Below are 57,671 nucleotides of genomic sequence, written 5' to 3'. Positions count from 1 at the left end.
TATCCAACCTGAACTAGCCTCTGCTGAACCAGTAAACGAGCCTAATTTGTTATCTACTAAGCGACAGGAAGCGGTTTTCCAAGTAGCCGAGATTCCAGAGCAGGAACAAAGAACATTAGAAGAGCAATTTCTAGGAAAAACTCAAATACCAAGCCACTTATCAACGGATATTGCGACACTGGAAGCACTACTCGACCAGCAAAGGCAATCTTATGCGAAACGCCCAAGAGTTCGCCGCTTAACCTCTGTGTCGGCAAAAGCGGCCATTGATGCACAATACCTAGACGAATGGCGACGACGAATAGAGCGAATCGGCAACATCCACTACCCAACAGAAGCAAAACGTAATCGACTATATGGAGAGTTACGCCTAGCAGTTAGCCTATTACCCAATGGCTATGTTGATGATATAGAAATACTACATTCTTCTGGTGTTCGAGTGCTCGATGATGCGGCAATGAGGATTGTCAGGCTTGCCGAACCCTTTCCAGAATTCCCAACCGAATTGAAACAAGAAGTCGATAAACTAGAAATCATTCGAACATGGCGCTTCATTCCCGGCAATCAACTCCGCAGCCAATAGCACAGCCAATAGCACAGCCAATAGCACTATATCAATGGCATAAAAAAAGCCCTCACAAGTGAGAGCTTTTTAAAACTGACAGTAGACAAACTGCTAGCTGAATTGACCTTCGCCCATAGCAAGACGGATTTTCTTCATGGCATTTTTCTCTAACTGACGAATTCGTTCAGCGGAAACGCCATATTCATCAGCCAAGTCATGCAAAGTCGGCTTTTTATCCGATAACCAACGCTGTACCAAGATGTTACGGCTACGTTCATCAAGGTCTGACATCGCATCCTGTAGTCGATTATTAGAGTCTTCAGCCCAGTTGCCATTTTCTAGCAGTGTCGCTGGGTCATAACGATGGTCTTCTAGGTACTGAGACGGCGCTTGAAAGGCACTTTCATCATCGTCATCACTAGATGCATCAAAAGCCATATCTGTTGAGCTCAAACGGCCTTCCATCTGACGAACAACTTCAGGTGTCACACCCAGATCTGTAGCGACAGATTCAACTTCAGAGTTACTAAACCAAGACAAACTTTTCTTTGCACTACGTAGATTAAAGAACATCTTACGTTGAGCTTTTGTCGTAGCGACTTTAACAATACGCCAGTTCTTCAGAATAAACTCATGGATCTCAGCTTTGATCCAATGAACTGCAAAGGATACCAGACGAACACCCACTTCAGGGTTAAAGCGTTTTACCGCCTTCATCAAGCCCACATTACCCTCTTGGATTAGGTCACCTTGTGATAGTCCGTAACCGGAATAGCTTTTCGCAATGTGAACAACAAACCTTAAGTGCGACATAACCAATGTTCGCGCAGCCTCAAGGTCTTCTTGATAATAAAGACGTTCAGCTAAGGCTTTTTCTTCCTCTGCTGTTAAAATTGGAATTCTGCTTACGGCTTGTATATAAGACTCTAGGTTTTGACCCGGAATCATCATATCCGTTGGCTGTAGAGTATTTCCCATTTTTATTTCACCTTCCTAATTGCTCAAAATTGAGTATGAACAAATACTATCAAGTAAATTCCACATGTATACGACAAAAATGTGCATATACCATGGTTATTATTTAAAGATTCAGTATCAAATTACTGTAATTCAATGCTCGCTATATGGCGACTTACAGCAATCCAAGCCCCTGTCACTCCGACAAAAGCGCTGACCAATAAGGATAAAACAATCTCATCGGCATTAAAAGTCTGCAACTGAAAACCACTTTGATATAACTCAATTAAACGCTCTGCTGGCACACTGACCCACCAACTGAGCCCTAAAATACACAAACTCGCTAAAAAGCCGCCGAGAATACCAAACCAAAAGCCCATATAAAGGAAGGGGCGGCGGATATAAGCATCCGTAGCGCCCACTAATTTCATGACTAAGACTTCATCACGTCTACTCTCTACCGCCATTCTTATGGTATTACCGACAATAAGAAATACCGCAACAACGAGCAGTACTGACAGGCCATATACAAACCTTTGACCAAAACTTAAGATATTGGCAAGGCGCTGTAACCACTGGGCATCCAGCTCAGCATGTTCCACTTCATTTTGATTTGCTAATTGATCTCTTAATGCTTGCAGCTTAGGTAAAGTATCAATTTCAACGGCACCCTTAGGAATGACACGTAATACGATTGGCAAAGGGTTCTCAGGTAAAGAAGACAAAATTTGTTCGTAACCACTCGATTGTTCAAAGTACCTAAGCCCTTCTTCCTTAGAGATATATTCTACGGAGGCGACATCATCCTGAGCTGAAATACGATGAGATAAAGCCAATGCCTGAGTATCTTCTAAGGTTGGAAACAAATATAGAGTAATGACCGATTGCTGCTCCCACTGGTCAGTCACAGATTGCACATTTTTCAGCACAACATACAAGCCACCCGGTAAAGACAAGGCAATCGCGACAACCATGACCGTCATAATACTTGCCAAAGGATAAGTCAGTAGACGTAAAAAACTCTCTGTTAATGTGGTCTGATGCAGACGTAGGTATTTGCCTAAACTAAATGACGAGCTCTTTGACCAAGAATGTTGAGTTGGCTTAACCGACTCTCTTGTCGCGCCGCGCTGATTTGGTTTTTGCGCCATTAACCAAACCCTCCATCATTGACCATGCGACCTTGGTTAAGCGTCAAAACACGATGACGCATACGTGCAACTAATGCGAGATCATGGCTGGCAATTAAGACTGTTACCCCAACTCGGTTGAACTCTTGGAACAAATTCATAATTTCAGCGGACAGTTTAGGGTCTAGGTTACCGGTCGGCTCATCCGCTAATAACAGTTGAGGTTTATTCACTACTGCTCTTGCTATACCGACTCGCTGCTGCTCACCGCCAGATAAAGCCATAGGGTTTTGCTTTTCTTTATCGAGCAAGCCCACTTTATCCAGTGCCGCCCGCACACGTTTAGCAATTTGTTGAGGGTCAGCGCCGCCGACTTGTAAAGGCAACGCGACATTATGAAAAATACTTCGGTCAAACAGAAGTTGGTGGTTTTGAAAGACCACACCCACTCTACGTCTGTGCTGAGGAATAGCCCTTCTACTTAAGGTACGTAAATCAACGCCGTCTACCAAGATTTGTCCTGATGTTTGACGCTCAATCATCATCATGAGCTTCATCAGGGTACTTTTACCCGCACCAGAATGGCCGGTAAGAAAAGCCATCTCACCTTGCTGCAAATGAAAACTCACCTGCGATAAGGCCTCTTGACCACTTTCGTACTTTTTTCCAACTCGTTGAAATTTGATATCCACGTTGATCAATGCCCTTATAAAAGAAAGGTGAAACGCCTACTTATCGATTTACTCTTCGCTACCAAACAATGCGTCAACAAACTCTTCTGCCACAAATGGACGTAAATCTTCAGCCTGTTCACCTACCCCGATATAACGTATCGGTAAGCCAAACTGTTTAGCTATAGCAAAAATAATACCGCCCTTTGCTGTACCATCCAACTTAGTTAGCGTAATACCACTGACGCCAACGGCTTCAGAGAAAAGCTGTGCTTGGCTAATTGCATTTTGGCCAGTGCCTGCATCCAATACCAGCATGACTTCATGGGGTGCATTTTCATCCACCTTTTTCATCACTCGAACAACTTTAGACAGCTCGTTCATTAGGTTAGCTTTGTTTTGCAAACGACCAGCAGTATCAGCAATAACAACATCGACACCCTTAGCTTTTGCCGACTCAATAGCATCGTATATTACCGAAGCTGAATCCGCTCCCGTATGCTGAGCCACAACAGGGACATTATTGCGCTCGCCCCATACTTGAAGCTGCTCAACCGCTGCCGCACGGAATGTATCCCCTGCTGCCAACATAACGCTCTTACCTTCTGCAAGGTACTTTTTCGCTAACTTACCGATTGTCGTTGTTTTACCTACACCATTAACGCCGACCATAAGAATCACAAAAGGGCCGTCTTGTGTTTCTGGTTTCAACTCCACTTGAGAAGGTTCAAGAATATCCGTCATATCGGATTTTAGTGTTTGTAGTAGCGTATCAGCGTCTTTTAACTCTTTGCGATTAAGCTTATCCGTTAGACCGCCCATTAAAGACTGAGTGGCCTCCATACCTACGTCAGCCATAATCAATTGAGTTTCTAATTCTTCGATTAAATCATCATCTAATTTTTTGCTGCCCAGAATGACACTGGATAAACCGTTACCTAAACCATTGCGCGTGCGGGATAAGCCAGAGGAGATGCGCTGTCGCCATGTTAAGGGAGCCTCTTCCTCAACTTCTACGGGTGCGCTTGGCTCAACCTTTTCCTTAACGACAACTTGCTCTTCTGGTTTACCTTCTTCCTCTTCGAGACTAGTTTCAGCCTCTGGGGTATTTTCTTCGGCTACTTTATCTGCGCTTTCTTTTGCTGCCTCTGCGGCTTTCTTTTCAGCAATATCGGCCTGCATTTTGGTAACAACTCGGCGACGTATAACAAACGCAATGAGCGCGAGAACAGTACCGATAAAGACAGGGACAAAGCGAGCATAGTCACCAAAGTATGGGGTGAAAAAAGCAATTATCTGATTAACAAATTCCATTAAATTGTTCTCTTTCTTTTGACGAATAGGGTAAACACCAGCGAAATGCTATGATTAGGCGCATTATCTGGAATATAGACACATAAAAAGGAATATTTTACCATCTTTCTGGCCAGCAAACAGGCCCTGTTTGATTTAAACATTTACCTCTTCGCCTTATAAGGTTATTTATGCCTGTTAGCAATAGACCGCTTTTTAGCCCTCCTGTTTTAGCCGCTGTCATGGTGTTATGCACACTCGCCATTTGGTTATTAAACTTAACAGCACCCAGCAGTAAACTACCAACGCCGAACTTAGAAACATGGCATACCACCTCAGATATTCCTGTGACTTGGGTGAAACACGCTAACTGGGAAACGGGCGACAAACTAGAGATACGCCTTGTTTTTCGCTCTGAAGAACATGACGCTAACTTAGTGCAAACCACACTTGCCATGTTGATGAGTAACTCTTTGCCTCTGAGCACGGCTTCTATCAACCAGAGACTATCTCCCCTTGCCGCGAAAGTAAGCAGTTACTACGATCACGAAAGCCAAGTAATTGGTCTGACTTTAAGTAACCAGAGCCAATATTTAAATCCGACCTTGGCATTAGTAACCAATTGGCTTAAACAACCAGACTTCAAACTCAGAACTTTCGAACAGTGGCAAAGGCAACAGCAAAATGCTCAAGCTTCTAAGCATGCATTAGTAAACACATTATTCGACACACAGCACTCTATGGAACAAGTAATCAGCCTAAAAGATATTCAGGATTACTATTACCAATTGCAAAAATCAGCGACCCACATTTACATTGTTGGTCATCTATCCGATCAGGTAAGACCCAGTGTAGAAGAAGCACTCAATCAAATAAGCCTTGGTTATCAGCTTGAAGATCATAAGAAAGCAACGCTGGATGAAATAAAAGCCAGCCATGTTACACAGCTCAACAAACAAGCGTCTTCCCAACTGTGGCAGAGTCGAAGTGCTATAGCGCTCACACCGATGACATCAGTAAAAGAGTGGATCAGCTTGCAAATTTGGGGAGCAGACTTGGTATCCACCCTGAATAGCCAAGCCGATATAGACTTTGTGCAACTTGGGCTCACCTTATCGGCTCTTCAGCCTTGGGCCGGTTGGAATATTCAATATGCCGAACAGCTGATTATAGACAGCCCTCAAAGCGCAGAAGAACAAACAGGGGCACGCTTTTCCGCTAATAGCTTTATTCACCGCGATAATATTCCATCAATTAATGACAGAGCGAGATTTGCAGATCTATTTAGCCGTTTTAAGGATCAATTAGGTCAACAAGCACAATCCTCAACATGGTGGGCGTATATGGCAACGCAAGTCGTACACGAACAAGGTTCCGTACCATTAGAAGACTTTATTGAAAGCTACAAAGAAGCTATAGATACCTTCACCATAGATGACTACCAAAACATCATAGAGCCGCTGATAAAAGCCGACTCTTATCAAGAGATTCAAACCTATCAATGAGAAAATCACAGCCACAAAAAAGCAGTAAAACCAAGCTATCTAAACTCAGAATCATTGCTGGTGAATGGCGCTCTAGACAGTTGCCTATCCCTAATGTGGAGGGTTTACGCCCCACTCCAGACCGAGTAAGAGAAACCTTATTTAACTGGATTAACCCTTATATTCCCGGTGCGAGCTGTGGAGACTTTTTTTGTGGATCAGGCGCCCTTGGCTTCGAAGCACTTTCTAGAGGTGCAAAGCACTTGACCTTTGTTGATAGCTCCAAGGTTGTGGCACGACAAATGGCGGAGAACCTCACCACCCTCAATGCAAAAAATGCTTCTGTTGTGACTCAAAATGCCGCTATTTTCTTAGGATCTACTCCATCAACACCGTTAGACATCATCTTCCTAGATCCGCCTTTCCGTAAAGGCTGGCTGGCTCAAATTATCCCCCTGTTAGAAAAAGGCTGGCTTGCCGAGCGTGCTTTTGTCTACATAGAAATGGAGAAGGAAACCAGCTTGCCAGACTTACCTGAACACTGGACATTGAGCAAAGAAAAAATAGCGGGGCAGCTGGTTTATCGTTTATTTGAAGTCGTAAGTCCTACGATAGATATTTGAGCTATACATTAAAGGCCAAAAGCCCACGGTTTTATTGGCCTATCCCTTGATGAGACTAGGTGCAAACGCTAGACTGTGTGCCATTATTAATCGGTACATTCCCTATACTATTTCATGGGAATTCGAGTTCATTTATTAGGATAATCAAACACTATGCCAGACGTCATTCCATCTGACTCTGTTGGTATTGTTAGCCCACAGGTAGCGAATTTTGAGACGCCTTTAACGCTGACTTGCGGGCAAACTTTAGCATCATATCAGCTGATTTATGAAACATATGGCACCTTAAATGCCGATGCTTCTAATGCTGTACTGATCTGTCATGCCTTAAGTGGTGACCACCATGCTGCGGGTTACCATAACGCCGAAGATAAAAAGCCCGGTTGGTGGGACTCTGCTATTGGCCCCGGAAAGCCAATCGATACCAACCACTTCTTTGTTATCTCATTAAATAACCTAGGTGGTTGTGGCGGCTCTACGGGGCCGACAAGTATTAACCTTGTCACTGGGCAAGCATGGGAATCAGACTTCCCTATCGTGACAGTTGAAGATTGGGTAGAAAGCCAAGCACGTTTAGCGGACTTCCTAGGCATACAAACTTTTGCCGCCATCGTAGGTGGTAGCCTTGGTGGCATGCAAGCCTTAGAGTGGAGTATTCGCTTTCCAGATCGTTTGAAATCAGCAGTGATTATTGCTTCTGCTCCTAAGTTATCCACACAGAACATTGCTTTCAACGAAGTGGCTCGCCAGTCTATTCGTCGCGACCCTGATTTCTTCGATGGTCGCTACCAAACAAACCGAACTGTACCAACGAATGGTTTAGGCTTAGCTCGCATGCTAGGTCATATTACCTATTTATCGAATGATGCCATGGGCGAAAAATTTGGCCGCACCATGCGCCATGAACAGTTTCAGTACAACTATGACATCGAATTCGAAGTAGAAAGTTATTTACGTTACCAAGGTGAAGCCTTTACGAAGCGCTTTGATGCCAACTCCTACATGCTCATGACCAAAGCGTTGGACTACTTTGACCCAGCGGCACAGAACAATAACGATCTGTCTGCGACACTGAAAAAAGCCAAGTGCGAGTTTTTGTTGGTCTCTTTCTCGACCGACTGGCGCTTCTCACCTGAGCGAAGTGAAGAAATTGTTAATGCTTTGATCAAAGCAGGGAAACAGGTGTCCTATGCGAAAATTGAAGCATCGGAAGGCCATGATGCCTTCTTAATTCCAATTCCTCGTTATATGTCCGTGTTAAAAACCTTCTTAACCCGAGTGTCGAATAGTCTATCAAGGGAGGAAAGCTAATGCGTTCCGATTTAGAAATCATTGAAGACTGGATTCAACCCAATAGCCGTATACTCGACCTAGCCTGTGGGCCGGGGGAGCTGTTCCACCATTTGATGATCAACAAAAACATCAGCGGCTATGGTTTAGAGATCAATGCGGACGACTTGAACACCTGTATCGAAAAAGGTATTCCTGTTTTAGAGCAGAATATCGATGAAGGCTTGTTGAACTTTGAAGATCAAACCTTTGACCTCGTACTCATGGCTCACGCCTTGCAACAGTTCCGTCGTCCAGATCTTTTGATTGATGAAATGCTGCGTATTGGCAAAGAGTGCATTATCACTTTTCCAAACTTTGGCCATTGGCGTAACCGTCTACATTTAGGCTTAAAAGGTCGTATGCCAGTGTCTGAGTACCTACCTTACAACTGGTATGACACGCCAAACATTCACTTTTTTACTTTTCAAGATTTTGAGCGTTTGTGCCGTGAAAAGAACATTAAAGTGTTACGTTGGGCAGCCATTGATGGCCAATACAAAAACCATTGGTGGATTCGTAGCATGCCAAACCTATTCAGTGAAACGGCTATTTTTCATATCACTCGATAGTCTACTTACTGTCAGATAAAAGCCCTCTGCCGAAAACTTAAGGAATACCCGATGACAAAAACCATCGTCTTAGCCAGCAACAACGCTGGAAAAATAAAAGAGTTCAATAGTCTACTCGGTGAAATGCAAATTGACGTGAAGCCACAAAGTGCGTTTAACGTCGAAGAGGCAGAAGAAACAGGCCTTACCTTCATTGAAAACGCCATCCTAAAAGCCCGTAATGCCTGCGCTCAAACAGGATTACCAGCTCTGGCCGACGACTCAGGTATTGAGGTCGATTTCTTAAAAGGCGCTCCAGGTATTTACTCCGCCCGCTTTGCTGGGGAACACGGTAATAACCAAGCCAACAATGACCTCTTACTAGAAAAAATGGCGGGGGTTCCTGTAGAAGAAAGAAGCGCGCGCTTCCATTGTGTTTTAGCTTATATGCGCCACAAGGATGATCCAACGCCGTTGGTTTTTCACGGTGTTTGGGAAGGCCGTATTCTTGAGTCTGCGGAAGGACAAGAAGGCTTTGGTTACGATCCTGTATTCTATGTACCCGATCAAGGTTGTAGCGCTGCAAGCTTATCGAAAGAAGTAAAAAACACCATTAGCCACAGGGCAAAAGCACTACAACAAATGACAGCGGCTTTCCAAAAAGGCGTTGAACTTTGAGCCTACAATTACCACCGCTAAGCTTATATATTCATCTACCTTGGTGTGTAAAAAAATGCCCTTATTGTGACTTCAATTCCCATCAAGCAGATCGCTTTACCCATAACGATAAATTGCCTGAAGAAGCCTATTTAAAGCAATTGCTAGCAGACCTTGATGCTGACCTAGACTATGTCGCAGGTCGCCCTATTCAAACTGCCTTTATCGGTGGTGGCACGCCTAGTTTAATGAGTGAAGATTTCTACTATAAGCTGATGGATGCATTAAGGGAAAAGCTCACTTGGGTTGATAATACTGAAATCACCATGGAAGCGAATCCGGGAACGTTCGAACAAGAAAAATTTCGCCATTTTCGCCAAGCTGGCATCAATCGTTTATCCATTGGCATACAAAGTTTCCAGCCAAACCTGTTGAAAACCCTAGGAAGAATCCACAACCGGGAGGAAGCCATTCATGCTGTGGATAAGTCTCGCGCAGCTGGCTTTGATAATATCAACCTAGATTTGATGCATGGATTACCAGAACAAAGCCGTGATATGGCCATGGAAGACTTATCTCTTGCCATTAAACTAAACCCTGAGCACTTATCTTGGTATCAGTTAACCATAGAGCCAAACACAGAGTTTTTCCGCCGCCCGCCCACGCTACCTGAAGATAACACCTTGTGGGAAATTCAGGATGCAGGCCAAGAGTTGTTAGCCGAAAACGGTTACCTACAGTATGAGGTGTCAGCCAACTCAAAGATAAGCAAGAGAGCGTCCCACAACCTCAATTATTGGCGTTTTGGGGACTACATAGGCATAGGCGCGGGTGCCCATGGAAAAATCACTCTGCCTGATGGGCAAATCTTCCGTACCCGAAAAACCCGCCACCCTAACCATTACTTAAATAACCTAGCCGAAGCATTAGTAATTAAAGAGCCCATTGCGCAAGAAGACATGCCCCTTGAGTTCATGATGAATCGGTTAAGACTGTTTGAATCTTTTGATCTGTTAGATTACGAGAGATTCGCTTACCAAAAGCTGCCAATTCCTTTAATTAAAGCCTGTGAAATAGCCATCAAGAAAGGTTTGTTAGATGCCGAGGAATGGAAGAAAAAGCGTGTCAAAACAACACGTAAAGGTAAGCTGTTTTTAAATGAGCTATTGGAGCTGTTTTTAGCCTAACGACTTTCTCAAACGCTACTTTATCAGCCACCATGACGCCTTCTCTTATCTGAACTAGAGAAGGCTTCAAAGTGCGATTATCTGGTTTGGCTAGATCTTAATTAGCCAATTGGGCATAACAAGCTTGATAAGCAGGCAAGGTTAATCTCCCTTCTTCAATACTTGATACAAAACCATGACCTTCCAATATTTGTTCTATTTCAAAAGGCAATTCTGTTTGCTGCGCTTCACTTGTCATGTTCAACACCACCAGCATTTTCTGCCCTTGGTACTCGCGAACAAAGGCCATTAACTCATCATTATTGAGTGTTACTTGTGACAACTCACCATTCACTAAAATAGCTTGCTGCTGGCGCCACTTTATAAACTGACGAACCTTATGGAGCAGTGCGTTTGGATTGGCTTCCTGCTGGGCAACACTTAATGGTAAATGTGCTTTATCTACTGGCAGCCAAGGCTCAATAGTGGAAAACCCACCGAGTGGAGAGTCATCCCATACCATAGGGGTACGACAGCCATCACGCCCCTTAAAGACAGGCCATAGCGGAATGCCATAGGGGTCTTGAAGGCGCTCAAAAGGCACATCCGCTTCGGGTAACCCTAACTCTTCTCCTTGGTATAAGCAGACACTACCACGCAGAGAAAGAATTAATGCTAGGGCGATAAGTGGGTAGGCTTCACCATCCTTGCCCTCTCCCCAGCGAGTTCTAGAACGCACCACATCATGATTAGATAACGCCCAGCATGGCCAGCCATCACCCACAATATCCTGCATGTTTTGCAGTACGTTTCGAATATATTCAACAGAGTTCGGTTTATTGAGCAGGTCAAAAGTGTAGGCCATATGGAGCTTATCATTCCCTGACGTGTACTCAGCCATACGCTCTAATGGAAAATCATCACCAATTTCTCCCACCGTAGTACTACCCGGGAACTCGTCCATCAAGGCACGCAATTCCTTTAAAAAGGCTAGGTTTTCTGGTCGGCTTAAGTCGTAAACATGGCGCTGGTAGCTGTATGGGTTGTCATGGGATACGCCCATTGTTTTAGGCTCACCAGCCAATACTGGCGGGTTATCTTCTAGACCTTCACTATGGAAATAGAAGTTCACCGTATCTAATCGAAAACCATCCACCCCCAGCTCTAACCAGAAACGCATATTATCTAAATGTACTTGTCGCACTTCAGAGTTATGGAAATTAAAGTCAGGCTGGGATTCAAGAAAGTTATGCAGGTAATATTGCAGACGACGACTATCCCATTTCCAAGCACTGCCGCCAAAAATAGACAGCCAATTATTTGGAGGCGAACCGTCTGGTTTAGGATCAGCCCAAACGTACCAATCCGCTTTGGGGTTCACTTTATCCTGACGACTTTCTTCAAACCAAGGGTGCGCATCCGCAGAGTGACTAATCACTTGATCTATCATCACCTTAAGGCCAAGCTCATGGGAGCGGTCAATCAGTCGTTTAAAATCCTCTAACGACCCAAACATGGGGTCGATATCACGATAGTTTGATACATCGTAACCAAAGTCTTTCATGGGGGAGGTGAAGATTGGCGAAAGCCAAATGGCATCTACCCCTAGGGAAGCAACATAATCCAGTTTGGTTGTGATACCAGCAAGGTCACCAATACCGTCACCATTATTATCCATAAAACTACGAGGGTAGATTTGGTAAATCACCCCACCTTTCCACCAATTTAAGTTGGTATCCATTTATGTTTCTCCATAGGGATATGCAAATTTTTCACTAATCACAATTTACCCCATATTTATGGGTTGGGTATATAAGCACCCATTAGATAAAGGCATAAAAAAAGCGTGGAAAACCACGCTTTTTAAAAATTTGAGCTTAAGCCGTCGGTGCTTAAAAACGCTCTAACTGGGCATTAGCTTCTTCAATAGAAGGCAAAGAAGGGTAAGCGCCTAACTTGGTAACCGAGTCTGCACCACAAGCTGCTGCAAAACGCACAACATCAATCAACTCTGCTTGTGAAAGCGACGCTAAAGCAGCACGTTCTCCACCTTGCTCAGCCAGCTTATAGAGCAATCCACCAACAAAGGCATCACCTGCTGCTGTGGTATCTTTTACTTCTACTTTTGGCGTTAGCACTGTCGTCTCACCATGAGCACTTGTGTAGAAACGAATCGATTCAGCCCCATCAGTCAGGACGAACAAGGAAACCCCGTCTGCTAGCATTTGATCAATCAGCTCAAAAGGCTTTTCTGCTAGTACGGCTAATTCTTCTAGGCTGGCTTTGATAACATCGCCAGACTTCATCCAATCAATGATTCGCTGTGTGTCTAGCTGCTCATTTGGCCATAAGTTAGTACGTAAATTAACATCGATACTAACAATCCAGCCTGCAGCTCGTGCCATCTCAATTCCAGCAAGGGTTGCTTTGGTAATATTGGCATCCGTTAGTGTGTTAGAACAGGTGTGAAAAACACCTTGTGAGCCTGTGAACCAAGCCGCATCAAAGTCGGACTCACGGAACAGCATATCGGCAGAAGGATTACGGTAGAACTCAAAGCTGCGCTCGCCCGTTTCATCTAGACTAACAAAAGCCAAAGCTGTCTTAGCTTCTTTGGTCATCAACATACTGGCGGTGTTAACGCCATACTCATTTAGAGAGTCTTTTAAAAAGTGACCAAAGGCGTCATCACCCACTTGACCAATAAAGTGACTATTGCCACCTAAGCGCGCTACGGCTACTGCCACGTTGGCTGGAGCACCACCGGGGAACTTGGTAAAAGACTCAAGCTCGCCAGCTTGTGTTGCGCCATTGGAAAGGAAATCAATTAACGCTTCACCGAACGCCATTACTTTTGTTGTCATTGTTGTCTTCTCGATAAATGTTCTAGGTATACATGAGATTAGTATAAAAATTATGCAGGGCAAAAGATATTAAATCAATCTAATTTATTTAATATCTTTTTAAAGATTACAAATATCGGCAATTGGTAGATTGAGCCTTTCTTGCTAGACTCGATTTCCATCTCCAAAAAGAACAAAAACTATCGAGAATAAGCATGACAAAAGCCAAGCATATATACGTGGTAGATGATGATAATGACATCCGATCATTGCTAAAAACCTATCTGGAAAAGCACCAGTTCATCGTGCATACAGCAGAATCTGGCGAAGCTTTTTTGGCGGACTTTAATAGTCAGACTAATATCGATCTTGTTATTCTAGATATTATGTTGCCGGGACAAGATGGCTTTTCAGTCTGTCGGTCACTACGCACCCAGTCTCAGGTGCCTGTGATCATGCTAACGGCCAATTCTGACGATATGGATCGCATCGTCGGTTTGGAAATTGGTGCTGATGACTACCTATCCAAGCCTTTTAACCCACGCGAGTTATTAGCACGTATCAAGGCCATTTTACGACGCATGGAACAGATTGATGCGGCAAGCCCAGTGCCTGATTCCCGCTACTACCACTTTTCTCAATTCACTTTAGATACCTTATCCCGAGAACTGCGAAGCGCTTCCGGAAAAGAAGCCCTGTCTGGTGCGGATTACAATTTACTCATGCTATTTCTCAAGCACCCAGGGGAAGTGTTAAGCCGTGATCATATTGCTGATAATACTCGCGGCCGTGACAGCGCCCCGCTAGACCGTTTTATTGATGTACACATTAGTCGCCTTCGACAACGCCTTAAAGAAGATGCTCGCCACCCTCAGCTTATTAAAACCGTACGAGGACAAGGTTATATATTAACGGCTAGTGTCGAGGCAGAAGACCATGTTGACTGAACCGAAAAGAAAGCGCCTTTTTAAACCTTGGTTCAGCTCCCTCACTCGGCAAATACTTATCATCATGGCGATTGGTGTGGCCAGTGCCCAGCTCATCAGCTCTACCATATGGGTGCGACAGCTAGCGTCAGATACTGAGATTCATGTGCGAGAAGTATCACAACACATGGCCTTCAGGATCGCTGCAACCATTAGTTACTTTCAATCTCTGCCCACCAATTATCGCCATATTGTGATTGATCAATTACGCGATATGGGTGGCACACGATTTTTTGTCACCTTAAATAAAGAAGAGATCGTCATTAAGGATATCCCTGACACCCACCTTAAAAGCATTGTGAAGAAGGAAGTACGAACCACCTTAGAAAACCAGCTAAGAATTCACAATGCCAATATCCGCTTTTCTAACCCCAGCGATCTCCACGTTATCAACAACCAGACTAAACTAACCGATTTACCAGAAAGGTGGGGGCACCATAGTCTATTGGTCAAACCTCTCACCACGCCTATTATCGTGATTCAAATTCCCATCAATGAAGACGAATGGCTTTACCTTGCCAGCCTAATGCCAGACCCCAATTTTTTAGAAGACACCACACCATTAAGCGGTGAGAGGCTTTTCTCCATGGCAATCTCTATCATCACTGTATTACTACTGAGTTTGCTTATTTTAAGGCGAGTCACTCGCCCTCTCGCTAGCCTCGCCCATGCCGCCGAACAATTTGGTCAAGGCAATCTACAAACCATTCCAGAAACAGGCAGCAGTGAAGTACAAAAAACAGCGAAAGCCTTTAACGATATGCAGAACCGAATTCAACGCTACTTGAACGACAGGGAGAAGTTGTTTTCCTCCATATCGCATGACTTAAAAACTCCTCTTACTCGACTGCATTTGCGGGCTGAAATGCTTGATGATGACGAAGTAAGAGAGGCCATTATTCGAGACCTAGATGATTTAGACATGTTGGTAAAAGGTGCCTTACAGAGCGTAAAAGACACAGATATTCATGAAAATAGAGTCGAAGTGAATATATCTAGAATGCTAGATGATATGCAGTCGAGCCTAAATATCCAGAGTAAAAAACTCACCGTAGTAGGTGAGCTGACCCATCCCTATATTGGCAAGCCCCTAGCCATAAAACGCTGCCTCGGTAACCTCATTGATAATGCCTTGTATTATGGAAAAACAGCCACCGTATATATCGAAGACCATGAAGAAGGGCTCACCATTAGAGTATGTGACCAAGGTCCGGGAATACCCAAAGATAAGATGGACAAAGTATTCCAACCCTATACGCGACTGATACCAGACCACGCAGGACACCCGGGGGGCATGGGGTTAGGGCTTAGTATTGCCCGCAATATTGCCCGCGCTCAAGGTGGAGAAGTCACTCTAAGTAACGTTGATAACGTGGGTCTAGAGGCGAAAGTGTGGCTACCGCGCCATTAATACAAAGTCGTTTTAGAGTGGCCTAAGAAAGCAAAAAGGCTTTGCAAGACTAAGTTACAATAGGTTGCTCTACTTTACCCCTGCACAAGGCGTCATTTGCTAACGTTTAACACTCGAAACAAGCAAACATAAAAGGTTTACTTGTTCGAACAAAAAAACACAGAGACCAAATACCCCTTCTATTTGGTCACTCAAATAAAAATAACAAAGGTTAGCATCATGAAAAAAATCGCTCTTGGTTTAACCACGGTAGCCCTATCTCTATCTGCAGCAATCAGCCACGCAGGTGATGTAGAAGTATTACATTACTGGACATCTGGCGGTGAAGCCGCTTCCGTCGAAGTACTCAAACAAGAAATGGTCAGCGCAGGACACAATTGGAGAGATTTTGCTGTTGCAGGTGGCGGCGGTGAGTCGGCCATGACAGTTCTAAAATCACGCGCGATTGCAGGCAACCCTCCAACAGCCGCTCAAATCAAAGGACCAACCATCCAAGAATGGGGCGATCTAGGTTTTTTAAGTAACCTCGACAGCGTAGCAAAAGCCGGAAATTGGGATAGTCTACTGCCTGATGTTGTCAGCAATGCAATGAAATACGAAGGCCATTATGTTGCCGCGCCAGTAAACGTACACCGTGTTAACTGGATGTGGGCAAACCCTGAAGTATTCAAGAAAGCAGGGGCTAGCATCCCAACCACTTGGGAACAATTTATTGTTGAAGCTAAGAAAATCAAAGCCGCTGGTTTCACACCACTCGCACACGGCGGTCAAGCTTGGCAAGATGCAACATTATTTGAATCTATCGCCATGGCGCAAGGTAGCAAGTTCTACAACGACGCTTTCGTAGAGCTATCAGAACAAACACTACGTAGTGATGAGATGATTAGTGTATTTGATACTTTCAAACAATTGCGTGATCTTGTTGACCCTGGTTTCTCAGGCAGAGACTGGAACATAGCTACCTCTATGGTCATCAATGGCGATGCTGCTATTCAGATTATGGGGGACTGGGCGAAAGGTGAGTTCACTGCCGCAGGCAAACAGCCAGGCATAGATTACGTATGTTACCCAGCTCCGGGTACCAGCGGTTCTTTCTCTTTCAACATAGATTTCTTAGCTATGTTCAACGTGAAAGAAGCTGGACAACAAGCTGCTCAGCAAGACCTAGCTCGCTTGATTCTAGAACCTAAGTTCCAAGAAACCTTTAACCTAAACAAAGGTTCAATTCCTGCTCGTTTAAACATGCCTCGTGACCAGTTTGATAGCTGTGCTCATTCTTCAATGGATGCCTTCTTAGCAAGCTCTTCTACGGGTGATCTAGTGCCAAGTATGGCCCACGGCATGGCCGCTAACTCTATGGTTCAAGGTGCTATCTACGATGTTGTTACCAACTTCTTCAATAGCCCATCTATGACCTCTCAAGAAGCAGTAGACAAGCTAGCACGCGCAATTAAAGCAAGCATGTAATCAACATACAAACCTAAATTTTTTCAAACTTAGTTTGTTGTTTTACAAGAGACCTTCCAATGGTCGGTCTCTTTGTTTTCCCCTGTAGCGATTCTTTCTATAGCGAAGTATTCATTATGAAATCTCAAAACTCTCTTCGTCCCACATCCGTCCAAAGGAAGCCCAAGCAAACTTTAGCGGACTGGATGCCAAAGATAGTGATGGCGCCAACCTTTATTGTCACCGTGGTTTGTATGTACGGTTATATGGTATGGACAGGCATTCTATCTTTTACCAGCTCTCGCATGCTGCCCTCTTATAATTTTGTCGGCTTTGACCAATACGAAAGGCTTTTTAATAACGATCGCTGGATTGTCGCCCTCTCGAATCTTGGAGTCTTTGGCGGCTTATTTATTGTTATTTGCCTCTTTCTTGGTGTGGTATTAGCCATCTTCCTCGACCAGAAGATTCGTGCCGAAGGCGCAATCCGAACCATTTATTTATACCCAATGGCGATATCATTCATCGTAACAGGCACCGCATGGAAATGGTTACTTAATCCAACCAATGGATTAGAGAAATTAGTCGTGGATATGGGCTTTGAAGATTTTAAATTCGACTGGCTCATCAACCCTGATATGGTGGTTTATTGCTTAGTAATTGCCGCGGTATGGCAGGCTTCTGGCTTTGTTATGGCGTTGTTTTTAGCTGGTTTAAGAGGTGTCGATGGCGATCTAATCAAAGCAGCCCATCTTGATGGTGCCAGCACTTTCACCACTTATCGCCGTATTATTTTGCCATCACTCAAGCCTGTGTTCTTCAGTGCTTTGGTGATTCTGTCGCACATCGCCATAAAAAGCTTTGACCTAGTCGCCGCATTGACTAACGGCGGCCCGGGCTACTCGTCTGACTTACCTGCTAACTTCATGTATGCCCATACCTTTACCCGTAGCCAGATTGGCTTAGGGTCGGCCTCAGCCATGGTGATGCTTGGTTGTGTGTTAGCAATTTTGGTCCCTTATTTGTACTCCGAGTTACGAGGTAAACGCCATGAGTAACCAGACTATTAAACAACCAAGCAAGGTTCTCAATAATGTATTGCGCATTGCCTTGTATACCGTTCTTCTCACCATGGCAGCGATTTACCTCATGCCATTCGTAGTGATGCTTCTTACCTCGCTAAAAGACGTGGAAGAAATTCGCAGCGGAACCCTATTGTCTTTGCCTAGCACGCTCGGTTTTGAGTCTTGGCAAAAAGCATGGTCAAGCGCTTGTACTGGCAGCAGCTGTGAGGGCATCTCGCCTTACTTCTTGAATTCGTTTCAAATTGTGCTTCCAGCCGTGGCTATCTCGACTCTGTTAGGTGCTCTCAATGGCTATGTCATTTCTTTGTGGAAGTTCAAAGGCAGTGACCTGTTTTTTGCAGCTTTATTGATAGGTTGCTTTATTCCTTTCCAAGTTATTTTGCTGCCTATGGCACGTACCTTGGGTTGGTTGGGAATAGCGAATACCACCACAGGCTTGGTCTTTGTCCACGTAGTGTATGGCGTGGCTTTCACTACTTTGTTTTTCCGGAATTTCTATCAGTCTATTCCTGAAGAATTGGTCAAAGCAGCGCGATTAGATGGAGCTGGTTTCTTCACCATTTTTTACCGCATTATCTTACCCGTTTCGATTCCTATCATAGTGGTTACTGTGATCTGGCAATTCACTCAAATATGGAACGATTTCTTATTTGGCGTGGCTTTCTCTGGGTTCGATACTCAGCCTGTCACCGTTGCCCTAAACAACTTGGTTAACACCAGTTTTGGTGGCAAGGAATACAACGTCGACATGGCCGCAGCCATTATCGCCGCACTACCGACACTTGCCGTTTATGTGTTGGCCGGCAAGTACTTTGTACGAGGCTTAACCGCAGGCGCAGTGAAAGGCTAGAGACATTTTTCTTACTCGCGCTTTTTACCTGTTCCGCGTGAGTTATTAGATCGAATTTGGAGTAACCAACATGGCAAACCTTGTTATTGATAATGTAAAAAAACGCTACGGCGACACAGAAATTCTCAAAGGCATTAATATTTCTATCGCTGCTGGTGAATTCTTAATTTTGGTAGGACCATCTGGCTGTGGTAAATCCACTTTGATGAACTCTATCGCAGGCTTAGAAGAAGTCAGTGAAGGCAGCATTTTAATTGCCGACCAAGACGTCACCCACAGTAGTCCAAAAGACCGTGATATCGCCATGGTTTTCCAGTCCTATGCCCTATACCCAAACATGACTGTGGCACAGAATATTTCCTTCGGCCTTGAAATGCGTAAAGTACCAAAAGAGGAACGTGATGTCGAAGTAGAAAGAGTAGCAGAGCTTTTACAAATCAACCACTTACTAAACCGTAAACCTGCGCAATTGTCTGGCGGGCAGCGTCAGCGTGTTGCTATGGGACGAGCATTAGCACGCCGCCCTCAGTTGTATCTATTTGATGAACCCCTGTCTAACTTAGATGCAAAACTACGTGTTGAAATGCGTACAGAAATCAAAAAACTGCATAAGAAACTTGGCACCACCATTGTTTATGTAACCCACGATCAAGTGGAAGCCATGACTCTCGCGGATCGCATTGCAGTAATGAGAGACGGTGAAGTACAGCAACTAGGTACGCCTCAGGAAATTTACGACAACCCAGCCAACTTGTTTGTTGCTGGCTTCATGGGCTCTCCTGCCATGAACTTCATCCCAGCAACGGTAGTAACGGGGGATGATGGCGCTATGCTGGAACTAGCGACGCCAAATAAAACACTGTTACCTTTCCCTAAACACGAATCACTTCAGCCTTATCTTGGTAAATCTCTATTATTAGGACTAAGACCAGAAATGATTACTGAGCCACAAGCTCATAAAGAAGGGCAAAAATACGTCACCACTACCGCGATTGAAGTGGAAGTTACTGAGCCTATGGGTGCAGATACCATGGTGATCACACGTATCAACAATGCTGAAGTAAACTGCCGCTCAAACCCTGCCTACCCAGCAGATGCAGGTTCAGTTATTAATATGATGTTTGATACTTCAAAAGCCGTTGTGTTTAACCCAACTACAGGGGAAAGGGTCGATGTTTAGGTAGCTAAATAGCCACCTTTTAGAAACACGACACATAAAAAAGGCTTCGCTAGAATCCCTCTAACGAAGCCTTTTCTTTTAGCTCTATCAAACTATGCTTCGGGCTCTTTATCTTTGTCGAAAAGGGCATCACGCTGTATCTGGATGATTTCCGCAATACCCTTTCGAGCCACAGCCAGCATGCCATTCATGTGCTCATCACTAAAGGCTTCGCCTTCTGCTGTACCTTGAATCTCAATGAAACCGTCCTTGTCATTCATGATGACATTCATATCGGTTTCCGCATTGGAGTCTTCTGGATAATCCAAGTCGAGCACAGGTGTTCCTTTGTAAACACCTACTGAGATAGCCGCAATTTGCGAAACAATTGGGTTCGCTTTGACTTTCTTCTTCTCGACCAATTTACGCATGGCATCCGCTAGGGCAACAAAGCCACCAGTAATAGAAGCCGTACGAGTACCGCCATCCGCTTGAATAACATCACAGTCAATGGTGATGGTGTGTTCGCCTAGCTTTTTAAGGTCAACCGCGGCACGTAAAGATCGGCCAATTAGGCGTTGAATTTCAACCGTACGGCCACCTTGCTTACCACGAGTCGCTTCACGGTCCATACGATTCCCCGTAGAACGAGGCAACATACCGTACTCTGCGGTAATCCAGCCCTGACCCTTGCCCTTCAAGAAGCGTGGCACGCCATTTACAACGGTAGCAGTACAAATAACCTTAGTGTCACCACACTCAATTAGCACGGAACCTTCCGCATGCTTAGTAAAGTTGCGAGTAAGTTTAAGGGGACGTAATTGATCTACCGCTCTGCCGCTTGGACGCATAGTTATCTCTCTAATTGAATTGAATCTTTAATAAGGCGGCAATTATAACGAACCTTCTTTAAATTACGCCACCAGCAAATAGAAAACTGTTGAACAAATACACCTTAGGCTACAATGTCGCCTTTGTTTCCATACTTTTTTGACTTTTAGGTAATCAACATGACTGCAAGCATGACCGCTTTTTCACGCCAAGAAGCTGTATACTACTGGGGCACCATCAGCTGGGAAATCCGCTCCGTAAACCAACGCTACTTGGAGCCAAGCTTTCGATTACCTGAGAACTTTAGAGAACTCGAATTCACTTTTCGCGACGTGCTACGTAAAAAACTCAACCGAGGAAAACTAGAATGCCAGCTTAGATTCCAAGCCGTTGATAAAGCCGCGACTAGCTTAACTATCAACCCTTCCAATGCCCAAGCCTTAGCACAAGCGATTGATTCATTGGGAGAATGGTTCAAAGACCTAGACCCAGCGAACCCATTAGAGATTCTAAAATGGCCGGGGATTCTAAGTGACTCTGGGATCGATAATGACCTACTTAAAAAAGCTGTAGTCGACCTGTTTAACCAAGGCGTGGCAGAACTGATTCAGGTACGTCTAAGAGAAGGTGAAGAACTCAAAACCATTATTGAGCAGAGACTCGACGCTATCGATGCCATTGTAGTGGAAGTGCAAGCTAAGCTACCTGAGATCATCGCGGCACAAAAAGCCAACCTGCAAGAAAAACTGGAAGCAGCAAAAGTCGAACTTGACCCTATGCGTGTTGAAGCCGAAATCGTCATACTGGCGCAAAAAGCCGATGTGGCCGAAGAGCTGGATCGCCTAGCGACCCACACCAAAGAAGTCCGCCGTCAGCTACAACAAAAAGGTCCAATCGGGCGTCGCCTCGACTTCCTAATGCAAGAGCTCAACCGCGAAGCCAACACCCTATCCTCAAAATCCATCGTCGTTGAAACCACCCAAAGCGCCGTGGAATTGAAGGTCTTGATAGAACAAATGAGAGAGCAGATTCAGAATATTGAGTAATGTTTTTGAAATTCCTTCAACTTAAGGCAAACTCAAAGTTAATCGACTAAATTCAAGGTAAATCAGACATGACGCTAAAAGAGAAGCTTGTACAAGAAACACTTTTGCTCCTGCCAAACGTTAAACTGATTTATCTATTTGGTTCACAAGTAAATGGCCATGCTAACAAGAATAGCGATATTGATATCGCTATTCTTTTAGACAAAAAATTAGCTCCAGTAAAACGCTTCGACCTACAAGAGTCTCTTGCTATAAAGTTAAATAAAGATATTGATTTAGTTGATCTTTTATCTGCTTCAACAGTTATGCAAAATCAGGTTATACAGCAGGGTGAACTTATCTACGGTAACAAAGCAACATGTTGTCAATTTGAAATGCAAATACTCTCCATGTATCAACACCTTAATGATGAGAGAGCGGACATTCTGCAGGACTATACAAAATGAATGATGCAATTATAAATAAATTTGCCACTATTGAGCGCTGTATCAAACGTATTAAAGAGGTATATGAACAATCAAAAGACCACTTTGATAACGACTACACAAGCCAAGACTCCATCATCCTTAATTTACAACGGGCTTGCGAGGCCTGTATTGATGTTGCCAATATCGTTAACAAACAACACAGAACAGGCATCCCGCAAAGTGGGCGAGACAGCTTCGAACTATTAAAAAAAGCCGGACTTCTTTCTCCACTATTGGCTGAAAGTTTACAAAAGATGGTCGGGCTCAGAAATATCGCCGTACATGACTACCAAACACTGAATTTAGAAATTGTTAAACACGTTGTGGAAAATAAGCTTGGTGAGTTCACAAGGTTTATAGAAGAAATGAAAGGAACTGAGTAATTGTATATTCAATCACCAAGTGGTGCTAAAACCTTCATACAAAGCTAAGTCACTCTGAATCCCATTCCAGTGAGCAATTTCAGGTAAGTGTTCAGCTTTTATCAGTTTGAAACTAAAGTGTTCTTCAATATAAGGCTTTTTAATTACACTATCCAAAAGAGTTGGTCGACCTGAGAACTCAAATACCCAATAGAGCTCATTACTGTCACTTTCTTTTCCCGTTATATCCCTATGAACTTCTTGCCTTGGCAAAAGCTTTACTTTAGAGACCGGATATAAATATTTTCCTAACTGTTCATAATTGGATGTACTGTCACGAACAGTCACCACAACATAACGGATTTCACGCACAATATTTCTATGTATATTCTGGCGATTAGTTGCAATCAGTTTTGTATGGTAACCCTTTAAGTTACCTGTTTTAGCTTTATCCAAGTACTCTTGATCACGATCAAGTTCATTCACAGGTGCAATGAAGGTCAGCCCATAGTGCCTAGACACATTTACACCATAAGGAGCAATACGGGCAGCATCTTCTACAAAATGATAATCGTGTGATGGAGCTTTGCTATACTCCAAAGCTTGTTTTGTTTTCCCAAGCTTCTGAATCAAATATTCTTTTAGCCAATGATTATGAAAACCTTGATCACCCTCGCTTGGCAATAGTGCAAATGCACCAATCCCAATTTCGTTAATGGCTTCACAATAAGGGTTCCGTTCAGACTTTTGATCAGAGAAAAAACCAGGGTACAAAGCAAACGCCCCAAGAACAGGGCGGCTTTTCAGTGGTACCTCATACTCAAAGCGTTGCTGATGAATAATCGCATCACGATATCTATGCATCTGATTAATAGCATCTTCTGGTACTGCGTCCTTACCACCAAACTGCGTAGTATCTATACGATACTTTGCATCAAACAAGATCAAAAAGGATTCGCCACTTTTTAATGTGGCACGGAGGACAATATCAGGTCGCTGCTTTATAAGATAAGTACGATTAATATGACCATTAGGGTTAAATCTAGGTTCATGAGCAAGCTCTATTTTCATTTGATCACTTTCGTGTTGATATACGAAAGCCGCCGCCATTTCATCCTCAGGAAGCTGTTTCTCAAATTGCACCTGTTTAAGGTTACCAAGCGATTGATTTTGTTGTATAAAACCTAAAGACTCAATAATGGATTTTACTTCCAGAAAGCACCAAATCTCATAAATATCGGCTACTGATTTAATGGACAGCTGGCTCTCACCATTTTTGCCATTTAAATAGTATTTCAGTTGCTGCCAGACCTTATAAACTTTTGAATAACCCGCAGCTTCTTGTAGTACTTTAGATTCAGTATTCTGCCCTTTAAACTCACCAACCTCTTGCCATAGTTGATGCTTTGCATACTTTCCAATTTGATTACACCAAACCTCTAAAGTCTCAAAAAAAGAATCAGACGCTTTTGAATCTTTCTCCGCACGAATAGCCACCAACATTTTAGATAAATTCGCTTTGGTTTTCGTGAGCACCATCTTTATAAAGCGGTTTTCTGGGGTATCAAGATTTAAGCGCTGTTTTTCGGTAACAAGCCGAGAGGGGCGCTTTGACGCTATCAACTCCTTAGCTTTTTGCTCTTGCTTTACTCCTAGCCGTTTGTTTACTCTCTCCAACTTCTGTTGATAGGTATAAGTTTGTAAGCGATTATGAGGAGCGTTTAGTACTCGTTTAATACCTTGATTAAACTCTGCAACTAAGCGTTCAAATTGGGCTAACCAAAAGAGCTCGAATTTCTCAGACTGTCTGGTTGATTTACCTTGGAAATGGGTGGTTTTACCACTAATAGCGTATCGCCACAGGGGGTAAATACTATCAATCTTTTGATTCATAATGCTCAGATCTAGAGCTTGAACCATTTTTGTCGCAAAGACGGTAAAAGAGACAGGAACAAACTGTTGAATACCATTGATGCTGTATTGGATTTCAAAGCGGCATAACCCAACATCATTACCAAAGTTAATCGCAGCATGTAATGCATTTCGTCTAGGGTGAGGAGAAAAGCTTTGATCAAGCAAAGCATACTTGTGATTGACAGAAAAAGAGCCTTTATCAACATTATCCTTAAACTCAATTTCAAACCAGTATTGACGGTTTTCAAAAAAGAACGGTTGAATATGCGGTGGCCCTATAATATCGAGACTAGGAAGCATTAGCTGAGAGCCAACCCACGCAATCATCTCTTCATATTTCGGTAGATCGATAGACCGTGACGAATAAGTTTTTCTTAGCGTCTCCCGAAGAGAAGCTAAGTTAGACGTAGAGACATGAATATCAAAGTCATCATGTTCACCGCTCAACACTTCAGTATTTTTAGCCATGTTCCATTACCGCCAAAGTATCAAAGCTCCGTTTATTTAAGGCCAAAAAGACGTAAAGCCACGAACAAGTTGATCGCTCATCCAATTTAGTTTTTTCTTAGAACGGCAAGCCACAGTTATCATTTCACCTTTTGGCTCTTTTTTCTCGCGGTATAAATCAGGTCGACCATTTTCCCAAACATCAGCGAACTGCACTTCCAATGCTTTTAACAATTCTTCTAAAATGTTTCTCTCGCCATGTCCAACCAATTTATCTTCATCGCCTTCAATACGCGGTAGCACTTTACACATCATAAAGTCGTCCCAAACGGCTTTTAGTGCCAAGTCATCTTGTGGTTGGTTGCTAACAACGGCAAGCAGTAATTCATTCAAAGCGCGAAACGCAAGTTCAAAAGGGGTATTTTTTAGCACAGTATTTACTGCCGATAAAAATGCAACTGTTTTTAAACCATCAACATCAAAGGTATTCACTAAATCCGCTTTGCTAGCATGCGACCAAATAGGGTAAGTTAGGCATTTATTGTTGCTGGTTGGAGTAAAAAACTCATCAAATTTGTTAGGGAAAAACTCACCAAAATCAAAGCTCAGTGCACGGTCAATCACCTTGCGGGAAAAACCATGGGTGGTTTCATCCATATTTACCGTGCCTGCGACCAGCAGGTTGAAAGGAATGCCTAGACCATACTGACAAATTAATTGCCAAAGCTCATAGTATTGCGCCCCCTCAAAGCCTAGTGCTTTACGTAGCTTTTCTATATCTGCGACTTCTTTAATGGTAGCGGGTTTTAATAAGACATCGCTGCTGTATGTAAAGCTACCACCTTCCCAATCCCATTCGCGGGTTTCAAGCACAGACAAATAGTCGGCAAAATACTGCTCAACAGGTGCAAGGTTCATTTCATCTAGACACAGCCAGTACGGCAAAACCCGCGCAAGAGCATCACGTTCGCCAGCTACAACTAAGCGCTTGCCTTGGTCTTCGCTGTCTTGAACTTTAACACTTAGTCCATTTTCAATAATGGCACGCCATGCCTTGGCGATAAACTGCAATACATCTGTAGTGATGAATTCGGCAACACCGTCTTTAGATAGACGCGAAATATAGCCCAGTAAATCACTCGGCTCATGCCAATCAGGGCGTACCGAGGTTAAACAATAGGTTTCAGAAAGACTACCTGTTGCTTTAGCTTGCTCACGCACAAAACGGGTTTTACCTGTGCCAGAAATGCCAGCGAGAAGGAGGAAAGGCTTACCGACTCTGTCATAAGGAAGTGAGCTGTTTAGCTTGTTATTACTGTTTAGCTTGTTATTACTGTTTCCCTCTACGATATAAAAATTAGAAAATGTATCGCTAAAAAAATTAACTATATCAGTCTCATCATATAGAATAAGATTGACTTCTGAGCTACTAGACACTTGATTATCATTAGCAATGATAATTATTATCGAAGCCAATTCGTTATAAATAAACTCAGAAACTCTTCTAATTATTGTGTTACTAGTTTTTTGGTCGTTACACACAAAAACAACATGATTACTTTTATGCTTAAATTGCTCAGCAATACGGTTGCCGACTTGCTTCTCTTCACTGATAACACTTGCTCTACCAGAACCATATCCATGCTCTTCAAACCAAGCAACAACAGGTGCATTCTTTCTGCTATTTCTGGGGCTTGCGTTCAACATTTCATTCAATGAATCTATGAAATCCATTTCCACTCCTTAAATATTATTCGTATATTCTTCTAACTTACTAATAAATCCATCAGGGTGGTTCAAGTTTCCACTTTTAGCCCTAGATAAGTAACCGGTAGCAGCTTTAAAAGATAGAGGTTTTACTGGGTACTTTAAAAATTTATTCAGACCAATAAACTCTTCATTTTTCGGCCATTCAGAAACCATCGATTGCTTTCTAATTTTTTTAATTGACCAAGCCGCATTAGGCCACTTTGAATCAGTAAGAGCTGGATCGTGAGTTCCATCATAATCTAATGGTTTATTTATCCTATGAGATACCCAGTGAAAAATAGGCACGCTCACACTATTACCAATAAGTTTCCACCTGTGAGATGGCCGCATAATATCCTCTGATGGCTTCGTCCAGTTTTCAGGAAAGCCCTGCAGCCTTTCTGCATCTAAAATACTTGGAGTACCTACTGCCCCATCTGGAAACAGTATAGCTGGAGGACTAGGTATACCGATCGTCGAGCCTGCTTTTAATGGAGGTATCGAGTTATGGGCCATACCAGTCGAATATCTACCCTCTGTCCAATAAAAACCTCTTGGCACTTCATCTGAAGATGAGTTTTTATTAGGGCTCTCTTTAGCATCATCGACAAATAAAACCCTTCTAGGGTCAAAACATTTAGAAGCTATAAAAATCACACGATGACGCCTCTGGGGAAGGCCAAATGATTCTGTATTTACTACTCTATAAGCCCAGTTATAACCAAGTTTTTCAAACTCATTAGTAATATAATCCATTGCACTACCTTTATTTAAGTGCAGCATGAACTTTACGTTTTCCAAAATCACCCAGTCAATATTTTTACTGTTAGATAAGAGTCTAAATACTTCATCTATTAAAAATGATTGCTCACCAGAAATACCGGATTTTTTTCCAGACGACGATAAATCTTGACAAGGAAATCCTGCGGTTATTATTTTAGTGCCTTCTGGGACTTTTTTTATAGCTCTAACGTCATCAAATACTTTTATACCTGGGAATTTTGTTTCAAGGACATGTTTTGCAGCTTTATCTATCTCACATAGCGCTACGGAATAAAAGCCTCCCTTAGCCATGCCTAACTCTATTCCTCCAATGCCAGAAAAAATACCGAACACACATTTATCAATCATTCTCAATCAACTCCATTACACATGAAAATGCAAGTTTAGGCGGTACAGCATTCCCTATTATTTGTGCTAAGGATGTTCTCTTTAAAGCAGGATAAAAATTAAAAAAATCGGGAAAACCCTGTATTCTTGCTGCTTCATGGGCAGTTAAAGTTCTCTTTTCTTCAGGGTGAATATAGCGTCCCATACTCATATTATAGAACCCACCAGTTAACGTTTGTGAAGGCTTATCCCAGCTTAACCGACCGTAAATGCTATTATAGGAATGCTTTTTATCTCTATGACATGGAGGTCGCATTTCATTAGGTAAATCATACAAATTACTTTCAAATAAATAATTTATTCGCTCTAAGTTTTCTTTTGATGGTTTTGACGGCTCATTAAAAATATCTCCAGATTTGGCACTTCCTATCAAATCACCAATAGCCCAGCTAAGGCTTTTTGGTTCTAATGAATACTTTTTTAAAATACTATCCGTACTAGGGATAGATTTACCTTTAGATGCCATCAATATAAATCTCTTCCTAGACTGAGCTAGTCCCAATTCCTTACAATCAATAACCCCTTTACTTATCAAATACCCCAAATCTTGGAGCCTCTCAATTGTCCTCTGGACTACTCCCGAACGGTCATTTACAGCACCAACTACATTTTCAATAAATATAAATTCTGGCTTCAGTACTTCGGCAGCCCTAGCCATTTTGAAATAAAGGGCATTTTTCGGGTCATTCATTCGGCTATAGTTATTTAAACTTGAATGTCCTTGGCAGGGGGGGCCTCCTAAAAGTATATCAACGTGACCACATGTATCCTGAAATTTTCGCTCGCTCTCTGTTAGCTGCTCGCCTGCTCTTCCATCAAGTAATGTAGTGATATCAGTATTCAACATCGTATCTGGAGAAAAGTTTTCTTTAAAACATTCAGCTGTAACCTTATCCCACTCAACAGCAGCTGAGATAGTTGCAGTTAACCCTTTTGTTCTAATAGCCTCGACAGCCCCTAAGCTGGTTCCTCCACAGCCCGAAAAAAGATCTACAATTCGAATATGAGAATTCGAAGTCAATACTTCATCAAATTTACTCTTCGTTTCTCGAAGGAAGTTATAGTCACTACCTCTTAGTTCTATCGACATAATTTTCTCATTTTAAGATATCTGCATATCTAAATATTAATAAAAAGCTATATATTCAAAAATAGGGTTAACTACGTATAATTATTTAAAATTATCAGTGAATTGTGGTTTCCCATTGTATTCGACGATCTTAATGCATTACTTTCAGCTCATCCTGTAAAGACAAGCAACCGATTTAAGCTGTTACTCAGAATCATGCGTGGTAGCTGTATAGCTTTCTTTCAGGCGCGTATTAGCGCGCCAACTTTAAACCAGTAACACCAGCTCCTGTATAGAATAATCGGGGTCAAGCGTTTAACATTTACGCCTTTTGCACAGCACAGCTTTAATTTAACTGGACTCAACTCTCTCTAAAATAAAGTTTGCACATATTATCAACTGCGGATAATCGCACAAGGTTATTTTTTCTCTGCACTTTCAATTGCACCACGCCAACCATAATGCCTGCTTACTCTAAAGCAATTAAAAAACTATGGAAAACACTACACTGATAGTGAAAATTTAAACGGGAGGGAAGTGAGGAGGTAAAGCTAGAGGAATTATGTACCTAACGGGTAATAATTACTCACATAAATCGTTATGTTCATGACTTTTATAAATGAATGTAAAAAGTCACACTTTTCTGCGCGTAAAAGCGTGAAGCGGCTAACACTCAATCACGTTAACCGCTAATCCGCCCCGTGAGGTTTCTTTGTACTTTTCGTTCATGTCTCGCCCTGTGGCTCGCATGGTGGCGATTACTTTATCTAAAGAGACGTGATGAGTGCCGTTACCTCGTAGTGCCATGCTGGCGGAGTTGATAGCTTTCATGGCAGCCATGGCGTTGCGTTCGATGCAAGGTACTTGCACTAGCCCGCCTATTGGGTCACAGGTGAGGCCTAGGTTATGTTCCATGCCGATTTCCGCAGCGTTTTCTATTTGCTCTGGTGTGCCACCCAGTGCAGCTGCTAAGCCTGCTGCGGCCATAGAGCAAGCCGAACCCACTTCCCCTTGGCAACCCACTTCTGCCCCAGAAATAGAGGCGTTTTCTTTGAAAAGTACCCCAATGGCGGTAGCGGTTAAGAAGAAGTCGATGACTCCTTGCTCCGTAGCATTCGGGCAAAACTCGAAGTAATAATGCAATACCGCAGGGATGATGCCCGCTGCGCCATTGGTTGGTGCGGTAACTACTCGGCCACCAGCTGCGTTTTCTTCATTCACCGCTAGCGCATAGAGGTTCACCCAGTCCATCGCCCCTAACGCTGGAGTAATGAGCTCCATAGAAGATTTACTCGATAAATCACGATACAAGCTGGCTGCTCGACGTTTCACTTTTAGGCCACCGGGTAAGATGCCTTCTTGCCTCATGCCCATTTGCACACAGCCTTGCATAACCGCCCAAATATTTAGAATGCCTGCTTTGATGGCATCCGTTGAACACCACGTTTGCTCGTTTTCCATCATGATTTCAGCAATGCTTTTTGACTCTTGCTTACAGATGGAAAGTAACGTTTTAGCGTCATGGAAGGTGTGAGGTAAAGGCGTGGTGTCTTCCACTAAAGCAACATTACCTTGTTCGTCTTCTTTGACAATGAAGCCACCGCCGACAGAATAAAATGTCGCACTATGTAGGCACTCGAAATCATCATCAAACGCTTGTAATGTCATGCCGTTCGCGTGGAATTCTAAACGATCAATTTTGTGATAAATAAGGTCACTGTCTACCTGCATAACAATGCTGTGTTTACCCAACAAGTTCAGCTGAGCCGTTTCTTGAATGCCTCTCACTCTGTCCGTAACAGGAGCTGGATCAATGCTTTCAGGCATCTCCCCCTCTAGCCCCATTAGCACCGCAGAACCCGTGCCATGGCCTTTGCCTGTGGCACCAAGGGAGCCGTATAAATCTACTTTTACACGGCTGGTTTTGTCGAGCAGATGGAGGTCTTCAAGTTGATGAACGAATTGGTTCGCAGCCACCATAGGGCCAACGGTATGGGAACTCGAAGGGCCAATACCCACTTTAAATAAATCAAAAAAACTAATTGCCATGCTAATACCTCTTACTCACTAATCCACATGGAAATCGCGCATCCATAACTGTAAATGTTTAAGCAGTTCCAATGATGCTTCTGATAATTGGCGACCCAATCGGGTCGCTATGTGTACTTCGCCCGTGGAAAGCACTGGGTCTTCAATGGGTAAAGAAACCACATGTTTGTCGTTCAGCTCACGGCGCACGACAAACTCGGGCAAAATGGTGACGCCCATATTGGAGCGTACAAACTCTTTTAGGATGCTGAAGGAGTTCACTGTCATAGTGGGAACCAGCCTCACTCGATGCTGAAACTCAGCGACCGCAATCAACTGCCTCACACCAAACTCTTTCTCTTGTAGAACCAATGGATATGGCTCTATGTCTTCTAAATGCACTGGTCTACCTAAGCTAATCAAAGGGTGTTCAGGCGGCACAATGGCGCACAAAGGATGTAATGACACTTCATGGGAACGCAGCTTATGGCGCTGCGGCGGATGGAATAGCACCCCAATATGAGCTTCATCTTCTTCTACTTTTCGAATCAGCTCATTGGAGCCCGCCACATGTATCGTCACCGTTAATTCCGGATGTTTTTTCTGGAATTCAGGTAACACTGTCGACATCAACTCCCCAATAAAGCCTTCCCCTATTGCTAAAGTAATGTGCCCCGATTTGAGCCCCTTTAAGGCTCTTAACTCAGATAGATAACCTTCCTCGTTCGCCACAGCTTCACGATAGTACTTAAGTAATAAGCTACCCGCTTCCGTTGGGCAAACCCCTTTACGATTACGTTCGATCAGGGTGCAAGAAAGTTCTTCTTCTAGTTGGGTAATTTGACGACTGATAGCAGAAGGGGCGAGACCTAACTTATCCGCAGCAGAACGAATCGTGCCTAAAGAAACGGCTTCATAAAAATACACCAATCGCTTGGTATTAATTTCTTTCATTAAGTCAGCCTTATCAACTACAGACGAATAAGAAAACAAACAAACTAGAATGCATCCTGCAGTGTTAAGTGACGGGGAGCTGATCGGCGACTAGTGCGCACCAAAACTCAATCGCTCCGCCAATGACCTTGTCGTTAAAGTCATAGTGAGGGTTATGCAAGGGCACTGACTCTCCTTCGTCAACACCTAACCAGAAATACGCACCTGGGCATTCTTCTAGCATACAAGCAAAATCTTCCGATGCCATAGAAGGGGGAATATTATAATGCACCTCTTCTTCATCCAGTAAGTTACCCGCCACTTCATGAACTATAGCCGCATTTTCAGGTGTGTTTACGGTAACTGGGTAACCTTTTTCGTAATTAAGTTTTACTTCTAGGTCTGACAAGCTGTTATAACTTGCCACATAATCTGTCATCAGCTTTTCAACTTGCGAACGTACTTCTCGGTTCAAGCATCGTACTGTGCCTTTTAATGAAGCTAATTCAGGAATGACATTCATCGCTTCGCCGCTATTGAACATGGTGACGCTGACCACAGCAGACTCCAAAGGGGAAACATGGCGCGATACGATCGTTTGCAACTTCAATACTAATTCTGAGGCCGCCACAATAGGGTCTACACCTAGGTGGGGCATAGCCGCATGACAACCAACGCCTTTAACCGTAATTTCAAAAGAATCTAGAGAGGCCATCATAGCGCCATCATTAACGGCAACATGCCCTGCCGGTAAGCCGGGCCAGTTATGTAGGCCATATATGGCATCCATTGGAAAACGTTTAAATAAACCGTCTTCAATCATTTTCTTACCGCCACCGAGCATCTCTTCAGCTGGCTGGAAGATAAAATACACTGTGCCCTTGAAATTCTTTGTTGCGGAAAGATAACGTGCTGCGCCTAGTAACATGGCAGTATGTCCATCGTGACCACAGCCGTGCATGCAACCTTGATGCTGGGATTTATAATCAGAATCCCCAAGCTCTTGCATGGGTAAAGCATCCATATCTGCACGTAAACCTATAGTGGGTCCGTCGCCATTTTTTAGCACTCCAACCACACCCGTTACAGCAATATCTGTGTGCACTTCTAAACCAAACTCTTGCAGTAATTCTGCGACCTTTTTCGAGGTTTTATGTTCTACAAAACCAAGTTCAGGGTGTTGGTGAAAGTTCCTTCTCCACTCAGTTGCTTCTGCAATAAGCTGTTTCATATCAATCATAATTATTCCAAAATTACGCTTTCGCCAAATGTGTTTTTATCGGCATTAAAATGGGCGAGCTAACATGATGCTAAGTCGCCCAATTGACTTCTTTAGTTGATGTTAAAGAAAAGTATTGGCAACGAATGCTGAACCAACATAAGTACCGGTAAACACCAAGATAGAAATGATGGCAATTTTAAAACCAGAACGCTTAAATAAGTCCACTTCCATTTTGGTAATAGCAATCGCAGCGTAGGCCAAAATTGGCGTTACCATAGCAAGAAAGCTGATGCTTTTTAATTCCGCCAAAATCGGCTCAGACACAGGCGACATAGGAATCGTTAACAAAACACTCACTAGTGACACCCAAGCAACCGCAGGGAAACCAATAGGAATCATTTTTGCTAAAACCAACCCTGCAACAACCATGGCATAAATAATCAGCATGGCAGGTAAGGTTTCGATTGGGGTTGCTCCTGTGCCAGCCCAGTTACTTACTAAGCTCACTAGTGAAATAACGGCTAAGGCAATCAGGTTTTCTTTAAAGGTTAACTTTGTTTCTTCTTCATGTGGAAGCGTATTTTCGATACTAGTACTCATCTTAGTTGGCCTCTTTCGTTGTTAGATCGCTGGCAGTTTCGCCTGACAATTTTTTGTAGAACCACTCAGAGAATGGCAAAGCGATGAATATCGCAACATATAGACCAGTAGCATTAGTCAATAAGTTACTGGCACCAGCAAAGGCTAAGATCTCGTCTTTCATTGTTGGGTAAGCCGAGGCCAATGTACCAGAACATGCTGCTGTCATACTGCCACTACCCACACCACAAGCCATTGCAAGGGCTCTTGGATCAAGCCATCCTGTGGTTGCTAAAAAGCCTGCTAGTAGCGAGAAGTAAATAGTACCGAACATGGTACCCATAACGTACACGCCCATAACGCCTATGCCTTCATTACTTTTCAGGCCGTAGCGATCTGAAATCAAAGCGATGTTAGGTTCACGGGCAATGGAATAGGTCGCTCCAATCGCTTCTCGTCCCATTTTGAAAATGAGTACCGCAATCGGCATAGCAATTAGCATAGTGCCTAGGTTTCCTAACTCTTGCATCACCATAGCAGGGCCGGCTTCCGCAATTTTAGGAAGAGCAGGACCAATCAAGGTTCCAAACTTAGCAATGAAAGGCAGGATACCGATAACAATAAGCGGTGCAGCAATTGAGGCACCTTTTTTCGTTAAAATCTTTCCTGAGAATTTAGTGATATTAGGGTTCAAGAAAAGGCAAAGTGCAAAAGCATAAAATAGCGGAAGGAACAGCAGTTTCGCATTAGCAACTGGGATACTTTGAATTCCAATCCATTCAGATAGGACAGATATAGCAACAACTATTGCATGCAGCCGCCAATTGAGCAGCAGGCTTATTAGGGGGGATGAAGTTTTCATTTAGGGCTCCGTTTTTTGTGGGTGGCCTTTTTATAAAACGCCTTTCTTTGTTGCCTTTAAATTTATTAATCGTTGCCTTATTAGCAACACATATTTATCACATTTCAAGTGAACTTGTTAAAGGTAGACTTTAGGAAGCCTATAGAAGGTGCTACTTAGAGGGGCATCGATGCCTTAAATTAGTGAACGGCTACTTTTAAGAGCCGATATATCTCTTGTTGAGACAAATGATTGGTGCACTATTTTTACACACTCATACAGAATACGTATGACAATTTAATGAATACTGGAGCTATAGCAATTAACTGATCAATTACAAAACAAACTAATATAACTTTTTATTATTCCTAAACGGTCTAAAGCGAAGTCAGCCTTGTCACAATAATATTGAATATCCAGTAAAAATCTCACTTAAAACGATGCCGCTCCATAAGTTAGAACTGCCTGATATCAAATACATGAAGTCGTTTTAAGCATTAAACGAATGGCTAATACCGCCCGTTAGACTCAGCCTTTATACTTACCCTCCCGAGCACAATTAGCCTCAACATGGACACCATACCTTTATGAATAAGCTGATCCGGATAATGCGCCATGATGCCGCTTATATTGCTCTCTTTATTTTCTTCACTGCTTTGAGCCTAAGAGGCCCTGTAATGGGCTTATCTCCACTTTTTGAGCGTATTAGTTTGGATTTAAACTTATCTAGCTCTCAGTTGGGTCTATTAGCCAGTTTACCTTTAGTGGCCTTTGCCGTGTTTGCTCCAGTATCTGCTCAATTAATACGGCGCTGGTCACTGGAACGAACTCTTATTCTTGGGGTGAGTTTCATTGCTTTAGGGATGTTAATGCGCTCCCTACCTTTTATTCAGTCTCTCTACTTTGGAATGATATTAATAGGGGTTGGCATTGCTGTGGGTAATGTATTGCTGCCGGGCTTGGTTAAGCGTTACTTCCCTGAATCTGTGGTGCAGGTTACCGCTATTTATGTATTGATGATGAATGTGGGCGCTTTCTTAATGGCCAGTACAGCCATTCCCCTAAGCCAAATTGCAGAACAATCAGAATGGCCTTTTGCCTCTCACGGCTGGTCTTTCGCATTACTTTGCCAAGTGGTGATCATCTTATTACCCATCATGATCTGGCTTAGCGGTAAGATTGTTGCACAACCAGCACAACCAACATCCACAGCGTTAAAAGAGAGCGCTATTTGGAAATCCAAGTTAGCTTGGCTAATGTCTGGCTTTTTAGCCATGAACTCTTTGCTGAGTTATTCAGTAATGGCATGGATACCCGCCATATTAATGTCCAACGGCTATACTGACTCGACGGCAGGTCTCTATCTTGGTTATGTACAAGTTGCTGGGGCTTTACCGTCACTGCTTTTGGCGCCTTTTATTAATAAATTAGGAAGCCTTAGAAGACTGGCCTTAATTTCCACAGGGATCACATGGCTGAGCTTATTCGGCTATTTATACTTAGCGGATTGGTCGGTGTTTTGGTCTCTGTCATTTGGTTTCTCAACCAGCATGAGCTTTATATTGGGCATGTCTTTTGTCAGCTTTCGAACTGAGAGCCCTAAGCAAGCCGCTGCATTATCTGGGATGTCCCAATTATTAGGCTACTCCTTAGCAGCCGTGGGGCCGTTTTCCCTAGGGTTTCTGTTCGACCTCTACCAATCCTGGCAACCGGCTTTGTATTTGTTGCTGGGATTAGGCACTTTGTGGGTCATTTTAGGCTGGTACGCCAGCCCTCCACCGACGCAAAAAAGCGCGTAATTACTCACAAAATAAGACTTGTCCTTTATCCCTTTGTTTCAAGCAGTTTATGGTATAGTAATAGATCGATATTCAGATTCTGATTGGCGGATTTAAAAACCTCATGGACAAACATAAAGGCAACTTATTCATTTTATCGGCTCCTTCTGGTGCAGGTAAATCTACGCTGTACAAGGCATTGCTTAAACAAGATGAACAAGTGCGCATCTCCATATCTCATACCACGAGAGCACCACGAGCTGGTGAAGAAGATGGCCGAGAGTATTTCTTTACCGACCCTGAATCCTTCTTAGATATGATTGCTGACGATGCCTTCTTTGAGCACGCTCAAGTGTTTGATAATTACTATGGAACATCAAAAGCTTCTATCTTTAGTATGTTGGAAGAAGGCTTGGACGTGATCCTTGAAATTGATTGGCAAGGTGCTCGCCAAGTGCGCTCACTTTACCCTGAAGCCATAGGCATTTTTATTCTGCCACCATCATTGCAGGCCCTTGAAGAAAGATTAAAAGGCCGCGGTACAGATTCTGAAGATGTGATCCAGCGTCGAATGGCCAAAGCCGTTAATGAAATGTCTCATTACAACGAATACGACTTTGTCATCATTAACGATGATTTTGACGCAGCGTTATCGCAAATCACCTCTATTTTTAAGGCTATGCGCGCAAAAAACGCGGTTATGGTGCAAAAACATAACAATCTTATCAATGATCTCTTGTCATTATGAGAACGCCTTAAGTAGAATTACCCTTTGAAAGATAGATAACCGAATATAGAGGTCAAAATGGCTCGAGTTACCGTTGAAGATTGTTTAGAAAATGTTGAAAACCGCTTTGAACTAGTGATGGTTGCGTCAAAACGCGCTCGTCAACTTGCAACGGGTGGTGAAGAATCAAAAGTCCCTGTAGAAAGTGACAAAGTGACTGTAGTCGCATTGCGCGAAATTGCAGAAGATTTGATCAATGCAGGTAATGTTGATCAACAGAAGCAACCTGTTCACGAGTTTTAATTTTTTATGGTATTGCTCACTGCAAAAATGATGCGCTTGTTTTCTACTCTGTGAGGTGAGCGATGTATACCATTGAAGATCTAGCCCTAACGCTCAGCAAGTATTTACCTTACGACGAAGTTGCTAAGGTAAAGCGCGCCTATTATTTTGCTGAGCAAGCCCATGACGGCCAACGTCGTAAAAGTGGTGAGCCTTATGTGACTCACCCTTTAGCCGTGGCCGAAATTCTCTCCATACTACGCATGGATTGCGATGGTCTGGCAGCAGCATTACTCCATGACGTTATTGAAGACACTGGCATCAGCCGAGACGCCCTAACGAAACAATTTGGCGAGAACGTTGCAGGTCTAGTGGATGGTGTTAGTAAACTAACCCACCTTGAATTCAATAGCCAAATCGAGAAACAAGCCCATAACTTTCAAAAAATGGCCATGGCCATGGCAGATGACATTCGCGTCATTCTCGTAAAGTTAGCGGATCGCCTGCATAACATGCGCACTCTAGATGCAATGCCTGCCAATAAAAAACGCAGAATTGCTCGTGAAACCCTAGATATATACGCTCCTATTGCTAATCGATTAGGTATGTACAACGTCAGGGTGGAACTAGAGTCTTTGGCTTTCCAAGCCTACTACCCTATGCGTGCTCGCATGCTGCATAAAGCCATTCTCAAAAAGTATGGTCAGCAACGCGCAAAAGATATCGAGAAACTAGAAGATGCCATTCGCGCCGAATTAGCAGCGGATTATATTGAAGCGGGCATTAGCGTACGCGAAAAACACATTTACAGTATTTACCAAAAAATGGACAAGAAGCGCCGTTCTTTGGATGAAATTATGGATGTGATGGGCGTACGTATCGTGACAGATAGACACGATAGTTGTTATCGAATCTTAGGTGTTATTCACTCTATCTTTAAGCCGATTGAAGGTCGTTTTAAAGATTATATCGCGGTACCTAAATCCAATGGTTATCAATCTTTGCACACTACCGTAGTGGGCTCGAATGGTATCCCAATGGAAGTACAAATTCGCACTCAAGAAATGGACTTGGTAGCAGATAATGGTATTGCTGCTCACTGGGCCTATAAAGCGAAAGGCACTTCTAAAACACCAAGCAACCACGATAGAGCAACAAAATGGGTGAAAAGCTTATTGGATATGCAGCAAAAAGCGCGCAATCCGATGGAGTTTGTTGATAACGTCAAAAGTGACCTATTCCCTGATGAAGTGTATGTTTTCACTCCAACAGGACAGATTGTTGAGTTGCCATCGGGTGCGACGCCAGTCGATTTCGCCTATGGCGTACATACTGAAATTGGCAACTCTTGTATTTCATGCCGGATAAACCGACGACTTGCTCCTTTGAGTACACAATTGGAAAGTGGCCAAACCGTAGAAATCATTACGGCGAAAAATGCACAGCCAAATGTCGCTTGGTTAAGCTTTGCCATTACCGGTAAAGCCCGCACTAATATTCGCCATTACTTAAAAGATAAGCAGCGCGAAAACGCCATTTCGATTGGTCACAGACTGTTAACCCGATCACTCAACGCCTTTAAGGTTAATATCGGTGAGTTAACGGAAGCACAAATTTCTCAAGTGTTAATCAACCATAACCTAGACTCTTTAGACGACCTTTTAGAATCCATAGGTAAAGGTCGCCATGTTGGTTACCTTGTCGCTCGTGAGCTTTTCCCGAACTATGACGAAGAAAACCTAGTCACTCCACAGTCCTTTAAAGTGAACGGCTCTGAAGGCATGTTACTGTCCTATGCGAAATGTTGTTCACCTATCCCTGGCGATCCTATTGTAGGACATGTTCAAGTTGAAAAGGGCATCGTCATTCATCACCTAAACTGCCCGAATGTTCAGGATCATTTATCTAGCCCTGAACGTTTTATTCGTATGTCGTGGGGCAAGGAGATTGAAGAAGAACTGCATTTAAGCTTGATCGTTACCTATATCAACGAACGCGGTGCAGTCGCTAAAATCGCCAGCTCTATCAGTGATACCGATTTCCAAGTATCCAACCTTGAGATCATCGAGCGAGGCAGAATCAGTCGCCTACGCCTTAACATCACCATATCTAGCCGTATCGGCTTGGCAGATGCTATGCGCCGCATAAAAGCGGTTCGCTGTGTAGAAAAAGTATCTCGTGAAACCGTTATTGCTCGCTAATCATACTTACTTTTTAAATAGGAACTTAAGCTATGCCTAAACAAGTGATTCATACTGAACAAGCTCCAGCTGCGATCGGCCCATACTCTCAAGCAGTTCGCGCAGGCAACACTGTGTACCTTTCTGGACAAATTCCTTTAATTCCTGAAACAATGGAAGTCATTGAAGGCGGTGTTGTAGAGCAAACCACTCAAGTATTTAAGAACTTACAAGCGGTTTGTGAAGCAGCCGGTGGCGCTTTAGAGAATGTCGTTAAATTCAACATTTTCATGACGGACTTAAATAACTTTAACACGGTAAATGAAGTGATGAAGCAGTTCGTAAAAGAGCCTTACCCTGCTCGAGCTGCGATGGGGGTTCGTGCTTTACCGAAAGGCGTGGAAGTGGAAATTGAAGGTATCATGGTACTAGAAGACTAAACTCTCTTCTTACCCGCTCCTTACCAGAATAAAAAAAGAGGCTATTAGCCTCTTTTTTTATTCTTACTTCACGCTTTGATGCTTATATTCTTCTAGCAAACTTTGATAGCCCACTACATAACTTGGGTAGCGCGGCTGCCAGCCTAGATTTAGTAAATGCTGGCCCTGAATTCGTTTGCCAGTATCAGGTACAAAGCCACTGTTATTTTGAATCGTAGGTTTGGCGCCTAAACTGGTTGCTAACCATAGCTTTACTTCCCACATAGATACTGGCGTCAAATCTGTCGCAATCACAACAGGCGGCAAAGCGGTGTTGTTAATCGCATGTTTTGCCAAGGTCACCAGTGCAGAAACTACATCGTCACGGTGAATTCTATTGGTCCAGCTATTAGTCTCCCACTCCTGTTCACTCTTCACTTTCTCTATCAATCGAAAACGCCCTGCACCGTAAATACCCGAGCAGCGTATGGAAGTACAAAAAGAAAATGCCTGAGCAAGAGCATCTTCCGTTTCTCGTAATACTTTTGCCGTAGCGGACTTAGGCTCAGCGAGAGTGCTCTCATCAATCCACTGCCCTTGGCTTTGTCCATAAACACTGGTACTAGAGACGAAAAATACTTGGGGCTGTGTCGCTTGGTATTGATACCTTCTGACTAGTGCCTGTGCCGTATCAAAGTAAGCCAACCTATAAGCTTCCTCTGTGCGACCTTTGGGCGTCATTATTAAAAAGATCACTTCCACATCAGGCAACTGCCCCTCTGAAAATTCACGTAAGTCACCTGTTACCCCGACAACGCCTTCCGGAAACTGAGAACCAGTACGTCGAATGCCCACCACATGATGTCCCATGTCGATTAAGCTTTCCGCTAGGCCACTTCCTAAATCTCCACACCCTGCAATTAACACTCTAGACACTATTTCTTCCTCATCACGATTCACGCATAGCTAGCATCCACTGTGACTTTATAAATATCACGATAGCTAGGAACAATATTTAACGAGTATACTTTATTAAATTGTGTATTATCATAGCTATTAACAATCAAAGCAGCTCACATCAATCAAAGGTACAGTTATGACATTAACGGAACTTAAATACATTGTAATGCTGGCAGAAGAAAAACATTTTGGCCGAGCAGCCGATCGCTGCTATGTCTCGCAACCTACCTTAAGTGTGGCGGTGAAAAAGCTTGAAGAAGAGCTAGGCACATCTATTTTTGAGCGCAGTAAAAGTTCCGTCTATATCACCCCATTAGGCGAGCAAATTATTAAGCAGGCCAAGCAAGTACTCAATCAGGCCAATGTCATCAAAGAACTAGCCGCTTCTGGGAAAGATCAATTAGCAGGACCATTAAAAGTAGGTGCTATTTATACTATTGCCCCTTACCTATTCCCTTTTATGATTCCGGCTTTGCATAAGATTGTCTCAGGCATGCCACTATCAATTGAAGAAGACCTCACCGAGAACTTACGACCAAAGCTTAGAAATGGTGAGTTAGACGGCATTATTGTCGCTCTGCCTTTCCATGAACCAGATGTGGTTACTCAACCTATCTACGAGGAAGAGTTTGTTGTTCTCATGCCTCGTAATCATCCTTGGACGAATCTCGATAGCATTGAAACCAGCCAACTATCTACGGATAACCTACTGCTACTAGGCAAGGGCCATTGCTTTAGCGAGCAAGTACTCGAGGCTTGCCCTTTGGTTTCAGACAATGAGTTTGATAATGGCCGTACCGTTGTTAATGGCAGCTCGTTAGAGACGATTCGTTATATGGTGGCTTCTGGTTTAGGGGTGACTGTTCTACCGAAATCTGCCGTTACCAACATTAACCACGACATGCTTGAAGTGCGCCCTTTCACAGCACCTGCACCAAAACGTACCGTTGCTTTAGCATGGCGAGCGAGCTTCCCCCGCCCGAAAGCCATTGAAGCGGTCAGTCAATCGATTCGTGATGCTTGTAAGCAATTGGAGCTTTCATAGATCATGATAGATGGGTTAGATACACAGGATGTCCGTGAACTAAAAGGTGTTGGTGACGCCATGGCTGAGAAATTAGCTAAGCTGCACCTGCATACAGTTCAGGACTTGCTGTTTCATCTTCCTATTCGCTATCAAGATAGAACTCGTGTTGTGCCTATTGGTCAACTTAGATTCGGAGATGAAGCTGTCATTGAAGGACAAGTCACTGGCAGTGAAATAAAAATGGGCAAACGCCGTAGTTTGCTGTGTCGAATTAAAGATCACACTGGCACATTAAATTTACGATTTTTTCATTTCTCTGCGGCACAGAAAAAGCAGTTTCAATCAGGTAAACGCATTCGCTGCTTTGGTGAGATTCGTCGGGGCAGTACAGGGTTTGAAATTTATCACCCAGAATACAAAGTCATTGGTGATGATGAAGCCCATGAAGATTCCGCACAGCTCACTCCTATTTACCCTCTTACGGAGGGACTCACTCAAACCAAAATACGCCAACTATGTGAGCAAGCTCTTGAGAGACTGACACCCTATAACCTGAAGGAATGGTTACCTGAAAGTATTCGTGCTGAATTCAGTTTACCGCCTCTTGCGGATGCCATTCACTTTCTACACCACCCAGAACGAGATGCTAATCTAGATACATTAAAGGCAGGACACCACCCTGCTCAATACCGCCTCTCTTTTGAAGAGCTTATGGCACATCAGCTTTCTCTAATTGGTAAGCGCTTACATGCAAAAAAAGATGTTGCCATTACTGTCTCCGAGGCTGGCTGCTTAAGTAACGCACTCTTAAACAACTTACCCTTTTCACCAACCGGTGCTCAACAGCGCGTTTTTCAAGAAATTCTTGCTGATTTGAACACTGGCCACCCGATGCTTCGTCTTGTGCAAGGGGACGTGGGTTCTGGAAAAACTCTGGTCGCTGCTCTTGCTGCTGCCTCTGTCGTTCAAGCAGGCTATCAGGTCGCAATTATGGCACCTACCGAGATTTTGGCCGAGCAGCACTATATTAACTTCAGCCAGTGGTTTGAGCCTTTAGGGTTAAAAGTCGCTTGGATGATAGGTAAGTTAAAAGGTAAACAGAGAGAAACCGAACTCGCCAGTATTGCTTCTGGTGAAGCACAAATTATCGTCGGAACCCACGCATTATTCCAAGACACTGTCGAATTTGATCGTTTGGCTCTGGCCATTGTCGATGAGCAACACAGGTTTGGCGTCCATCAGCGGATGGCACTACGGGAAAAAGGCATGAAACATGGCTTTCAGCCCCACCAGCTCATCATGACTGCGACCCCGATACCTAGAACCCTCGCCATGTCTGCCTATGCGGATTTAGACTGTTCCATTATCGATGAACTTCCTCCTGGCAGAACACCTATTAATACGGTGGTGGTTTCTGATCAGCGACGTCAAGAAGTCATCGAACGAGTCAAAAATAGCTGTGAACAAGGCAAGCAAGCCTATTGGGTATGTACCCTTATTGAAGAGTCCGAAGCCCTGCAATGTCAGGCCGCCGAGGACACGGCGATCTTACTACAAGAACAGCTAGAAGGTTTGTCTATAGGATTGGTGCACGGCAGGTTAAAAGCACAAGAAAAAGCCGATATTATGGCGCGCTTTAAAGCGGGGGAGATTCAACTTCTAGTAGCCACAACCGTTATTGAGGTTGGTGTCGATGTACCTAACTCGAGTTTGATGGTCATTGAAAACCCTGAGCGCCTTGGTCTTGCTCAACTACACCAACTAAGAGGTCGTGTGGGGCGAGGAGAAACCGCGAGCTATTGTGTTTTGTTGTATAAATCGCCTCTTGGACAACAAGGTAAAGAGCGCCTTTCTACAATGCGAGAAACCAATGACGGTTTTAAAATTGCCGAAAAGGATTTGGAATTGCGTGGCCCAGGTGAGCTGCTTGGTACTCGTCAGACTGGCCTTTGGGAATTCAAAGTCGCAGATTTACAGCGAGATAAAAACCTTTTAGAAGATGTTCAAAGGGCTGCTACGCTACTCCACGCGCATTATCCTGACGCTGTTTCACCATTATTATCTAGATGGTTGCCAAATCACGATCAGTATTTAAATGTATAGTGACCATTTTTTATCATTTAGCCGCTTTTATCGCTTTCTGCCCCTTGCACCTGAATAAAAAATAATCAAAAATTCCTCCCTCATGAGATGGTTCATTATTCAGAGGGAGTAAAGATGAAAAGCTTGACCATGCAGGGGTGTGCGTACAATATCAACGAGGATAGAGTCCTAGTATCGATTGATTGCATTAGTAATCAAAGGCCAGAGGGAAATATTAGCGGAACACTACGTATCGATTTCTGTGCATCGTCATCTCATACTAGCCAGAATGACTCAATACTTTTGGCGAGTACTCACATTGGCGAGCTCTTCGGCCAACACTTCCTTGAAAACTGCCAGTATGATTTGTTGTTCCAGCAGCCACCCGAGGGCTCTTGGCAGCTTTTTTTACAGTTAAGTGAATGGGATGGGGTTGTGTACTCTCCTGTCGACACAATAGGTTTTGCGCTTCCTTATATTTACACCCCCGAAAATGAAAATTCGCAAGAAGATACCCAGTTGCCAAAAAGTGCACCTAAAACAACCCTAGAGCAGCCTGAGCACTACCAAGAGCTCAATAGAGTTAAAAGCAAAACACTTAGGGCATTAAAGGGTGTTCAGAAGAAAGTGTTGGAGAAACTGATTAGTGAACGACCTTTTCGTTCAAAGAAGGCCGTACTGAACGTAAAAGGGATGGGGCCCAAAGTACTCGATAAAATATTAGATCAGCTCATTAAAGAAAAGTGAGCAAGTAATATCCCATACCGCAAGCAAGCTTATTTATGGGATATTAATCACGGTCGTATTTTTCACCTCTTCCATAGCCACATAGGTGCGTGACTCTCTTACGTGAGGAAGCGTTAGCAAGGTCTCGCCAAGTAATAGGCGATAGGAGTCCATGTTAGAGACTCGCGCTTTTAGCAAATACTCAAAATCCCCTGCAATCAAATGGCATTCTAAGATTTCTGGAATTTGCGCCACTGCGGTTTTAAATTCAGTAAAACCTTCTGGTGAAGTCGTTTTAAGGCGAATCTCTACAAAAACCAATAACCCCGCATCCACTTTCTTAGGGTTTACTAAAGCACAATAGCCTGCAATGTAACCGTTTCGCTCTAGTCGGCGTACTCGCTCCAAACAAGGCGTCGCACTTAGCCCTACACGACTAGCAAGCTCCACATTAGATAAACGTCCATTTATTTGTAATTCACGAAGAATTTTTTTATCCAAACGATCGAGAGGTTTTTCTGAGTTCTCCATATGTTATGGGTCTCCTTAATTACTTAAACAGATACCTAAGTCTATCATGCCATGAACAAATTATGGAAAAGGCGACATTGAATAAATAACGATACAAATCAACGCAAAAAATAAAGCACTAAAATAACGCAAATAGTTCGCAATGACACATAAAGATACACTATATTACTTATGTCGCCCCAAGATGATGCAATAAAAACTTCGGGCCGCCCTATGAAACAGTATTTAGAAATGATAATTGTTATAGGCGAAATTCAATTTCTCTATCTGTTTTAAATGAAATGAATGCATACTTTATAGCACTATAACCATATTTTATGCTTGACTGGCGCTATAAAGCATCATTCTATATAGGTGTTGGATGAATTTAGCAGAATATTCATCTTAGAGAACTAAATAAAAATAAAAAATCACGTTGGCACTTTTATTGCTTTATTAAATCAATTCTTGATCATTAGGTTAAGCAATTTACAACAAACTCAAAAACGCCCGGGAGGCTAAATACAATGAAATCGAACGTTGGTAAATTACTCTCAACTGCTGCGATTGCAGCAACTATCAGCACAGGTGCTACTGCAGCGACTCTAGACGACGTTAAAGCAAAAGGCTTCATTCAATGTGGTGTTAGCCAAGGTGTTCCTGGCTTCTCAAACGCAGACGCTTCTGGTAACTGGACTGGTATCGACGTAGACGCTTGTCGTGCTACAGCAGCAGCTGTATTCGGCGATGCTCAAGCGGTTAAATTCACTCCACTTTCTGCGAAAGAGCGTTTTACTGCATTGCAGTCTGGCGAAATCGACATGCTTTCTCGTAACACTACTTGGACTTACACTCGTGACTCTTCTCTAGGTCTAGACTTCACAGCAGTGAACTTCTACGACGGTCAAGGTTTCATGGTACGTAAAGATCTAGGTGTGGAATCTGCTCTAGACCTTGACGGTGCAACTGTATGTACTGAGCAAGGTACTACAACTGAATTAAACATGGCTGACTTCTTCCGTAAGCACAAATTGTCTTACGTTCCAGTTGTCGTTCAAAAAGCTGACGAAGCCGTTGCAGCATACGATTCAGGTCGTTGTGATGTATTCACAACTGATAAATCTGGTCTTGCAGCACAGCGTTCTAAACTAGCTGAGCCAAACGCTCACGTTATCCTTCCTGAAACAATTTCTAAAGAGCCTCTAGGCCCTGTTGTTCGTCACGGCGACAACCAATGGAAAGATATCGTAACTTGGTCTATGTTCGTTCAAGTTAACGCTGAAGAACTTGGCATTACCTCTAAGAACGTAGCTACAATCAAAAAAGAAACAACTGATCCAGGTATCGCACGTCTTCTAGGTACTGAAGGTGATATGGGTGCTCAACTAGGTCTATCTGCTGATTGGGCTTACAACATCATCGCTCTTGTAGGTAACTACGGAGAAGTATTTGAAAACAACGTTGGTCCAGCAACTCCAGTTGGCCTTCCTCGTGGTATCAACAACCTATGGACTGAAGGCGGTGTAATGTACGCGCCACCAGTTCGTTAATCTTTATAGATTAAAATATCCCGATCTTGGGTATTAGCCCAGCGACTCCCTTGTCGCTGGGTTTCCCCCCTTTCTTACCACATCTGACGAGCATTTATGCCTGAACTAAGATGATAGATAAAACTCCTTCGAACAATAATAGCTTTTTGAATGATGCAGGTAACCGTGCCTTAATTTTTCAAATATTGCTTTTAGCTCTAGTCGTTTTTGTTGGTTACTACTTATTTTCTAACCTTCAAAGCAACCTAGACAATCGAGGAATATCTACTGGTCTTTCATTTCTTAATGAACCAGCAGGTTTTCCAATCCTCATTCACTTAATTGAGTACACCGAGGCCAATTCTTATGGCCGTGCTTTTCTTGTTGCCCTCATCAATACCGTTGTTATTTCCTTACTCGGTATCGTTTTAGCAACTGTACTCGGTGTCATTATTGGTTTAGCAAGACTATCCAATAACTGGTTGGTCGCACGCTTGGCAACGGTATATGTTGAAACCTTGCGTAACCTTCCTTTACTGCTGCAAATGTTTTTCTGGTATTTCGCTGTACTTGCGGCTCTACCTCATCCAAGAGAAAGTTTTATTTTTGCTGACTTCTTCCTTAACAAACGCGGCATTTACTCTCCAAACCCTATTTTCCAAGAAGGTTTCGGATTTGTTATTGCTGGCTTTGTTTTGTCTATTGTTGCTGCAATCGCTCTGATTGTATGGGCGAAGAAACGTCAAACAAAAACAGGCCTATGGTTCCCTGCTTACTGGTCGTCTTTTGGTATTATCATTGCTGTAACACTACTTTCTCTTGTTATATCAGGCTTTCCAATCGAGTTTGATTTACCTCAAAAAAGTCGCTTTAACGTTACTGGTGGTATGGTACTTCCTCCAGAGTTTGTCGCGGTCCTGATCGCTCTTTCCACTTACACAGCATCTTTTATTGCAGAAATTGTTCGTGCTGGGATCTTGTCAGTAAACTGGGGGCAAACAGAAGCAGCTCGATCTTTAGGTTTGAAAGACAGTCTGACTCAGCGTTTGATTGTTTTGCCACAGGCGTTGCGAGTAATCATTCCACCTCTTACTAGCCAATTTTTGAACTTGGCGAAAAACTCATCACTAGGTGCAGCTATCGCTTATCCTGAGTTAGTTGCAGTAGTAATGGGGACAACGTTAAACCAGACAGGTCAAGCAATTGAAACCATTGGTTTATGTATGTTGGTATACGGATCATTGAGCTTATCTATTTCGCTCTTTATGAACTGGTACAACAAAAAAATGTCATTAATCGAGCGCTAGGAGGAAGATCATGGCTATTGAATTTAAACCTTCACCCAGTCTTCCGCCACCAGTTAACTCTGTTGGTGCTGTAGCTTGGCTTCGTCAAAACTTATTGTCTTCGCCGTTAAACGTATTTTTAACGTTTTTCAGCCTTTACATCATCTACCTATTAGTACCCCCTGTAATTGAATGGGGTCTAGTCAATGCGACTTGGTCAGGATCATCAAAGGCTGAGTGTACTGCAGGTGGGGCATGTTGGGCTTTCATAGGCGTTTACTTTGAACAGTTTATGTATGGCTTATATCCGGAAGAAGAAACATGGCGCATTAATATTGCCGTTATTCTCTTAGTGGTATTAGTGGCTACCTTCGCGGTAAAAAGCGTAAACAAACTGTACCTATCTATTGCCATAATGGTCGTTTACCCAGTGGTTGCCTACATCCTTTTTGCAGGCGGCGCGTTTGGCTTAGAGATCGTGGAAACTTCTTTGTGGGGCGGATTATTCCTAACCGTTCTCTTGGGCGTGGTCGGTATTGTGGCGTCTTTTCCATTAGGTGTTCTGCTTGCTCTAGGGCGACAGTCAAATATGCCTATTGCGAAGTCTGTTTGTATTGTTTTCATCGAAACCATTCGTGCGGTTCCTTTGATTACGATTTTGTTCATGGCATCGGTAATGATTCCATTATTTTTGCCTGAAGGCATGAACTTCAACAAACTACTGCGTGTACTGATCGGTATCACATTATTCTCAGCCGCTTATATGGCCGAGGTTATTCGTGGTGGCTTACAAGCTATTCCAAAAGGACAGTATGAAGCCGCAGATGCGATGGGGCTAACCTACTGGCAATCGATGATTTTGGTTATTTTGCCACAAGCATTGAAACTGGTTATTCCAGGTATCGTAAACACTTTTATCGGTTTGTTTAAAGATACTACGCTGGTTTACATTGTCGGCATGTTCGATTTACTTGGTCGAATACAGGCAGCCAGTCACGACGCTAGTTGGTTAGGAACAACCATTGAAGGCTATGCCTTCGCCGGATTCATTTATTGGGCTATCTGCTTTGGTATGTCACGTTACAGTATGGCAATCGAACGTAAGCTAGAAACTGGACATAAGCGGAATTAGTTAAGAATTTGAGGTCTATATTATGACAGACAGAAATATGGCTCTTGCCCAACTTGCACCGGGTGAAGAAGCAATCATCGAATTTAATGATGTAAACAAGTGGTATGGCGACTTTCACGTACTGAAAAACATAAACTTCAGCATCAAGAAAGGTGAGCGTATCGTAGTTTGTGGGCCTTCTGGCTCAGGTAAATCTACTATGACTCGTTGTATCAACCGTCTAGAAGAACACCAAAAAGGTTCTATCATTGTTGATGGCATCGAAATGAATGACAACCTGAAAAACATCGAAGCGATTCGTAAAGATGTTGGTATGGTGTTTCAGCATTTCAATTTATTCCCTCACTTAACCATTTTGGAAAACCTAACTTTGGCTCCTATTTGGGTTCGTAAAACACCTAAGAAAGAAGCTGAAGAAATGGCTATGCATTACTTGGAGCGTGTAAAAATCGCTAACCAAGCATTGAAATACCCAGGTCAACTTTCAGGTGGACAACAACAACGTGTAGCGATTGCTCGTGGCTTGTGTATGCAACCTCGTATCATGTTGTTTGATGAGCCAACATCGGCACTTGATCCAGAAATGATCAAAGAAGTACTGGATGTTATGGTTCAACTTGCTGATGAAGGTATGACCATGGTCTGTGTAACTCACGAAATGGGCTTCGCTAAAACCGTTGCTGACCGTGTAGTATTCATGGATGCAGGTGAGATTGTTGAGGCAAATGAACCTAATGAGTTCTTTAACAATCCTCAACAAGATCGTACTCAAAACTTCTTAAGCCAAATTTTAAATCACTAATTCATAACTTAGTTTTAAAAATCTGGTATATTCAAAGCCCCGTTTATCGGGGCTTTTTTATTTCCTATACCAGCGTATTTTTGTGAGTTTTTATGGACGACCTGAACGATATTGAACTAACCGACATTAAAAAAGTTCGTGTTGCTCACCTCTCCGATGACGATGGCCGAATCCAAACCATTTTCCCAGAAAGTCACATGCTCGATATTGCCGCCGTGTCGAGAATTACTAAGCGTCGATTAGAACCCATTGCCTACTCCCATAGAGAAGGCAGCCCACTTGTGAAGCCCAATAGCATTCTCACGCTACTAGAAGCTAGTATGTTAAAAAAGCAAACAACCTATGCTATACGCTCACCAAACAATGACGACTACCAACACTACACAGCATCAGAATTAGAAACATCTTTTGCAGGCCCTTTGAGTCGCTTTGAAGACATTTCCATTCCCCAATCTTCAATCATGGACCCTGTTGATAATCATGAAGAAGATGAAGCACAGATACTTAAAGCATTAGGTCGCTTCCAATCTATCCGCATAAAAGAGCGCCTAGAAGAAACATTAGAGATCCCCCCTTTACCCGCTTCATCTCAGCGTATTGTTAAGCTATCTTCGGACTCTTCGGCTGGTACAGACGAGTTATGTGATGTCATTTCACTGGACCCAGTTTTAGCCGCGCAAGTAGTGAGTTGGGCATCATCCCCTTACTATGGGGCGCCAGGTTCAATAGACTCGGTAGAAGACGCCATAATTAGAGTACTTGGCTTTGATATGGTGATGAACCTAGCACTAGGTTTATCGATGAAAACCGCTTTTAATGAGAACAAAAGCGGCCCTAGACATTATCAGGATTATTGGCTGGATTCGGTAACGAATGCGGTACTAGTGGAAGCACTAGTAAAAACTATGCCGAGTGAAAAACGCCCTAAACTTGGCCATGCTTACTTAGCAGGCTTATTGCAGAATTTTGGCTTTTTAGCCCTAGGGACAATCTTTCCCCCGCATTTCTCTATTTTATCTCGCTATCAAGAAGCCAATGCACATATGCCTGATGAGTTGGTTGAAATGCATATTTTGCACTTTACCAGAGAACAACTTGGCTCATGGTTATTACGCTATTGGAGTCTTCCAGACAATATCTGGACAGCCATTCGGTATAGTAAAAAGCCCCATTATTATGGTGAACATTCAATACTCGCCAAGTTACTTTATATTGCCCATCAATTACGCCATGATAATGACGTTGATCCTTCAGTGCTGACTGAGGTAGGGTTAACGCTGGAACAAGCTGAAGAGTGCTTACAGCAGGTGTTTTCTTCTTCCGCTGAACTGCATCAAATGGCATCTTTGATAAATAAGGCCTAATTAAAAACGTGCTTAGTTTAATATGACATTGATGAACCCGTCTGCCGCTTTACAGCTAGACTATCGCTGGGTACCAGCGCACAGATTAAACAAAACCCATATCCCAACAAAATTATGGCCTTGGCTAATCACTGACGCATCCCTAACGGACAAGCTAAAAAAAACAGGGGGATTATCTGTCGAGGTGTTAGAAGATGCTTGGGGGACTCCAACCGCACGTGAAAGGCAACGTTTAAAGCTAAGCCCTCGACACGCGGCTCGCATCCGAACTGTATTACTTAAGGTTGACGGCATGACAGTAATTTATGCGCGTTCCATCATTCCAGCACGATCGATACGTGGCCACTGGCGTCAAATCAAACATTTGAAAAATAAGCCCCTAGGCGGCTACTTATTTCAGCACAGAACCTTATCTCGCAGTAAAATAGAAGTCACACAATTGCCAAAGGCTATGTTTCCTTCACAAGAGAAGGCCGTTTGGGCAAGGCGCTCAGTGTTCCAACTTTTTGGCCCTGGCATTTTAGTGAACGAAGCATTTTTTGATGATATTAACCTTCTAAGATCACCATTCGGAGCCTTATGAGCAAGTTTTACGATTATCTTGAGCTGACCCGATTTAACAAGCCTATTGGGTCATTGCTGTTAATGTGGCCAACATTATGGGCACTTTGGCTTGCAGGAAATGGCACGCCTGAATGGCACCTCGTAGTGATCTTCGCTTTGGGTGTTTTTGCTATGCGTTCCGCGGGCTGTGTTATCAATGACTACGCCGACCGCAAAGTAGACGGCCACGTAGAACGAACTAAGAACCGCCCTCTTCCATCTGGCCGTGTCTCTGAAAAAGGCGCTCTAATACTCTTCGCAGGCTTGGTTCTTGTGAGCTTTATATTAGTTTTACTCACTGACTTAAAAACCATCTTATTATCTTTTGTTGGCCTCGGCTTAGCGGCGCTTTACCCTTTCATGAAGCGCTATACTCACCTTCCCCAATTATTCTTAGGGCTCGCTTTTTCTTGGGCAATTCCTATGGCTTACAGCGCCCAAGGTGGCAGCTTATTTGACCCTATTCTATGGCTGTTATTCATAGCAAACTGCCTATGGACAATAGCCTACGATACCTACTACGCGATGACAGACAGAGATGACGATATAAAAGTTGGTATTAAATCGACGGCCATTTTATTTGGTAAAAACGATTTGCTTATTATTGTCTGTCTACAGGCAGGAATGCTTTTATTGCTGGCAGCCATTGGGTTATTAGCGCAACTGCATTGGCTGTATTTCTCTTCTTTGTTACTCTGCAATGGCTTGTTTTACATTCAACTTAAGCGTGCAGAAAATCGAGAAAGAGAAGCTTGCTTACTTGCTTTCAAAGATAACAACCTAATTGGTTTATCTATCTTTATTGGCCTAGCTGCCAGCTATTTTGTCTAATATATGGCAAAGTTGTGACATTTTAACCAAACTGTCACATTAGATCGCTTTAATAAAACCCTTCCTGATATGAGGGTGTTCCTGTGAATGGTAAAAAAGTACTAATTATTGATGACGAATCTTCCATACGCGAAATGATTGCCGTTGCGCTTGAAATGGCAGGTTATGAGTATTTAGAAGCTGAAAATATCCAACAAGCTCACGAAATCATTGTCGATCATAGACCAGACCTAGTGCTGGTTGACTGGATGATGCCTGGGGGCAGTGGCATAGAGCTGACTCGTCGTCTCAAAAAAGATAACACGACAGCCGAAATCCCCGTGATTTTGTTAACGGCAAAAAGCGAAGAAGACAACAAAATTCAAGGTTTAGAAGTGGGCGCGGATGACTATATCACCAAACCTTTCTCACCACGTGAATTAGTTGCTCGCCTAAAAGCCGTTTTACGTAGAACGACACCGCAAGGCATTGATGAGCCTCTTGAAATTGAAGGTTTGATTCTTGACCCTATTAGCCAACGAGTTACTATTGGCAATCGCACATTAGAAATGGGACCAACCGAATACAGATTACTGAAATTTTTGATGACTCACCAAGAACGAGCTTATTCTAGAGCACAGCTTTTAGATCAAGTTTGGGGTGGCAATGTTTACGTTGAAGAAAGAACCGTTGATGTTCATATTCGTCGTTTACGCAAAGCCATAGGTGAATCTCACGAATATTTAGTACAAACTGTACGAGGAACAGGTTATCGATTTTCAGCTAAAAGGTCTGCATGAGAAAACTTTGGCGTAACACCATCATTAATTGGCTAATAGGCTTAGGCGCTTGCGTCATCATCGGCTTGATCATTGGGCAATTGCTTGGTGTGCTTCTACTCTATGTATTAGGAACCCTTTACTGGCAGCTTTATCAGCTTTATCAGTTCCATTTTTGGCTACGTCATTCAGGTAAAGCCAACCCACCTGAAGCCAAAGGCATTTGGGGCGAAGTATTTAATAGCGTTTATCGATTGCAAAAAAAACAACGCAAATCAAAACGCAGAATGCAACAAGCTCTAAAAAGAATAGAGAATTCGACTGCGGCCTTAAAAGAAGGCGTGATCATGGCGGACCACCAAGGTAACCTAGAGTGGTGGAATCAATCCGCAGCACATTTTTTCGGGTTAATGTGGCCTACAGATCGAGGTCAAGCCATTACCAATATTGTACGTAGCCCCGACTTCTTTCGTTACTTTTCCCAAAAACGTTTTGGCGAGCCACTTATCATTAAATCGCCCTCTGTTGATGATACTTTTTTAGAAATCCAAACGACTCTATACGACCAAAATGATCATCTGATTTTTATCCGCGATGTCACGCGAATGCACCTGCTCGAACAAATGCGTACTGATTTTGTCGCTAATGCCTCCCATGAACTAAAAACGCCTCTGACGGTTATCAAAGGCTATCTAGAAACATTAGATATGTTCAAAGACGATTTGCCAAAGAGTATGCAGAAAGGCATTACAAATATGACAGATCAATCTGAGCGTATGGAAATGCTCATCGAAGATTTGTTGCTCTTGTCTCGTCTAGAATCTGACGATGAGCGAGAAGAAGCGCAATGGCTCAATATACTAGACATTATTCGTCCTATCCTTGAAACCACCACTTCTATAGCTTCCTCAAGCCATGAAATAAAGATAAATATACCTGCTGATGCACGGGTTAATGGCTCTTTTAAAGAGCTATACAGCGCCTTCTCAAACTTAATTATCAACGCTGTTAAGTATTCCCCTGATGGTGGCGAGATAACAATAGAGTGGCGTACATCCTTAACAACCGATGAACTTAGGGTATCCGATTCGGGAGTAGGTATTGACCCGTGGCATATCCCAAGGCTGACAGAACGATTCTATCGTGTAGACAAAGGTCGAGGCTCACAAACAGGTGGGACTGGCCTTGGCCTTGCTATAGTGAAGCATGTTCTATCCCATCATGATGCAAAACTAGATATCTCTAGTGAGCCAGGAGAAGGGAGCACTTTTTCTTGCTGCTTCCCAATTAACCGAACTCGCCCAGATGATACACCAAGCTAATATGGCGAATGGCTAAAAATCACAAATACATCAAACATAAAAAAAGGAAATGCCATCCAGCATTTCCTTTTTTATTTTCTGAACAAATAAATTTATAAGCTATCAAAAAGCTGACCAATAAAGTCTTCTTTTTCTTTATCCTGATCTATCAGGCCTAAGGTGACTGTTAGGAAGGTTGAATCATGCTTTTTCTCTGTTGTCGCCACCGCTTGAACATAATAATTTAAACGGTTCACTGTCCCTTTATGCTCTAAGTCCAATACGGCTTGTCCTAGCACTTGAGGGATAATGTCATCACTCTTGATAAGCATAGTCGCTTCTTGGCGCCCAAACTGAATGACCATACAACGGAACTGCTTGCCTTCAAAACGCACAATGGTCGGAACTTTTACATCTTTTATAGCGGCGGCTTCTTTTGCAGGGTTGCTAACCTTACCAGCAGAGCTTTTGACTGGCGCTTTACTTGCGCCCATCAGAACATCAAGCGACGCTGTAGCAACGCCCCCCTGATTAGCTGAGTTGGCTTTTTTAGGGTTTTGAGCAGTTAGCTGACCTTCTAATTTATGCTTTTTCGCAGCAGACATCATTTTGCTAACCAGCTGCTCACTAGAAAAGGGTTTACCAAGATAATCGGTTACGCCAGACTTTACTGCTTCTACCACATGGCTTTTATCACCACGGCTGGTAATCATAATAAAAGGCACATCCTCTTTTTTATATTGAGGCTGCTCACGACACCACTGCAGGAGTTCGACGCCGGTCATTTCAGGCATTTCCCAGTCACACAAGACCATATCGAAATGTGTTTTAGCCATTAATTGCTGGGCTTTTCGACCATTAACAGCATCTTCAATCTCCACAGATGGAAATTGTTTTCGTACCGCTCGACGAATCAAATCTCGGGTAAAAGACGCATCATCTACAACTAAAATTTTTAATGCCATTAACGTTTTCCACTAGATGAATTTAATAGGGCTGAAAAGTCACCATGCTCTAACCTAAACACAGACACCCATAATAAGGTAGCCGCAACAACAGCAATAGGCATAACAAACAAATTCAGTACAGGAACAGTCAGAGCCAACATAACAATGCCACCAAATGACCAACATAACAGAGGTTTCGCGCTCAAAGCTTTTCTCATGTCATGGAACTTAATTTTATTATTGTCAAAAGCGTAATCCATAAACTGTAAGGCCAGCATCCACATAGAAAACAGCAGCAGTAAAACGGAAGCAATTACGTTCACAACAGGTATAAAAGACAATAAAAGTAATAGAATAAAACGGGGTAGAAAATACAATATTTTCTGAAATTCTCTTTGTAAGGTGCGACCAGCAATAGACAATATGGCTTCAAAAGACAAAGCATCATCAAAGGTTTTACCTGTTTCTTGCTCTTCTACCTTTTCAGCTAAAAAGGCCATAAAAGGGGCCGCTAGAATATTCACGCCGACAGAGAAGCTAAAGAAGAGTAAAACACTAATCACTGCACCAAAAATCAAATTGAAGAACCAGTGCAGAAAAGACATCCAGTCTGGTAAGTAACCCATAAAGTCCGCTAGTACACTCTGAAAAAGACTCAAAGCAACCACATAAATTAGTGCCATCAGAGCAATGTTGGCTAAAAAAGGAACGAGAATAAACCAACGTAGGTTTTTAGATAAAGCGAGTGGGAGTGCTTGGATAAAGGCATTCGCAGCTTTAAATGGTTGAGTAATCAAAAAAGTAACCTACTAACAAAAATAAAACGCCAGAATACCATGATGACTTTTTAGACACCACATTAGTAAAGTACGAAGCAAGTCATCTGCCACCACAAAATTTAGCAGAGACCTGACTAAAACCTATATAATTAGAGTCTTATCACAATACATGTTAATTTTGCTTCAGAACATTAATAATAAGGTCAGCCAGCATGCGTTTTCTCTATATTCCACTAGCCCTCATTTTATCATTTTCCAGTGCTTTATATGCTTTAGATACACCAACAGGTAGAACGATACTGACAGTCACAGGTGCCATTAAAACCACCAATTCTGATCAGGGTGCTATCTTCGATATGGCCATGCTAAACGCATTACCACGTCACTCTGTAGCCACCCATAACTTATGGACTGAAGGTCTAAATACTTATGAAGGGTTTGCAGCAGCAGACTTATTAAAATTACTTGGAAACAAGGGTAACGTATTACAAGTCACCGCTCTAAATGACTATATGACTGAAATTCCTGTTTCCGATTTTATTGAGCAGGGAGCCATATTCGCAACCCACCAAAATGGCAAACGAATGAGCGTCAGGAACTTAGGGCCTATGATGGTTATTTACCCGTTCGACTCAAACGAAAACGTTCGCTCAGACATCTACTACAGTCGTTCTATTTGGCAAATCAAACATATTAAGTCCATCATCACTACGGAGTAATAGTGTGCGCCTTTCATGGAAACGAACTTGGCTAATCAATCTAAATAAGTGGTTTATCTACACCG

55 protein-coding genes (2 of these 55 cut by a window edge) are annotated in these 57,671 nt (G+C 43.1%); 35 read left to right on the top strand and 20 right to left on the bottom strand.

The window, feature by feature from the left end; genetic code table 11:
• Positions 1-583 carry the 3' portion of an energy transducer TonB gene (locus OFY17_RS04400; RefSeq protein WP_263529489.1) on the top strand. Its footprint begins 278 nt before the window's first position, so 583 of the gene's 861 nt are visible here — the last part of the coding sequence; the start codon falls outside the window, past its left edge; the stop codon is at positions 581-583.
• Between the two features lie 93 nt (positions 584-676).
• On the opposite strand, the gene rpoH is transcribed toward OFY17_RS04400, so the two are convergent.
• From rpoH to ftsY, 4 genes are all read right to left on the bottom strand, one after another.
• Positions 677-1,543, bottom strand: a complete 867-nt coding sequence (gene rpoH / locus OFY17_RS04395) for an RNA polymerase sigma factor RpoH (RefSeq protein ID WP_263529488.1) — start codon at positions 1,541-1,543, stop codon at positions 677-679.
• Positions 1,544-1,665: 122 nt separating this feature from the next.
• Complete coding sequence (ftsX, locus tag OFY17_RS04390; RefSeq protein WP_263529487.1) at positions 1,666-2,673, bottom strand: permease-like cell division protein FtsX; 1,008 nt, start codon at positions 2,671-2,673, stop codon at positions 1,666-1,668.
• Positions 2,673-3,344, bottom strand: a complete 672-nt coding sequence (ftsE, locus tag OFY17_RS04385; protein WP_263529486.1) for a cell division ATP-binding protein FtsE — start codon at positions 3,342-3,344, stop codon at positions 2,673-2,675. The genes ftsX and ftsE overlap by 1 nt, the downstream gene beginning before the upstream one ends.
• Positions 3,345-3,392: 48 nt before the next feature.
• Positions 3,393-4,637: a signal recognition particle-docking protein FtsY gene (gene ftsY, locus OFY17_RS04380; RefSeq protein ID WP_263529485.1), complete on the bottom strand. Its 1,245-nt coding sequence runs from the start codon at positions 4,635-4,637 to the stop codon at positions 3,393-3,395.
• 170 nt (positions 4,638-4,807) lie between these two features.
• On the opposite strand from ftsY, the gene OFY17_RS04375 reads away from it, so the two are divergent.
• The 6 genes from OFY17_RS04375 (at position 4,808) to hemW (ending at position 10,447) form a co-directional block, all read left to right on the top strand.
• A complete protein-coding gene (locus OFY17_RS04375) occupies positions 4,808-6,121 on the top strand; it encodes an insulinase family protein (protein WP_263529484.1) in 1,314 nt (437 codons plus the stop codon).
• Positions 6,118-6,723: a 16S rRNA (guanine(966)-N(2))-methyltransferase RsmD gene (gene rsmD, locus OFY17_RS04370; protein ID WP_263529483.1), complete on the top strand. Its 606-nt coding sequence runs from the start codon at positions 6,118-6,120 to the stop codon at positions 6,721-6,723. Before OFY17_RS04375 ends, rsmD begins: the two co-directional genes overlap by 4 nt.
• 153 nt (positions 6,724-6,876) lie before the next feature.
• Entirely contained in the window at positions 6,877-8,034 is a 1,158-nt protein-coding gene (metX, locus tag OFY17_RS04365) for a homoserine O-succinyltransferase MetX (RefSeq protein ID WP_263529482.1), read from the top strand.
• On the top strand, positions 8,034-8,624 hold the full coding sequence (metW, locus tag OFY17_RS04360; RefSeq protein WP_263529481.1) for a methionine biosynthesis protein MetW: 591 nt from the start codon (positions 8,034-8,036) through the stop codon (positions 8,622-8,624). Before metX ends, metW begins: the two co-directional genes overlap by 1 nt.
• 51 nt (positions 8,625-8,675) lie before the next feature.
• Complete coding sequence (locus OFY17_RS04355) at positions 8,676-9,281, top strand: XTP/dITP diphosphatase (RefSeq protein ID WP_263529480.1); 606 nt, start codon at positions 8,676-8,678, stop codon at positions 9,279-9,281.
• Positions 9,278-10,447, top strand: coding sequence for a radical SAM family heme chaperone HemW (gene hemW, locus OFY17_RS04350; protein WP_263529479.1), 1,170 nt, complete (start codon positions 9,278-9,280; stop codon positions 10,445-10,447). Before OFY17_RS04355 ends, hemW begins: the two co-directional genes overlap by 4 nt.
• Positions 10,448-10,544: 97 nt before the next feature.
• Here hemW and OFY17_RS04345 read toward each other — a convergent pair whose 3' ends face one another.
• Positions 10,545-12,167, bottom strand: coding sequence for an alpha-glucosidase family protein (locus tag OFY17_RS04345; RefSeq protein WP_263529478.1), 1,623 nt, complete (start codon positions 12,165-12,167; stop codon positions 10,545-10,547).
• A gap of 151 nt (positions 12,168-12,318) precedes the next feature.
• Positions 12,319-13,290, bottom strand: coding sequence for a carbohydrate kinase family protein (locus OFY17_RS04340; protein ID WP_263529477.1), 972 nt, complete (start codon positions 13,288-13,290; stop codon positions 12,319-12,321).
• Positions 13,291-13,484: 194 nt separating this feature from the next.
• Between OFY17_RS04340 and OFY17_RS04335 the strand changes: the two genes are divergently transcribed.
• The 6 genes from OFY17_RS04335 (at position 13,485) to OFY17_RS04310 (ending at position 20,227) form a co-directional block, all read left to right on the top strand.
• Positions 13,485-14,216 carry a response regulator gene (locus OFY17_RS04335; RefSeq protein ID WP_263529476.1) on the top strand — a complete coding sequence of 244 codons (732 nt, stop codon included), beginning with the start codon at positions 13,485-13,487 and terminating at the stop codon, positions 14,214-14,216.
• A complete protein-coding gene (locus tag OFY17_RS04330) occupies positions 14,206-15,666 on the top strand; it encodes an ATP-binding protein (RefSeq protein ID WP_263529475.1) in 1,461 nt (486 codons plus the stop codon). The genes OFY17_RS04335 and OFY17_RS04330 overlap by 11 nt, the downstream gene beginning before the upstream one ends.
• Positions 15,667-15,885: 219 nt before the next feature.
• A complete protein-coding gene (locus OFY17_RS04325; protein ID WP_263529474.1) occupies positions 15,886-17,133 on the top strand; it encodes an ABC transporter substrate-binding protein in 1,248 nt (415 codons plus the stop codon).
• Positions 17,134-17,249: 116 nt separating this feature from the next.
• Positions 17,250-18,170 (top strand): carbohydrate ABC transporter permease, encoded by a 921-nt coding sequence (locus OFY17_RS04320; protein WP_263529473.1) that lies wholly within the window; start codon positions 17,250-17,252, stop codon positions 18,168-18,170.
• Positions 18,163-19,047, top strand: coding sequence for a carbohydrate ABC transporter permease (locus OFY17_RS04315; RefSeq protein ID WP_263529472.1), 885 nt, complete (start codon positions 18,163-18,165; stop codon positions 19,045-19,047). The genes OFY17_RS04320 and OFY17_RS04315 overlap by 8 nt, the downstream gene beginning before the upstream one ends.
• Before the next feature lie 70 nt (positions 19,048-19,117).
• On the top strand, positions 19,118-20,227 hold the full coding sequence (locus OFY17_RS04310; RefSeq protein ID WP_263529471.1) for an ABC transporter ATP-binding protein: 1,110 nt from the start codon (positions 19,118-19,120) through the stop codon (positions 20,225-20,227).
• A 92-nt stretch (positions 20,228-20,319) separates the two neighbouring features.
• On the opposite strand, the gene rph is transcribed toward OFY17_RS04310, so the two are convergent.
• Entirely contained in the window at positions 20,320-21,057 is a 738-nt protein-coding gene (rph, locus tag OFY17_RS04305; RefSeq protein WP_263529470.1) for a ribonuclease PH, read from the bottom strand.
• Between the two features lie 159 nt (positions 21,058-21,216).
• Between rph and OFY17_RS04300 the strand changes: the two genes are divergently transcribed.
• From OFY17_RS04300 to hepT, 3 genes are all read left to right on the top strand, one after another.
• Positions 21,217-22,083, top strand: a complete 867-nt coding sequence (locus OFY17_RS04300) for a YicC/YloC family endoribonuclease (protein ID WP_263529469.1) — start codon at positions 21,217-21,219, stop codon at positions 22,081-22,083.
• Between the two features lie 68 nt (positions 22,084-22,151).
• Positions 22,152-22,529, top strand: a complete 378-nt coding sequence (gene mntA / locus OFY17_RS04295; protein ID WP_263529468.1) for a type VII toxin-antitoxin system MntA family adenylyltransferase antitoxin — start codon at positions 22,152-22,154, stop codon at positions 22,527-22,529.
• Complete coding sequence (gene hepT / locus OFY17_RS04290) at positions 22,526-22,933, top strand: type VII toxin-antitoxin system HepT family RNase toxin (RefSeq protein WP_263529467.1); 408 nt, start codon at positions 22,526-22,528, stop codon at positions 22,931-22,933. Before mntA ends, hepT begins: the two co-directional genes overlap by 4 nt.
• A 12-nt stretch (positions 22,934-22,945) precedes the next feature.
• Here the strand turns inward: hepT and OFY17_RS04285 are convergent, their stop codons facing one another.
• The 9 genes from OFY17_RS04285 to OFY17_RS04245 form a co-directional block, all read right to left on the bottom strand.
• Positions 22,946-25,294, bottom strand: coding sequence for a restriction endonuclease-like protein (locus OFY17_RS04285; protein ID WP_263529466.1), 2,349 nt, complete (start codon positions 25,292-25,294; stop codon positions 22,946-22,948).
• 36 nt (positions 25,295-25,330) lie between these two features.
• On the bottom strand, positions 25,331-27,007 hold the full coding sequence (locus OFY17_RS04280) for an McrB family protein (RefSeq protein ID WP_263529465.1): 1,677 nt from the start codon (positions 27,005-27,007) through the stop codon (positions 25,331-25,333).
• A gap of 9 nt (positions 27,008-27,016) precedes the next feature.
• The gene (locus OFY17_RS04275; RefSeq protein ID WP_263529464.1) at positions 27,017-28,153 is read right to left on the bottom strand and encodes a DNA cytosine methyltransferase; all 1,137 of its coding nucleotides are present in this window, start codon (positions 28,151-28,153) and stop codon (positions 27,017-27,019) included.
• On the bottom strand, positions 28,146-29,282 hold the full coding sequence (locus OFY17_RS04270; protein ID WP_263529463.1) for a DNA cytosine methyltransferase: 1,137 nt from the start codon (positions 29,280-29,282) through the stop codon (positions 28,146-28,148). The genes OFY17_RS04275 and OFY17_RS04270 overlap by 8 nt, the downstream gene beginning before the upstream one ends.
• Before the next feature lie 645 nt (positions 29,283-29,927).
• On the bottom strand, positions 29,928-31,310 hold the full coding sequence (locus OFY17_RS04265; protein ID WP_263529462.1) for an L-serine ammonia-lyase: 1,383 nt from the start codon (positions 31,308-31,310) through the stop codon (positions 29,928-29,930).
• Between the two features lie 18 nt (positions 31,311-31,328).
• The gene (locus OFY17_RS04260) at positions 31,329-32,243 is read right to left on the bottom strand and encodes a LysR family transcriptional regulator (protein WP_263529461.1); all 915 of its coding nucleotides are present in this window, start codon (positions 32,241-32,243) and stop codon (positions 31,329-31,331) included.
• A gap of 64 nt (positions 32,244-32,307) precedes the next feature.
• Positions 32,308-33,462, bottom strand: coding sequence for a M20 aminoacylase family protein (locus OFY17_RS04255; RefSeq protein ID WP_263529460.1), 1,155 nt, complete (start codon positions 33,460-33,462; stop codon positions 32,308-32,310).
• Positions 33,463-33,564: 102 nt separating this feature from the next.
• On the bottom strand, positions 33,565-34,044 hold the full coding sequence (locus OFY17_RS04250) for a hypothetical protein (RefSeq protein ID WP_263529459.1): 480 nt from the start codon (positions 34,042-34,044) through the stop codon (positions 33,565-33,567).
• A gap of 1 nt (position 34,045) precedes the next feature.
• On the bottom strand, positions 34,046-34,885 hold the full coding sequence (locus OFY17_RS04245) for a DUF3100 domain-containing protein (RefSeq protein WP_263529458.1): 840 nt from the start codon (positions 34,883-34,885) through the stop codon (positions 34,046-34,048).
• A gap of 566 nt (positions 34,886-35,451) precedes the next feature.
• On the opposite strand from OFY17_RS04245, the gene OFY17_RS04240 reads away from it, so the two are divergent.
• The 5 genes from OFY17_RS04240 to OFY17_RS04220 all read left to right on the top strand — a co-directional run bounded on the left by OFY17_RS04240 (position 35,452) and on the right by OFY17_RS04220 (position 40,271).
• Positions 35,452-36,663: an MFS transporter gene (locus OFY17_RS04240; RefSeq protein ID WP_263529457.1), complete on the top strand. Its 1,212-nt coding sequence runs from the start codon at positions 35,452-35,454 to the stop codon at positions 36,661-36,663.
• 103 nt (positions 36,664-36,766) lie between these two features.
• Positions 36,767-37,390, top strand: a complete 624-nt coding sequence (gene gmk, locus OFY17_RS04235; RefSeq protein WP_263529456.1) for a guanylate kinase — start codon at positions 36,767-36,769, stop codon at positions 37,388-37,390.
• A gap of 57 nt (positions 37,391-37,447) precedes the next feature.
• Entirely contained in the window at positions 37,448-37,672 is a 225-nt protein-coding gene (rpoZ, locus tag OFY17_RS04230; RefSeq protein ID WP_263529455.1) for a DNA-directed RNA polymerase subunit omega, read from the top strand.
• A gap of 62 nt (positions 37,673-37,734) precedes the next feature.
• Positions 37,735-39,852, top strand: a complete 2,118-nt coding sequence (locus OFY17_RS04225) for a RelA/SpoT family protein (RefSeq protein WP_263529454.1) — start codon at positions 37,735-37,737, stop codon at positions 39,850-39,852.
• Between the two features lie 32 nt (positions 39,853-39,884).
• Positions 39,885-40,271 carry a RidA family protein gene (locus OFY17_RS04220; RefSeq protein ID WP_263529453.1) on the top strand — a complete coding sequence of 129 codons (387 nt, stop codon included), beginning with the start codon at positions 39,885-39,887 and terminating at the stop codon, positions 40,269-40,271.
• Between the two features lie 63 nt (positions 40,272-40,334).
• Here OFY17_RS04220 and OFY17_RS04215 read toward each other — a convergent pair whose 3' ends face one another.
• Positions 40,335-41,186, bottom strand: a complete 852-nt coding sequence (locus OFY17_RS04215; RefSeq protein ID WP_263529452.1) for an NAD-dependent epimerase/dehydratase family protein — start codon at positions 41,184-41,186, stop codon at positions 40,335-40,337.
• A gap of 160 nt (positions 41,187-41,346) precedes the next feature.
• Here OFY17_RS04215 and OFY17_RS04210 point away from each other — a divergent pair, with 160 nt between their 5' ends.
• The 3 genes from OFY17_RS04210 to OFY17_RS04200 all read left to right on the top strand — a co-directional run bounded on the left by OFY17_RS04210 (position 41,347) and on the right by OFY17_RS04200 (position 45,066).
• On the top strand, positions 41,347-42,255 hold the full coding sequence (locus OFY17_RS04210; protein WP_263529451.1) for a hydrogen peroxide-inducible genes activator: 909 nt from the start codon (positions 41,347-41,349) through the stop codon (positions 42,253-42,255).
• Positions 42,256-42,258: 3 nt separating this feature from the next.
• Positions 42,259-44,340, top strand: a complete 2,082-nt coding sequence (gene recG, locus OFY17_RS04205) for an ATP-dependent DNA helicase RecG (RefSeq protein WP_263529450.1) — start codon at positions 42,259-42,261, stop codon at positions 44,338-44,340.
• Between the two features lie 114 nt (positions 44,341-44,454).
• Entirely contained in the window at positions 44,455-45,066 is a 612-nt protein-coding gene (locus OFY17_RS04200; protein ID WP_263529449.1) for a ComEA family DNA-binding protein, read from the top strand.
• Between the two features lie 33 nt (positions 45,067-45,099).
• Here the strand turns inward: OFY17_RS04200 and lrp are convergent, their stop codons facing one another.
• On the bottom strand, positions 45,100-45,576 hold the full coding sequence (gene lrp / locus OFY17_RS04195) for a leucine-responsive transcriptional regulator Lrp (protein ID WP_263529448.1): 477 nt from the start codon (positions 45,574-45,576) through the stop codon (positions 45,100-45,102).
• A gap of 506 nt (positions 45,577-46,082) precedes the next feature.
• On the opposite strand from lrp, the gene OFY17_RS04190 reads away from it, so the two are divergent.
• From OFY17_RS04190 to phoR, 9 genes are all read left to right on the top strand, one after another.
• Entirely contained in the window at positions 46,083-47,105 is a 1,023-nt protein-coding gene (locus tag OFY17_RS04190; RefSeq protein ID WP_263529447.1) for an amino acid ABC transporter substrate-binding protein, read from the top strand.
• A 110-nt stretch (positions 47,106-47,215) separates the two neighbouring features.
• The gene (locus tag OFY17_RS04185) at positions 47,216-48,391 is read left to right on the top strand and encodes an amino acid ABC transporter permease (RefSeq protein WP_263529446.1); all 1,176 of its coding nucleotides are present in this window, start codon (positions 47,216-47,218) and stop codon (positions 48,389-48,391) included.
• Between the two features lie 10 nt (positions 48,392-48,401).
• Entirely contained in the window at positions 48,402-49,502 is a 1,101-nt protein-coding gene (locus tag OFY17_RS04180) for an amino acid ABC transporter permease (RefSeq protein WP_263529445.1), read from the top strand.
• Between the two features lie 22 nt (positions 49,503-49,524).
• Positions 49,525-50,304: an amino acid ABC transporter ATP-binding protein gene (locus OFY17_RS04175; protein WP_322790601.1), complete on the top strand. Its 780-nt coding sequence runs from the start codon at positions 49,525-49,527 to the stop codon at positions 50,302-50,304.
• 92 nt (positions 50,305-50,396) lie between these two features.
• On the top strand, positions 50,397-51,668 hold the full coding sequence (locus OFY17_RS04170; protein WP_263529444.1) for an HDOD domain-containing protein: 1,272 nt from the start codon (positions 50,397-50,399) through the stop codon (positions 51,666-51,668).
• A 22-nt stretch (positions 51,669-51,690) separates the two neighbouring features.
• Positions 51,691-52,251, top strand: a complete 561-nt coding sequence (locus OFY17_RS04165) for a chorismate--pyruvate lyase family protein (RefSeq protein ID WP_263529443.1) — start codon at positions 51,691-51,693, stop codon at positions 52,249-52,251.
• A complete protein-coding gene (ubiA, locus tag OFY17_RS04160; RefSeq protein ID WP_263529442.1) occupies positions 52,248-53,102 on the top strand; it encodes a 4-hydroxybenzoate octaprenyltransferase in 855 nt (284 codons plus the stop codon). Before OFY17_RS04165 ends, ubiA begins: the two co-directional genes overlap by 4 nt.
• Positions 53,103-53,185: 83 nt before the next feature.
• Positions 53,186-53,881 (top strand): phosphate regulon transcriptional regulator PhoB, encoded by a 696-nt coding sequence (gene phoB, locus OFY17_RS04155; protein ID WP_263529441.1) that lies wholly within the window; start codon positions 53,186-53,188, stop codon positions 53,879-53,881.
• A complete protein-coding gene (gene phoR / locus OFY17_RS04150) occupies positions 53,878-55,182 on the top strand; it encodes a phosphate regulon sensor histidine kinase PhoR (RefSeq protein ID WP_263529440.1) in 1,305 nt (434 codons plus the stop codon). The genes phoB and phoR overlap by 4 nt, the downstream gene beginning before the upstream one ends.
• Before the next feature lie 92 nt (positions 55,183-55,274).
• On the opposite strand, the gene OFY17_RS04145 is transcribed toward phoR, so the two are convergent.
• Together OFY17_RS04145 and cysZ are read right to left on the bottom strand one after the other, a co-directional pair.
• The gene (locus OFY17_RS04145; protein ID WP_263529439.1) at positions 55,275-56,126 is read right to left on the bottom strand and encodes a response regulator; all 852 of its coding nucleotides are present in this window, start codon (positions 56,124-56,126) and stop codon (positions 55,275-55,277) included.
• Complete coding sequence (gene cysZ, locus OFY17_RS04140) at positions 56,126-56,905, bottom strand: sulfate transporter CysZ (protein WP_263529438.1); 780 nt, start codon at positions 56,903-56,905, stop codon at positions 56,126-56,128. Before cysZ ends, OFY17_RS04145 begins: the two co-directional genes overlap by 1 nt.
• A 194-nt stretch (positions 56,906-57,099) precedes the next feature.
• Between cysZ and OFY17_RS04135 the strand changes: the two genes are divergently transcribed.
• Positions 57,100-57,606, top strand: coding sequence for a hypothetical protein (locus OFY17_RS04135; RefSeq protein WP_263529437.1), 507 nt, complete (start codon positions 57,100-57,102; stop codon positions 57,604-57,606).
• 4 nt (positions 57,607-57,610) lie between these two features.
• Positions 57,611-57,671, top strand: the beginning of a protein-coding gene (locus OFY17_RS04130; RefSeq protein ID WP_263529436.1) for a sensor histidine kinase. 1,760 nt of this gene lie beyond the right edge of the window; 61 of the gene's 1,821 nt are visible here — the first part of the coding sequence; the start codon lies at positions 57,611-57,613; its stop codon lies beyond the right edge, outside the window.

Source organism: Marinomonas sargassi (assembly GCF_025716875.1).
GTDB classification, from domain to species: Bacteria; Pseudomonadota; Gammaproteobacteria; order Pseudomonadales; family Marinomonadaceae; genus Marinomonas; species Marinomonas sargassi.
The sequence above is the reverse complement of the archived record's forward strand: the minus strand, read 5'-3'. Positions and strand labels throughout refer to the sequence as shown.

Excerpts from the sequence above, each read along its gene's own strand:
- rpoH (WP_263529488.1), bottom strand. The coding sequence starts at position 1,543 with ATGGGAAATACTCTACAGCCAACGGATATGATGATTCCGGGTCAAAAC.
- ftsX (WP_263529487.1), bottom strand. The coding sequence starts at position 2,673 with ATGGCGCAAAAACCAAATCAGCGCGGCGCGACAAGAGAGTCGGTTAAG.
- ftsY (WP_263529485.1), bottom strand. The coding sequence starts at position 4,637 with ATGGAATTTGTTAATCAGATAATTGCTTTTTTCACCCCATACTTTGGT.
- OFY17_RS04375 (WP_263529484.1), top strand. The coding sequence starts at position 4,808 with ATGCCTGTTAGCAATAGACCGCTTTTTAGCCCTCCTGTTTTAGCCGCT.
- rsmD (WP_263529483.1), top strand. The coding sequence starts at position 6,118 with ATGAGAAAATCACAGCCACAAAAAAGCAGTAAAACCAAGCTATCTAAA.
- metX (WP_263529482.1), top strand. The coding sequence starts at position 6,877 with ATGCCAGACGTCATTCCATCTGACTCTGTTGGTATTGTTAGCCCACAG.
- metW (WP_263529481.1), top strand. The coding sequence starts at position 8,034 with ATGCGTTCCGATTTAGAAATCATTGAAGACTGGATTCAACCCAATAGC.
- OFY17_RS04355 (WP_263529480.1), top strand. The coding sequence starts at position 8,676 with ATGACAAAAACCATCGTCTTAGCCAGCAACAACGCTGGAAAAATAAAA.
- OFY17_RS04345 (WP_263529478.1), bottom strand. The coding sequence starts at position 12,167 with ATGGATACCAACTTAAATTGGTGGAAAGGTGGGGTGATTTACCAAATC.
- OFY17_RS04340 (WP_263529477.1), bottom strand. The coding sequence starts at position 13,290 with ATGACAACAAAAGTAATGGCGTTCGGTGAAGCGTTAATTGATTTCCTT.
- OFY17_RS04335 (WP_263529476.1), top strand. The coding sequence starts at position 13,485 with ATGACAAAAGCCAAGCATATATACGTGGTAGATGATGATAATGACATC.
- OFY17_RS04330 (WP_263529475.1), top strand. The coding sequence starts at position 14,206 with ATGTTGACTGAACCGAAAAGAAAGCGCCTTTTTAAACCTTGGTTCAGC.
- OFY17_RS04325 (WP_263529474.1), top strand. The coding sequence starts at position 15,886 with ATGAAAAAAATCGCTCTTGGTTTAACCACGGTAGCCCTATCTCTATCT.
- OFY17_RS04320 (WP_263529473.1), top strand. The coding sequence starts at position 17,250 with ATGAAATCTCAAAACTCTCTTCGTCCCACATCCGTCCAAAGGAAGCCC.
- OFY17_RS04315 (WP_263529472.1), top strand. The coding sequence starts at position 18,163 with ATGAGTAACCAGACTATTAAACAACCAAGCAAGGTTCTCAATAATGTA.
- OFY17_RS04310 (WP_263529471.1), top strand. The coding sequence starts at position 19,118 with ATGGCAAACCTTGTTATTGATAATGTAAAAAAACGCTACGGCGACACA.
- rph (WP_263529470.1), bottom strand. The coding sequence starts at position 21,057 with ATGCGTCCAAGCGGCAGAGCGGTAGATCAATTACGTCCCCTTAAACTT.
- OFY17_RS04300 (WP_263529469.1), top strand. The coding sequence starts at position 21,217 with ATGACTGCAAGCATGACCGCTTTTTCACGCCAAGAAGCTGTATACTAC.
- mntA (WP_263529468.1), top strand. The coding sequence starts at position 22,152 with ATGACGCTAAAAGAGAAGCTTGTACAAGAAACACTTTTGCTCCTGCCA.
- hepT (WP_263529467.1), top strand. The coding sequence starts at position 22,526 with ATGAATGATGCAATTATAAATAAATTTGCCACTATTGAGCGCTGTATC.
- OFY17_RS04285 (WP_263529466.1), bottom strand. The coding sequence starts at position 25,294 with ATGGCTAAAAATACTGAAGTGTTGAGCGGTGAACATGATGACTTTGAT.
- OFY17_RS04280 (WP_263529465.1), bottom strand. The coding sequence starts at position 27,007 with ATGGATTTCATAGATTCATTGAATGAAATGTTGAACGCAAGCCCCAGA.
- OFY17_RS04275 (WP_263529464.1), bottom strand. The coding sequence starts at position 28,153 with ATGATTGATAAATGTGTGTTCGGTATTTTTTCTGGCATTGGAGGAATA.
- OFY17_RS04270 (WP_263529463.1), bottom strand. The coding sequence starts at position 29,282 with ATGTCGATAGAACTAAGAGGTAGTGACTATAACTTCCTTCGAGAAACG.
- OFY17_RS04265 (WP_263529462.1), bottom strand. The coding sequence starts at position 31,310 with ATGGCAATTAGTTTTTTTGATTTATTTAAAGTGGGTATTGGCCCTTCG.
- OFY17_RS04260 (WP_263529461.1), bottom strand. The coding sequence starts at position 32,243 with ATGAAAGAAATTAATACCAAGCGATTGGTGTATTTTTATGAAGCCGTT.
- OFY17_RS04255 (WP_263529460.1), bottom strand. The coding sequence starts at position 33,462 with ATGATTGATATGAAACAGCTTATTGCAGAAGCAACTGAGTGGAGAAGG.
- OFY17_RS04250 (WP_263529459.1), bottom strand. The coding sequence starts at position 34,044 with ATGAGTACTAGTATCGAAAATACGCTTCCACATGAAGAAGAAACAAAG.
- OFY17_RS04245 (WP_263529458.1), bottom strand. The coding sequence starts at position 34,885 with ATGAAAACTTCATCCCCCCTAATAAGCCTGCTGCTCAATTGGCGGCTG.
- OFY17_RS04240 (WP_263529457.1), top strand. The coding sequence starts at position 35,452 with ATGAATAAGCTGATCCGGATAATGCGCCATGATGCCGCTTATATTGCT.
- gmk (WP_263529456.1), top strand. The coding sequence starts at position 36,767 with ATGGACAAACATAAAGGCAACTTATTCATTTTATCGGCTCCTTCTGGT.
- rpoZ (WP_263529455.1), top strand. The coding sequence starts at position 37,448 with ATGGCTCGAGTTACCGTTGAAGATTGTTTAGAAAATGTTGAAAACCGC.
- OFY17_RS04225 (WP_263529454.1), top strand. The coding sequence starts at position 37,735 with ATGTATACCATTGAAGATCTAGCCCTAACGCTCAGCAAGTATTTACCT.
- OFY17_RS04220 (WP_263529453.1), top strand. The coding sequence starts at position 39,885 with ATGCCTAAACAAGTGATTCATACTGAACAAGCTCCAGCTGCGATCGGC.
- OFY17_RS04210 (WP_263529451.1), top strand. The coding sequence starts at position 41,347 with ATGACATTAACGGAACTTAAATACATTGTAATGCTGGCAGAAGAAAAA.
- recG (WP_263529450.1), top strand. The coding sequence starts at position 42,259 with ATGATAGATGGGTTAGATACACAGGATGTCCGTGAACTAAAAGGTGTT.
- OFY17_RS04200 (WP_263529449.1), top strand. The coding sequence starts at position 44,455 with ATGAAAAGCTTGACCATGCAGGGGTGTGCGTACAATATCAACGAGGAT.
- lrp (WP_263529448.1), bottom strand. The coding sequence starts at position 45,576 with ATGGAGAACTCAGAAAAACCTCTCGATCGTTTGGATAAAAAAATTCTT.
- OFY17_RS04190 (WP_263529447.1), top strand. The coding sequence starts at position 46,083 with ATGAAATCGAACGTTGGTAAATTACTCTCAACTGCTGCGATTGCAGCA.
- OFY17_RS04185 (WP_263529446.1), top strand. The coding sequence starts at position 47,216 with ATGATAGATAAAACTCCTTCGAACAATAATAGCTTTTTGAATGATGCA.
- OFY17_RS04180 (WP_263529445.1), top strand. The coding sequence starts at position 48,402 with ATGGCTATTGAATTTAAACCTTCACCCAGTCTTCCGCCACCAGTTAAC.
- OFY17_RS04175 (WP_322790601.1), top strand. The coding sequence starts at position 49,525 with ATGACAGACAGAAATATGGCTCTTGCCCAACTTGCACCGGGTGAAGAA.
- OFY17_RS04170 (WP_263529444.1), top strand. The coding sequence starts at position 50,397 with ATGGACGACCTGAACGATATTGAACTAACCGACATTAAAAAAGTTCGT.
- OFY17_RS04165 (WP_263529443.1), top strand. The coding sequence starts at position 51,691 with ATGACATTGATGAACCCGTCTGCCGCTTTACAGCTAGACTATCGCTGG.
- ubiA (WP_263529442.1), top strand. The coding sequence starts at position 52,248 with ATGAGCAAGTTTTACGATTATCTTGAGCTGACCCGATTTAACAAGCCT.
- phoR (WP_263529440.1), top strand. The coding sequence starts at position 53,878 with ATGAGAAAACTTTGGCGTAACACCATCATTAATTGGCTAATAGGCTTA.
- OFY17_RS04145 (WP_263529439.1), bottom strand. The coding sequence starts at position 56,126 with ATGGCATTAAAAATTTTAGTTGTAGATGATGCGTCTTTTACCCGAGAT.
- OFY17_RS04135 (WP_263529437.1), top strand. The coding sequence starts at position 57,100 with ATGCGTTTTCTCTATATTCCACTAGCCCTCATTTTATCATTTTCCAGT.